At 63.2% G+C, this 55804-nt stretch carries 60 protein-coding genes and 3 pseudogenes (1 of these 63 cut by a window edge); 34 read left to right on the top strand and 29 right to left on the bottom strand.

Translation table 11 applies throughout. The features are described from left to right. The 6 genes from DM826_RS04460 to DM826_RS04435 form a co-directional block, all read right to left on the bottom strand. Nucleotides 1–42, bottom strand: partial view of a translation initiation factor eIF-2B gene (locus tag DM826_RS04460; protein WP_120101911.1) — the 5' end (the start) only. 807 nt of this gene lie to the left of the window's left edge; only the first 42 of its 849 coding nucleotides appear in the window; the start codon lies at nucleotides 40–42; its stop codon lies beyond the left edge, outside the window. A 92-nt stretch (nucleotides 43–134) separates the two neighbouring features. After that, the gene (locus tag DM826_RS04455) at nucleotides 135–1976 is read right to left on the bottom strand and encodes an FAD-binding protein (RefSeq protein ID WP_120102047.1); all 1842 of its coding nucleotides are present in this window, start codon (nucleotides 1974–1976) and stop codon (nucleotides 135–137) included. 773 nt (nucleotides 1977–2749) lie between these two features. Continuing rightward, on the bottom strand, nucleotides 2750–3649 hold the full coding sequence (locus DM826_RS04450; RefSeq protein ID WP_120101908.1) for a succinate dehydrogenase/fumarate reductase iron-sulfur subunit: 900 nt from the start codon (nucleotides 3647–3649) through the stop codon (nucleotides 2750–2752). A 1-nt stretch (nucleotide 3650) separates the two neighbouring features. Further along, nucleotides 3651–4022, bottom strand: a complete 372-nt coding sequence (locus DM826_RS04445) for a succinate dehydrogenase (RefSeq protein ID WP_120101906.1) — start codon at nucleotides 4020–4022, stop codon at nucleotides 3651–3653. Nucleotides 4023–4024: 2 nt separating this feature from the next. Then, a complete protein-coding gene (sdhC, locus tag DM826_RS04440) occupies nucleotides 4025–4417 on the bottom strand; it encodes a succinate dehydrogenase, cytochrome b556 subunit (protein ID WP_120101904.1) in 393 nt (130 codons plus the stop codon). A gap of 57 nt (nucleotides 4418–4474) precedes the next feature. Then, the gene (locus tag DM826_RS04435; protein ID WP_120101902.1) at nucleotides 4475–5092 is read right to left on the bottom strand and encodes a histidine phosphatase family protein; all 618 of its coding nucleotides are present in this window, start codon (nucleotides 5090–5092) and stop codon (nucleotides 4475–4477) included. A 360-nt stretch (nucleotides 5093–5452) separates the two neighbouring features. Between DM826_RS04435 and DM826_RS04430 the strand changes: the two genes are divergently transcribed. The 4 genes and pseudogenes from DM826_RS04430 to DM826_RS04415 all read left to right on the top strand — a co-directional run. After that, on the top strand, nucleotides 5453–6262 hold the full coding sequence (locus tag DM826_RS04430) for a helix-turn-helix transcriptional regulator (RefSeq protein WP_120101900.1): 810 nt from the start codon (nucleotides 5453–5455) through the stop codon (nucleotides 6260–6262). Nucleotides 6263–6373: 111 nt separating this feature from the next. After that, a complete protein-coding gene (gene msrB, locus DM826_RS04425; protein WP_120101898.1) occupies nucleotides 6374–6781 on the top strand; it encodes a peptide-methionine (R)-S-oxide reductase MsrB in 408 nt (135 codons plus the stop codon). 8 nt (nucleotides 6782–6789) lie between these two features. Continuing rightward, nucleotides 6790–7422 (top strand): peptide-methionine (S)-S-oxide reductase MsrA, encoded by a 633-nt coding sequence (locus tag DM826_RS04420; RefSeq protein ID WP_120101895.1) that lies wholly within the window; start codon nucleotides 6790–6792, stop codon nucleotides 7420–7422. Between the two features lie 54 nt (nucleotides 7423–7476). Beyond that, nucleotides 7477–8289 (top strand): annotated as a pseudogene (locus DM826_RS04415) (enoyl-CoA hydratase/isomerase family protein); the annotation flags it as partial. On the opposite strand, the gene bioB reads toward DM826_RS04415, so the two are convergent. Beyond that, a complete protein-coding gene (gene bioB / locus DM826_RS04410; protein WP_120102045.1) occupies nucleotides 8290–9381 on the bottom strand; it encodes a biotin synthase BioB in 1092 nt (363 codons plus the stop codon). Nucleotides 9382–9455: 74 nt separating this feature from the next. Beyond that, a complete protein-coding gene (locus DM826_RS04405) occupies nucleotides 9456–10688 on the bottom strand; it encodes a DHH family phosphoesterase (RefSeq protein WP_120101891.1) in 1233 nt (410 codons plus the stop codon). A gap of 91 nt (nucleotides 10689–10779) precedes the next feature. Between DM826_RS04405 and gnd the strand changes: the two genes are divergently transcribed. From gnd to DM826_RS12975, 5 genes are all read left to right on the top strand, one after another. Then, nucleotides 10780–11676, top strand: a complete 897-nt coding sequence (gene gnd, locus DM826_RS04400) for a phosphogluconate dehydrogenase (NAD(+)-dependent, decarboxylating) (RefSeq protein WP_120101889.1) — start codon at nucleotides 10780–10782, stop codon at nucleotides 11674–11676. A 75-nt stretch (nucleotides 11677–11751) separates the two neighbouring features. Continuing rightward, nucleotides 11752–12333, top strand: a complete 582-nt coding sequence (locus DM826_RS04395) for a 2Fe-2S iron-sulfur cluster-binding protein (RefSeq protein WP_120101887.1) — start codon at nucleotides 11752–11754, stop codon at nucleotides 12331–12333. A gap of 158 nt (nucleotides 12334–12491) precedes the next feature. Further along, nucleotides 12492–12767: a MarR family transcriptional regulator gene (locus tag DM826_RS04390; protein WP_120101884.1), complete on the top strand. Its 276-nt coding sequence runs from the start codon at nucleotides 12492–12494 to the stop codon at nucleotides 12765–12767. Between the two features lie 44 nt (nucleotides 12768–12811). Continuing rightward, nucleotides 12812–13306: a dihydrofolate reductase gene (locus tag DM826_RS04385; protein ID WP_120101883.1), complete on the top strand. Its 495-nt coding sequence runs from the start codon at nucleotides 12812–12814 to the stop codon at nucleotides 13304–13306. 51 nt (nucleotides 13307–13357) lie between these two features. After that, nucleotides 13358–13510: a DUF7557 family protein gene (locus DM826_RS12975; protein WP_165853246.1), complete on the top strand. Its 153-nt coding sequence runs from the start codon at nucleotides 13358–13360 to the stop codon at nucleotides 13508–13510. Nucleotides 13511–13533: 23 nt separating this feature from the next. Here the strand turns inward: DM826_RS12975 and DM826_RS13205 are convergent. The 3 genes and pseudogenes from DM826_RS13205 to DM826_RS04375 form a co-directional block, all read right to left on the bottom strand. After that, nucleotides 13534–14010: pseudogene (locus tag DM826_RS13205) on the bottom strand (AAA family ATPase); the annotation flags it as partial. Nucleotides 14011–14130: 120 nt separating this feature from the next. Beyond that, nucleotides 14131–14379 (bottom strand): annotated as a pseudogene (locus DM826_RS13275) (AAA family ATPase); the annotation flags it as partial. Between the two features lie 60 nt (nucleotides 14380–14439). Then, nucleotides 14440–14811: an Hsp20/alpha crystallin family protein gene (locus tag DM826_RS04375; protein ID WP_394338539.1), complete on the bottom strand. Its 372-nt coding sequence runs from the start codon at nucleotides 14809–14811 to the stop codon at nucleotides 14440–14442. Nucleotides 14812–14963: 152 nt separating this feature from the next. Here DM826_RS04375 and folP point away from each other — a divergent pair, with 152 nt between their 5' ends. From folP to DM826_RS04330, 9 genes are all read left to right on the top strand, one after another. Continuing rightward, nucleotides 14964–17519 carry a dihydropteroate synthase gene (gene folP, locus DM826_RS04370; protein WP_120101879.1) on the top strand — a complete coding sequence of 852 codons (2556 nt, stop codon included), beginning with the start codon at nucleotides 14964–14966 and terminating at the stop codon, nucleotides 17517–17519. Between the two features lie 49 nt (nucleotides 17520–17568). Then, a complete protein-coding gene (locus tag DM826_RS04365; RefSeq protein ID WP_120101877.1) occupies nucleotides 17569–18630 on the top strand; it encodes a Gfo/Idh/MocA family protein in 1062 nt (353 codons plus the stop codon). 127 nt (nucleotides 18631–18757) lie between these two features. Further along, nucleotides 18758–19915: a Gfo/Idh/MocA family protein gene (locus DM826_RS04360; RefSeq protein WP_120101875.1), complete on the top strand. Its 1158-nt coding sequence runs from the start codon at nucleotides 18758–18760 to the stop codon at nucleotides 19913–19915. A gap of 38 nt (nucleotides 19916–19953) precedes the next feature. Beyond that, on the top strand, nucleotides 19954–20133 hold the full coding sequence (locus tag DM826_RS04355) for a hypothetical protein (protein ID WP_120101873.1): 180 nt from the start codon (nucleotides 19954–19956) through the stop codon (nucleotides 20131–20133). Nucleotides 20134–20225: 92 nt separating this feature from the next. Next, the gene (locus tag DM826_RS04350) at nucleotides 20226–22595 is read left to right on the top strand and encodes a PAS domain-containing sensor histidine kinase (protein ID WP_120101871.1); all 2370 of its coding nucleotides are present in this window, start codon (nucleotides 20226–20228) and stop codon (nucleotides 22593–22595) included. A gap of 72 nt (nucleotides 22596–22667) precedes the next feature. Then, on the top strand, nucleotides 22668–25718 hold the full coding sequence (locus DM826_RS04345) for an FAD-binding and (Fe-S)-binding domain-containing protein (protein WP_120101869.1): 3051 nt from the start codon (nucleotides 22668–22670) through the stop codon (nucleotides 25716–25718). Between the two features lie 133 nt (nucleotides 25719–25851). Beyond that, complete coding sequence (locus tag DM826_RS04340; RefSeq protein WP_120102041.1) at nucleotides 25852–26091, top strand: sulfurtransferase TusA family protein; 240 nt, start codon at nucleotides 25852–25854, stop codon at nucleotides 26089–26091. Continuing rightward, nucleotides 26088–27233 carry an NAD(P)/FAD-dependent oxidoreductase gene (locus DM826_RS04335; protein WP_120101867.1) on the top strand — a complete coding sequence of 382 codons (1146 nt, stop codon included), beginning with the start codon at nucleotides 26088–26090 and terminating at the stop codon, nucleotides 27231–27233. The genes DM826_RS04340 and DM826_RS04335 overlap by 4 nt, the downstream gene beginning before the upstream one ends. 1 nt (nucleotide 27234) lies before the next feature. Further along, nucleotides 27235–27948, top strand: coding sequence for a DUF1641 domain-containing protein (locus DM826_RS04330; protein ID WP_120101865.1), 714 nt, complete (start codon nucleotides 27235–27237; stop codon nucleotides 27946–27948). Nucleotides 27949–27960: 12 nt separating this feature from the next. On the opposite strand, the gene DM826_RS04325 is transcribed toward DM826_RS04330, so the two are convergent. From DM826_RS04325 to DM826_RS04295, 7 genes are all read right to left on the bottom strand, one after another. Continuing rightward, on the bottom strand, nucleotides 27961–28236 hold the full coding sequence (locus tag DM826_RS04325) for a hypothetical protein (RefSeq protein WP_120101863.1): 276 nt from the start codon (nucleotides 28234–28236) through the stop codon (nucleotides 27961–27963). Then, nucleotides 28236–29345, bottom strand: coding sequence for an aminotransferase class V-fold PLP-dependent enzyme (locus DM826_RS04320; protein WP_120101861.1), 1110 nt, complete (start codon nucleotides 29343–29345; stop codon nucleotides 28236–28238). Before DM826_RS04320 ends, DM826_RS04325 begins: the two co-directional genes overlap by 1 nt. A gap of 64 nt (nucleotides 29346–29409) precedes the next feature. Next, nucleotides 29410–29754, bottom strand: coding sequence for a thioredoxin (trxA, locus tag DM826_RS04315; protein WP_120101859.1), 345 nt, complete (start codon nucleotides 29752–29754; stop codon nucleotides 29410–29412). Between the two features lie 120 nt (nucleotides 29755–29874). Next, nucleotides 29875–30291, bottom strand: a complete 417-nt coding sequence (locus DM826_RS04310) for a hypothetical protein (protein ID WP_120101857.1) — start codon at nucleotides 30289–30291, stop codon at nucleotides 29875–29877. 5 nt (nucleotides 30292–30296) lie between these two features. Continuing rightward, a complete protein-coding gene (locus tag DM826_RS04305; protein WP_120101855.1) occupies nucleotides 30297–30512 on the bottom strand; it encodes a hypothetical protein in 216 nt (71 codons plus the stop codon). A 44-nt stretch (nucleotides 30513–30556) separates the two neighbouring features. Continuing rightward, on the bottom strand, nucleotides 30557–31282 hold the full coding sequence (locus DM826_RS04300) for a tRNA (adenine-N1)-methyltransferase (protein WP_120101853.1): 726 nt from the start codon (nucleotides 31280–31282) through the stop codon (nucleotides 30557–30559). Beyond that, nucleotides 31279–31689, bottom strand: a complete 411-nt coding sequence (locus DM826_RS04295; protein ID WP_120101851.1) for a nascent polypeptide-associated complex protein — start codon at nucleotides 31687–31689, stop codon at nucleotides 31279–31281. The genes DM826_RS04300 and DM826_RS04295 overlap by 4 nt, the downstream gene beginning before the upstream one ends. A 125-nt stretch (nucleotides 31690–31814) precedes the next feature. Here DM826_RS04295 and DM826_RS04290 point away from each other — a divergent pair, with 125 nt between their 5' ends. The 3 genes from DM826_RS04290 (at nucleotide 31815) to mce (ending at nucleotide 35231) form a co-directional block, all read left to right on the top strand. Then, nucleotides 31815–33491, top strand: coding sequence for an acyl-CoA mutase large subunit family protein (locus DM826_RS04290; protein WP_120101849.1), 1677 nt, complete (start codon nucleotides 31815–31817; stop codon nucleotides 33489–33491). Between the two features lie 243 nt (nucleotides 33492–33734). Beyond that, a complete protein-coding gene (locus DM826_RS04285) occupies nucleotides 33735–34772 on the top strand; it encodes a sensor histidine kinase (protein WP_133304635.1) in 1038 nt (345 codons plus the stop codon). 75 nt (nucleotides 34773–34847) lie between these two features. Continuing rightward, entirely contained in the window at nucleotides 34848–35231 is a 384-nt protein-coding gene (gene mce / locus DM826_RS04280; protein ID WP_120101845.1) for a methylmalonyl-CoA epimerase, read from the top strand. 6 nt (nucleotides 35232–35237) lie between these two features. Here the strand turns inward: mce and DM826_RS04275 are convergent, their stop codons facing one another. After that, on the bottom strand, nucleotides 35238–36302 hold the full coding sequence (locus tag DM826_RS04275) for a M42 family metallopeptidase (protein ID WP_120101843.1): 1065 nt from the start codon (nucleotides 36300–36302) through the stop codon (nucleotides 35238–35240). A 103-nt stretch (nucleotides 36303–36405) separates the two neighbouring features. Here DM826_RS04275 and DM826_RS04270 point away from each other — a divergent pair, with 103 nt between their 5' ends. The 5 genes from DM826_RS04270 (at nucleotide 36406) to DM826_RS04250 (ending at nucleotide 40062) form a co-directional block, all read left to right on the top strand. Continuing rightward, a complete protein-coding gene (locus DM826_RS04270; protein ID WP_120101841.1) occupies nucleotides 36406–37353 on the top strand; it encodes a zinc-dependent metalloprotease in 948 nt (315 codons plus the stop codon). 70 nt (nucleotides 37354–37423) lie between these two features. After that, nucleotides 37424–37708: an acylphosphatase gene (locus DM826_RS04265; protein ID WP_120101839.1), complete on the top strand. Its 285-nt coding sequence runs from the start codon at nucleotides 37424–37426 to the stop codon at nucleotides 37706–37708. A gap of 80 nt (nucleotides 37709–37788) precedes the next feature. Next, the gene (locus DM826_RS04260) at nucleotides 37789–38907 is read left to right on the top strand and encodes a glycosyltransferase family protein (protein WP_120101837.1); all 1119 of its coding nucleotides are present in this window, start codon (nucleotides 37789–37791) and stop codon (nucleotides 38905–38907) included. Nucleotides 38908–38943: 36 nt separating this feature from the next. Beyond that, nucleotides 38944–39438, top strand: a complete 495-nt coding sequence (locus DM826_RS04255) for a DUF7109 family protein (protein WP_120101835.1) — start codon at nucleotides 38944–38946, stop codon at nucleotides 39436–39438. Nucleotides 39439–39462: 24 nt separating this feature from the next. Continuing rightward, nucleotides 39463–40062 carry an NUDIX hydrolase gene (locus tag DM826_RS04250; RefSeq protein ID WP_120101833.1) on the top strand — a complete coding sequence of 200 codons (600 nt, stop codon included), beginning with the start codon at nucleotides 39463–39465 and terminating at the stop codon, nucleotides 40060–40062. On the opposite strand, the gene DM826_RS04245 is transcribed toward DM826_RS04250, so the two are convergent. From DM826_RS04245 to DM826_RS12970, 3 genes are all read right to left on the bottom strand, one after another. Beyond that, a complete protein-coding gene (locus tag DM826_RS04245; RefSeq protein WP_120101831.1) occupies nucleotides 40063–40386 on the bottom strand; it encodes a PadR family transcriptional regulator in 324 nt (107 codons plus the stop codon). Between the two features lie 277 nt (nucleotides 40387–40663). Continuing rightward, a complete protein-coding gene (locus tag DM826_RS04240) occupies nucleotides 40664–41152 on the bottom strand; it encodes an Hsp20/alpha crystallin family protein (RefSeq protein ID WP_120101829.1) in 489 nt (162 codons plus the stop codon). After that, nucleotides 41149–41307, bottom strand: a complete 159-nt coding sequence (locus DM826_RS12970; protein WP_165853245.1) for a DUF7559 family protein — start codon at nucleotides 41305–41307, stop codon at nucleotides 41149–41151. The genes DM826_RS04240 and DM826_RS12970 overlap by 4 nt, the downstream gene beginning before the upstream one ends. 110 nt (nucleotides 41308–41417) lie before the next feature. On the opposite strand from DM826_RS12970, the gene DM826_RS04235 reads away from it, so the two are divergent. From DM826_RS04235 to DM826_RS12800, 3 genes are all read left to right on the top strand, one after another. Further along, nucleotides 41418–43145 (top strand): radical SAM protein, encoded by a 1728-nt coding sequence (locus DM826_RS04235; RefSeq protein WP_120101827.1) that lies wholly within the window; start codon nucleotides 41418–41420, stop codon nucleotides 43143–43145. After that, nucleotides 43145–43867: a YkgJ family cysteine cluster protein gene (locus DM826_RS04230; RefSeq protein ID WP_120101825.1), complete on the top strand. Its 723-nt coding sequence runs from the start codon at nucleotides 43145–43147 to the stop codon at nucleotides 43865–43867. Before DM826_RS04235 ends, DM826_RS04230 begins: the two co-directional genes overlap by 1 nt. Before the next feature lie 222 nt (nucleotides 43868–44089). Beyond that, nucleotides 44090–44335 (top strand): hypothetical protein, encoded by a 246-nt coding sequence (locus DM826_RS12800; protein ID WP_133304634.1) that lies wholly within the window; start codon nucleotides 44090–44092, stop codon nucleotides 44333–44335. 9 nt (nucleotides 44336–44344) lie between these two features. Here the strand turns inward: DM826_RS12800 and DM826_RS12795 are convergent, their stop codons facing one another. The 3 genes from DM826_RS12795 to DM826_RS04220 all read right to left on the bottom strand — a co-directional run bounded on the left by DM826_RS12795 (nucleotide 44345) and on the right by DM826_RS04220 (nucleotide 45583). Then, on the bottom strand, nucleotides 44345–44707 hold the full coding sequence (locus DM826_RS12795) for a hypothetical protein (RefSeq protein WP_133304633.1): 363 nt from the start codon (nucleotides 44705–44707) through the stop codon (nucleotides 44345–44347). A gap of 172 nt (nucleotides 44708–44879) precedes the next feature. Next, on the bottom strand, nucleotides 44880–45254 hold the full coding sequence (locus tag DM826_RS04225; RefSeq protein WP_133304632.1) for a hypothetical protein: 375 nt from the start codon (nucleotides 45252–45254) through the stop codon (nucleotides 44880–44882). Nucleotides 45255–45334: 80 nt separating this feature from the next. Further along, entirely contained in the window at nucleotides 45335–45583 is a 249-nt protein-coding gene (locus DM826_RS04220; RefSeq protein WP_120101821.1) for an AbrB/MazE/SpoVT family DNA-binding domain-containing protein, read from the bottom strand. 96 nt (nucleotides 45584–45679) lie between these two features. Between DM826_RS04220 and DM826_RS04215 the strand changes: the two genes are divergently transcribed. The 4 genes from DM826_RS04215 to DM826_RS04200 all read left to right on the top strand — a co-directional run bounded on the left by DM826_RS04215 (nucleotide 45680) and on the right by DM826_RS04200 (nucleotide 49246). Then, nucleotides 45680–46681 (top strand): DHH family phosphoesterase, encoded by a 1002-nt coding sequence (locus tag DM826_RS04215; RefSeq protein ID WP_120101819.1) that lies wholly within the window; start codon nucleotides 45680–45682, stop codon nucleotides 46679–46681. Between the two features lie 122 nt (nucleotides 46682–46803). Continuing rightward, nucleotides 46804–47313: an HPP family protein gene (locus tag DM826_RS04210; RefSeq protein ID WP_120101817.1), complete on the top strand. Its 510-nt coding sequence runs from the start codon at nucleotides 46804–46806 to the stop codon at nucleotides 47311–47313. A 47-nt stretch (nucleotides 47314–47360) separates the two neighbouring features. Further along, entirely contained in the window at nucleotides 47361–48134 is a 774-nt protein-coding gene (locus tag DM826_RS04205; RefSeq protein ID WP_120101815.1) for a hypothetical protein, read from the top strand. A gap of 47 nt (nucleotides 48135–48181) precedes the next feature. Next, nucleotides 48182–49246, top strand: coding sequence for a pyridoxal-phosphate-dependent aminotransferase family protein (locus DM826_RS04200; RefSeq protein WP_120101813.1), 1065 nt, complete (start codon nucleotides 48182–48184; stop codon nucleotides 49244–49246). Nucleotides 49247–49267: 21 nt separating this feature from the next. On the opposite strand, the gene DM826_RS04195 is transcribed toward DM826_RS04200, so the two are convergent. The 3 genes from DM826_RS04195 to DM826_RS04185 form a co-directional block, all read right to left on the bottom strand. Further along, nucleotides 49268–51220 (bottom strand): DEAD/DEAH box helicase, encoded by a 1953-nt coding sequence (locus DM826_RS04195; protein WP_120101811.1) that lies wholly within the window; start codon nucleotides 51218–51220, stop codon nucleotides 49268–49270. A gap of 71 nt (nucleotides 51221–51291) precedes the next feature. Further along, nucleotides 51292–51930 (bottom strand): hypothetical protein, encoded by a 639-nt coding sequence (locus DM826_RS04190; RefSeq protein ID WP_205738793.1) that lies wholly within the window; start codon nucleotides 51928–51930, stop codon nucleotides 51292–51294. Between the two features lie 76 nt (nucleotides 51931–52006). After that, a complete protein-coding gene (locus tag DM826_RS04185; protein ID WP_120101809.1) occupies nucleotides 52007–52567 on the bottom strand; it encodes a TATA-box-binding protein in 561 nt (186 codons plus the stop codon). Nucleotides 52568–52802: 235 nt separating this feature from the next. Here DM826_RS04185 and dnaJ point away from each other — a divergent pair, with 235 nt between their 5' ends. After that, entirely contained in the window at nucleotides 52803–53972 is a 1170-nt protein-coding gene (dnaJ, locus tag DM826_RS04180; protein ID WP_120101807.1) for a molecular chaperone DnaJ, read from the top strand. A gap of 21 nt (nucleotides 53973–53993) precedes the next feature. On the opposite strand, the gene DM826_RS04175 is transcribed toward dnaJ, so the two are convergent. After that, nucleotides 53994–55748, bottom strand: a complete 1755-nt coding sequence (locus tag DM826_RS04175) for a DNA mismatch repair protein (RefSeq protein WP_120101805.1) — start codon at nucleotides 55746–55748, stop codon at nucleotides 53994–53996. Nucleotides 55749–55804: the final 56 nt, after the last annotated feature.

The raw sequence follows: 55804 nt of genomic DNA, 5'->3' as shown, positions 1-55804 counted from the left end.
GGAGTGCATCCCCTGAATCTCCTCGACGGTCTCGTTAATCATACCTCAACGTATTTCCCTCGGGCAAAATGTGTTGCGGGCGCGGGTCGGTCACCGGGGACGAGACCACACAGCGGCGGAATCGGTGTCGACGCTCAGTAGCTCCGGGTTTTCGGCTCGTAGGTCTTCTCTTCGCCCTCAAGGATGACCGGCCGGAACCACAGCTCCGGTGAGCCATCATTCCACGACAAGAGCGTGTGTTTCAGCCACTCATCGTCCTTGCGCTCTTGATGTTCGGCCCGCCAGTGGGCCCCACGGAACTCATCGCGGGCGAGCGCACCGACGGTGATCGCCTCAGCGAGATCCAACAGATTGCGAGTCTCGATCGTCTGCAACAGATCGGTGTTGAACGTCTGGGAGGGATCGGAGACAGCCACGTTCTCGTACTCCTCTCGTGCCTGGCGGATCTCCCGCAGGGCTTCCTTCAGGCCATCTTCCTCGCGGAAGACGTTGACCTTCGCGGTCATCGTCTCCTGGACGTCGGCCCGCACTTCCGAGTGATGGATCCCGTCGCTGTTCAGCAGCTCATCGATTCGCTGGCGAGCAGTTTCGACGGTGGTGTCGATAACGGAGTCGGCGTCGGCCGATCCGCCGGCGGCGACAGCCCCACCGTCGGCGACGGCGTCGCCAAGCGAGCCGGGCTCGCCGAGTTCGACGGGACTGTCGACGGTCGCGCGCTCGAACTCGCCGCGCTGGCCGGTTTCGATTTCGGCGGGCTCCATCTCCTTGCCGGCGGCGTGATAGCCCGCGCGCTTGCCGAAGACGATGAGTTCGGGGAGGGCGTTGCCGCCGAGACGGTTCGCACCGTGGACGGAGGCACAGGCACACTCGCCGGCAGCGTAGAGCCCGCCGACGCAGGTCTCGCCGTTCTCGTCGGTCTCGATGCCGCCCATCGCGTAATGTTGGCCAGGTTTGACCGGCATCGGCTCTTCGAGGCCATCCGCGCCCTCGAAGTCCTCCGCGAGATGGAGGATGTTTTCGAGGCGGTCGAGGATGCGCTCCTCGCCGAGATGGCGCATATCGAGGTGGACGTACTCGTCTTCGATGCCGCGGCCCTCGTTGACCTCGGTCAACTCGGCACGGGAGACCACGTCACGGGAGGCGAGTTCGCCGTCGTTGTTGGCGTAGCCGTGTTCGAACATGAACCGCTCGCCGTCCTTGTTGTAGAGGATGCCACCCTCGCCGCGAACACCCTCGGAGATGAGGACGCCGGTCGAGGGGAGTGTCGTCGGGTGGAACTGGATAAACTCCATGTCCTCCAGGGGGACGCCGGCGCGGTAGGCCATCGCTTGGCCGTCGCCGGTACAGGAAACCGCGTTGGTCGTGTGGTCGAACGCCTGGCCTGGGCCGCCGGTCGCAAGGATGACGCCATCGCGGGCCTTGAAGCCCGAGACTTCGCCGGTCGCCACGTCGTAGCCGACGACGCCGTGGCAGTGGCGATCCTCGGGGCGTTCCTCGTCGGTGACCGCGAGATCGAGGACGTGCCACTCGTCGTAGACCTCGATGCCTCGCTTGACGACCTGCTCGTACATCGTATGCAGCAGGTGGTGGCCGGTTTCGGCGCCGGCGTAGGTCGTCCGGGGGAACGAGAGGCCACCAAAGGGTCGCTGGGAGACGCGACCGTCGTCCTCACGGGAGAAGGCCATCCCCCAGTGTTCGAGTTGGATGACCTCATAGGGGCTGTTCTGACAGAGCGTTTCGATCGCGGGGGCGTCGCCGAGATAGTCCGACCCCTTCATCGTGTCGTAGGCGTGATCTTCCCAGGAGTCGGCGTCCCGGAGGGCGGCGTTGATCCCGCCTTCGGCCGCGCCCGTGTGGCTGCGCACCGGGTGGAGTTTCGAGACGATAGCGACATCCGCACCGGCCTCGTCGGCGGCGATGGCAGCCCGGAGTCCGGCTCCGCCCGCGCCGACGACGACGACATCGTGTTCGTACATAGTTGAGTAGTGTTGGGTTCTGACGGTCGTGTGCGTTACCAGCAGTTTCGGGAACACGGGCTCGGCTGCGGCCACATCGTCGAGCAAGCCCCGACTATCGGCGGCCGAGCAACGGTGCTCCCAACCATAGCTATGGCAACGGGAGGCACGGAGTAAAACATTCGGATTCGACGGGGGCAACACCGGGTTGAGACCCACTGTTGAGCGCGCTGTGAGAGCCCACAAGCGACGATAGAAAGACTACGTACATCATGGTGGAATCCCTGTAGTAGAATAAATATACTATAGAGATACAACGATTATGATCTACTATTACACTATTTGGCTAATACCTTGCAGAATCTTTTAGTGGCTTTCGACGCTTCAACCAACTGGTCGTGTGCCACCCGCCACGGCCATGCCCGAGACCGTTCATTGTACCGACTTCCCCTGGCGGGTCGACCCACATCCACCGCCGTCCCGCCTTTCGAAGCGACAACACTAGTTTGGCAAGCCCCGCGTCTTTGCATGACATTCCAGGTCGCCGTTTAGTCACTAATTAATGTTCATGAGGTAGTAATAAGAACTAGTTTACAGACCGAGTTGCGACAACGTTTACTTGATGGCGAACAGGTGGATAGATGGTCGCTTGCATTCGCAGCGGCCGGCCGACAGGATTCATTGTACCACTCGGCGGCGGTTCAGCCGGGAATGCCCGGCTGTCCCGCTGTCGTTCGGCTCACAAACCACCAGCGGCACGCATTAAAAAGGGCAGTAAACGATGTCGCCAGCGTCTACCAGAACTTCAGATTCTTCTTGACCGCTTCGCGTTTCAGCTCTTGGATGTGCTCGGTCAGTGGGATATCCTTCGGGCAGACGTTCGTACAGGAGAATTGGGTCTGACACCGCCAGACGCCGTGTTCCTGTTCGATTGTTTCGAGACGATCCTGGGTTTTGGCGTCGCCCTCGCGGTCGTCCATCGCAAACCGGTAGGCCTTGTTGAGCGCGGCCGGGCCAAGATACTCGTTGTCGCCAGCGGCGATGTTACAGGAGGAGAAACACGCCCCACACCAGATACACCGCGTCGACATCTTCACCTTCTCGCGGTTGGCGCGTGACTGTCGCTGCTCTTCAAGCTCGCCGTCCGGCGTCTCGTCGGGATCGAAGTACGGATCGACCGCCTCCATCTCCTCGTAGAAGTGATCCATGTCGACGACGAGATCCTTGACGACATCCTGATGTGGGAGCGGTTCGATCCGGATCGGCTCCTCCAAGTCAGAAATCTGGGTTTTGCAGCCGAGTCGCTGCTGGCCGTTGACGAAGAAGGCATCCGAGCCACAGACCGCCTGCCGACAGGAGTGACGGAAGGTGAGTGAGGGATCGAAGTGATCGCGGGCGTAGATCACGGCATCGAGAACGGTCATCCCCTTCGTGAAGGGAACGTGGAAGGTGTCGAACCGCGGTTCCTGTTTGGCTTCGACCTCGGGATCGTAGCGGAACACCTTGATCTCGCGGGTATCCTCGTTGGCTTTGGCCTCTCGTTCGGCTTCCTCAGCCTGTCGTTTGTCCCGGGCCTCACGGTCGGCCGCCTTTTTGTCCTCGCGTCGCTGTTGGGCCGCCGGCGTCGACTCCGCGTCGGCGGACTGTTCGGCGGCCGGTTCCTCGGATTGCTGTTGTGGTGGTTGCGTGCTCATGTTAGAATACCCCGATGCCTGCCCAAGCGTTTGCAGTGCGGATCCCCTGAACGAGGAGGATGCCGCTGGCAACGACGAGTGTCCACTTGACCACTTGGCGTTTCGTCCCTGTCAACCCTTGGTTGATGAGGGCGTTGTAGACGCCGTTGACACCGTGGAACGTCGCCGTAATCAGGAACAACACCATCAGCGAGTAGTACGTCCATGTCTGCATGCGGGCCGCGCTCAGCCCGAAGGTGACCTCGTCAGCGTGGTAGACGAAATGCAGCAGGAAGAAATGGAAGGCAAGCACCACGACGAGAAACGCCGCCGTAATGCGCTGCCAGAGCCAGAGCCGGCCACCCTCAGTAAACGAGGAGTAGTGTTCAGCCATCGTTAGAACGCCCCCGCGATGAACGTCGGCACCGATGCAACCGTGATCGCTCCGGTCAGGATCACCGATGCGTAGAAGCTCTTGTCCTGCGATTCCAGTCCGATCCCAAGATCGACCAACAGCAGTCGAAGGCCGTTGAGGATGTGGAAGACGGCAACCGCCAGCAGGCCGACCTCAAGAATCCGAACCAACAACAGCCCTTCGAGGGTGACGATCGTGTTTGTGTACATCTCTGCGCCCTCAATGGCGGTGCTGAGGACGGCAATGTGCGTGAAAAGATAGCCAACGAGCACCCAGCCGGTGAACTTGTGGAAGATCCACGCCCACATCCCGGCGGAGAACTCCCGCCACCGACCGAAGCTCTCGATTGTGCCGCGATTGTACGACTGACTCATATCGTGTGTGGGTGCGTCCCGCGCTGGTATAGAAGTTACGTCGTCAGGATACCACGGCTAATCGAGGTGGTCAGTCTTGCCCGACAATCCGAGTTCCCAGCGATCATCGACGCGGTCGATCCGGGTGAGCCCACAGAGTGGCGCGTCGACACCCTCGGTCGAGCCGACGAGGCCCCGGACGACACCGCCGATCGTCAGCCCGTGGCCGACGATGAGCACCCGACCCTCGTGGGCGTCGGCGATCCGGCGAGCGGTCTCGCCGGCGCGCGCTTCAGCTTCGTCGTGAGTTTCGGGGAATTCGGGGACAACAAAGGGCTCGTGGTCGTCGCGGATCGGATCGAAGTAGTTCCCCAGCGTTTCGAACGAGAGCGTGTCGGGGTCGCTGTCGAACCACTCGTTGTTGCGGTGTTCGCCGAGGCCAGGTTCCAGCCAGCCTGTCCCACCGATCACCCCACAGATCTCAGCGGTGGTCTGGACGGCCCGAAGAAACGGCGAGCAGTAGATCGCATCGAAATCGATCCCGTTGTCGGCGAAAAATCGGCCACATCGCCACGCTTGCCAGCGACCCAGCTCGGTCAAGCCCGGATCGTGAACACGGGCGGCGGTCAACTCCCAATCCGGATCGACCGTATCCTGCCGTTGGCCGTGCCGAACAACCCACACGGTATCGGTCATAGCTGGGGTCTCGGGACAGCGACCTATAGCTGTGGTGGCCGCGCCAGACAAGTGGACAGCTGTCGACCGTGCGGTGTCGCCGGAGGAGAAACAGATCAACAGCGCTTGCAACGACAGGAGGTGTTCTTCCACCACGCAACCCGCTCGAAGAGACGACTAAGAGCCGTCAGTGGAGGGCCGAGGCGTGGACGAGGCAGACCACGGTGGGACGGACAGGTGGAGAGGGCCGAGGGGTCAGTGGTGGACAGTCCGTGGTAGAAGTCCCACCCATATTATGCCATCTACAGTCTCTCGTTCGAAGAATCTCTAGGTGTTCCGAATTCGTGTACCCCTACCGAAAGTATATTCCCCTACACGAATATGGATACGAGCAACGAACAGATGTCGGATCAGAGCCCCCACGAGCTTCTGTACACCGTCAATCGACGGTGGGATTGCCTGCAAGCGATCGTCGAGGAGCCACAGGAGAAGCGCGCGCTCGTCGACACACTGTCGATGCCGCGATCAACGTTGGATACCGTCGTCAGAGAGCTCGAAGGGGCTGATCTGGTGACCTACCACGATGGCGTCTGGCAGCCGACAGTCGCCGGTGAGGCCACCGCGGCGGTGTATGCCAACACCGTCGAATCGATCCGATCGATCACCGCCGCGGGAGAGGTGTTATCGCCGCTGTCGGGTGATCACGAGGTTCCAACCGTCGCGCTTGAGGATGCCGACAGCTTTCCGGCCGAGGAGCCGGTGCCCGATGCGGTGCTCACGGAGTTTCTCGATCGGATCGCCACCGCCGACCGGGTTCGTGGGGTGGCACCGCGCGCGCTATCAGGGTACACAGATCGGGTCTTCCGGATCGCTGCCGACAATGACACCACCTTGGAGATGACGCTTGCGGAGTCCGTATTTGAACGGCTGTCGACGCTCGATCCTGAGACGGTGGCTGATCGACTTCAGCGACCGCTGTTTTCGGTATATCGCGCGCCGGTTGATATCGAATTCGGCTTCTGGATCGGTGAGGAGCCGGATCACATCGGCCTCATCGTGTATGCCGACCGTGGCGTCCACGGGGTTGTTATCAACGACACACCGGCGGCCGTCGAGTGGGCAACCGACCGCTATGCGTCGATCCAGGCGGCCGCCGAGGAGCTCACACCCGCCGACGTGCCGGAGGCGTAGCTGGGGTGTCGTCGCGGCCATCGTCGTCGTAGTCGATACACGTTGACGGGGCTGTGCGAGCCGGGTGGACACCGCCACGAGAACTATACCGCTGTAGCCCCTGTTGTGGATATGAGCAATCAGCCCGACAGCCAGCAGCCCGACAGCGACGAGGAGTGGCAAGAGATTCTCTCAGCCGAGGAGTACAAGATCCTTCGTGAGGCAGGTACTGAGCCCGCTGGCACCTCACCGCTGTTAGATATCAGCGACGATGGTGTCTTCCGCTGTGCCGGCTGTGGCCAGGAGCTATTCACGAGCGACGAGAAATTCGAGTCCGGCACCGGCTGGCCAAGTTTTTACGATCCAGCCGACAGCGACGCTGTTGAGACCCGGCCAGATCACAGCCTCGGCCGCACGCGCACAGAGGTTGTCTGCAGCAGTTGTGAGGGCCATCTCGGCCACGTCTTCGAGGACGGCCCAGAGCCGACCGGCAAACGCTACTGCATCAACGGGATCGCCCTCGATTTCGAGGACGAATAGCGACCGCGATGGCTCCCACAGCGTCTACGATCAAAGCGTACGACGACGCAGCCCCCGACCCAGCAGCAACCGAGACGGCGACGTTCGCACTCGGCTGTTTCTGGGGGCCGGACGCCCAGTTCGGCGCGCTCGACGGCGTCGTCCGCACCCGCGTTGGCTATGCCGGCGGCACAAAAACTGATCCAACGTATCACGATCTCGGCGATCACACCGAAGCATTCCAGGTCGACTACGACCCTGCGGAACGATCCTTTCGCGACCTGCTCGATCTCGTCTTCCGGAGTCACGATCCGACCCAGCAGACGCGGAAAACCCAGTATCAAAACATCGTCTTTGTCGCAACCGCCGACCAGCGCGAGGCGCTCACCGACTATCTCGACGCCAACGATTACACGGTCGACGGGATCGAAACCCGTGTCGAACAACTATCCCGGTTTGTTCCGGCTGAGGACTACCACCAGAAGTACAGCCTCCGAAACAAGCGGTCGATCATGAGTGCCTTCGAGGACGCCGGCTACGACGAGGCGGCGATTCGGGAGTCGCCAGCGGCCGCAACGCTCAACGGCCATGTTGTCGGCCATGAGGTGAGCGACGCCAATGCCCTCGGCATCGCATCAAACCGGAGCGTCCACAGCACATAGGCGGCGAGACGGAACGTTGAATCGCCACCCGCCAGTAGGTCGAGTATGAACGCATACAGCGACGATAGCGACGCGACTCCCACCGCGTTCGAAACGCTTCGAATCGAGCGAACCGATGCAGTCGCCCGCATTATTCTTGACCGTCCGGCTGAGCTAAACACGATCACGCCGGCACTGCTCGACGAGTTGGCAACCGCCATCGACACCCTCGATGCCGACAGCGACGTGCGCTGTCTCCTCCTCTCCGGCGCAGGCGACCGCGCATTCTCAGCGGGAGCCGAGCTCGCAGCGTTGGCCGCCGACGGGATGAGCGCTACCGACGGCGTCGAACTCGCCCGCACCGGCCAGCAAACCTTCGGCAAACTGGAGGCTTGCGACACCCCCGTCGTCGCTGCCATCGACGGCTTCTGTCTTGGCGGCGGGATGGAGTTGGCGACAGCTGCTGATCTTCGACTCGCAACTGCCGACTCGACGTTCGGCCAGCCCGAACACGACCTCGGGTTGCTGCCAGGGTGGGGCGGCACCCAGCGACTCCCGAACCTCATCGGCGAAAGTCGCGCCAAAGAGATCATCTTCACCGGCGACCGCTACACCGCAGCAGAGATGGCCGATTACGGCTTTCTGGCCCGCGTCGTCGACGCCGACGAGTTCGCCGAGCGAGCAATGGAGGTAGCCGAACAGGTCGCCGCTGGCCCGCCGCTCGCCCAGAAATACACAAAACGCGCGATGCGCGCCGGCCGCGACGACACCGACGCCGGCCTCGAAATCGAGGCTCACGCTTTCGGGCAACTGCTCGATACCGAGGACTTCAGCGAAGGTGTCACCGCATTCCAAAATGACGACGACCCGGCGTTTACTGGTGAATAATTAGTCGTCAGCACGCGATTCGATGGCGGCGTCCGCACCATCGCGGTTGGCGTTTGCTTTGACGCGCTCAGGATCGAACTCGTTGACTGCCGTGTTGGGCGCAAGGCCGGCGTCTTCGATAACCTCGATATCGGTTGCGGCATCCTGCCCGCCGGTCGTGAGATAGTCGCCGGTCAGCAGGCCGTCGGCACCGGCCTCGAAAGGCCAGTGTTGTTCATCCTCGGCGAGATTAACCTCGCGGCCACCCGTCAGTCGAACGCGGGCGGTCGGGTGGAGCAGTCGGTAGACAGCGATGGTTTTGATGAGATCAGTTTTCGAGATCGCTGCCGACTCGCGGTCGCCGAGCGGCGTCCCCTCAATCGGGTTCAAAATGTTGACCGGCAGCGAGGAGACACCGATCTTTCGGAGTTCGAGCGCGGCGTCAACACGGTCAGCGGGTGTTTCACCCATCCCCAGGATGACGCCGGCACAGAGATCCATCCCAGCGTTCTTCGCGCGGCGGAGTGTCTTGAGGCGATCCTCAAAGGAGTGCGTCGAGACGATCTCATCAAAGTACCGCGGTGAGGTCTCGATGTTGTGATTGTAGTGATTGAGTCCTTCGTCGGCGAGGATATCGGCTTCCGCCTGTGTGAGCAGCCCGAGACTGGCGTCGATTTCGACATCGGTTTCATCGCGAACCAGTCGAACCGCACGGAGGACATCGGCCCACTCCTCGGGTCGCCTTTCTTTGCTCACGCCTTTCTCGGCGACCACGATGCCGAACCGCTGTGCGCCGTCGGCTTCGGCGCGTTTGGCGGCCGCTAAGATTTCCTCGGGATCGAGGAAGCCGTGGGTCTCGATGCCGGTATCGAAGTGTGCCGATTGGGCACAAAAGCCGCAGTCCTCAGCGCAGTTGCCGGCTTTCGCGTTGACGATGCTGCAGGCGTCGACGGTGCCGTCGCCGAGGGTCGCCCGCACGGTGTCGGCCGCCGCCGCGAGATCGTCGACCGGCTGGGCCAACAGCGCGATGGCGTCAGTGCGGTCGATCTGGTCGCCGTCGAGAACGCGGGCGACAGCGTCGTCGATGGTTCGGTTTCCTGTCTCGTAAACCACGATCACCTGTGTCGTTTACACGATAATAAGTGTCGGGGATCAAGCCAGGAGAGCAGGGCGAGTAGCGTCCGTCGCTACTCGTCGGCTGTGTCGGTGTCGTCCTCGTCAGCCTCATCAGCCTCGTCGGCTGCATCCAACTCTTCAGCGACGCGCTCGAAGGCCTGCAAAATCACGCGTTTCGTCGTCTCGCCCTTCGTCGTCCAGTGGTAGGCGTAATCCATCATGTCGTCGTAGATATCGGGTTTACAGCCCGCGGCTTTGGGATGGCCGCCGCCGTTGACCTGTCGGGCAACCAAATGGGCAGACTCGAAGCCCTCGCCACCGCGGATGCTCGCACTTCCGGAGGGTTTGACGATGACCGCCGCGTCCGCGCCCGCGGCCTGCAGTTCGTCGGCGACCTCGTTTTGTGAGCAGCGACCGTAGGTGACGCCGACCGTCCACGGGCCAACCGATTTGTACGCCGCCCGATCGACGGCTTTCACGATCAACTGTTCTTTTTCGACGCGGCGGTGACTGATGTACTCCTCGACCGGCTGTGGCAGCGACGCCCCATAGGCACCGACGACGGCGGCGTACTCCTCGGCGTCGGTCCAGAAAGCGTAGTCGGCCAGATCCTTGCTCCGTGGATCGTCATTGATCCAGAGGTCGTGATCGCGGGTGACCGCCGCCAACTCGGTGAACTGCTCGTCGAAATCATACTCTAGGGAGCGCAGCGTGACATCCGTGCTGCACTCCGCGTCGGAATCGCCGACAACGAGGTCGACACCGATATCACGGACAGCGTCGGCAACCGCTTCGGGCCACTGGTGGTGGTCGTACCACGAGACGCGGTCGTCTCGATCGCGGATTGTCTCTAGGGGATCGGCGACCGCTTCGTAGCTATCGGGCGCGATATCACAAATGTAGACATCGGTTCCGGGCTCGGCATACGCAGCGACGTACTCCAGGGATTCTGTCAGAGAGTGTGGCCCGGCGGCGATGAGGCCGACCGCGGAGTCACCCCCATCGTCCGTCGCAACGGATGTCTCATCGCTGTCGTCGCCATCGTCGAGTCGAGCGTTAATCTCGTTGAGGAACGGCTCAACATCGAGGGCGGCGTCGTACCGCTCGCGGATGAGCGCGACACAGCCCAGTCCATCGGCATCGGAGTCGGTGACGACGACGGCCTCCGCGCCGTCGATGGCGGCCTTAGCGCGTTCCTCACTTCGATCCTCGTCGAGCGAATTCGGATAAAAGAAGCCGGTGCCCGGCAGAACCGACCGGCGATCAAGCGAAAGCTCGCTGCTGTCGATAAGCGAATCGTCCATAGGCTGGCTCTATCGGCAACGGTGAAAACTCCCCTGTGTTGGAGCGAGTACAATCACAACCACTACCACCCCCCACCGTCTTCCCTCGCGCATGCAACTTGGTGTGATCGGCCTTGGCCGGATGGGACAGATCGTTGTTGATCGCACACTCGACGGCGGCCACGACGTGGTCGCCTTCGATCTCGACGACGACGCGGTCGCAACGGCAGCCGACGCGGGGGCAACGCCAGCCGACTCGATCGCCGACTTCGTCGAGCAACTCGGCGCGGACAAACGGATCTGGCTGATGGTGCCGGCCGGCAAAGCGGTCGATGCAACCCTCAACGACCTTGATCCACACCTCACCGAGGACGACGTGGTCGTCGACGGCGGCAACTCCAAGTTCCAGCGATCGGTCGACCGCGCCGACGCCTGTTCGGCGGCCTACCTCGACTGTGGCACCAGCGGCGGGCCCGCGGGCGCAGAGGTTGGCTTCTCGCTGATGATCGGCGGCCCCGAGTGGGCCTACGAGGAACTCACCCCTGTTTTCGATGCGGTCGCCACCGGCCCGGAGGGCCACGACCGAATGGGCCCATCCGGCGCGGGCCACTACGTGAAGATGGTGCACAACGGCGTTGAGTACGCGCTGATGCAGGCCTACGGAGAGGGCTTTGAGCTGTTGGCCAACGGCCGCTACGACCTCGATATGGAGTCGATCGCGCGAACCTGGAACAACGGCGCGGTGATCCGCTCGTGGCTGCTTGAGCTCTGTGAGGAAGCCTTCATCGAGGAGGGCAACGACCTCGGCGACGTCGCCGACCACGTCGCTGGCGGCTCGACAGGCACCTGGACGGTGCAGGAATCACTCGAACAGGAGGTACCGGTGCCACTCATCTACCAAGCTCTTGCCGAGCGGTTCGACAGCCGCAACGAGGGGCGATTCTCCCGGCGGTTGGCCAACCGGCTCCGATACGGGTTCGGGCGACATCATGTCGCTCGCAACGAATAAGCGTCACAGACGCACACCGACACACGCAGGCGGAACCTCGTAAGGTAATTAACCCCCGATTCCTAACGCCTCAATATGGTTGATCTTGTGGCGTTTGGCATCGCTGCAGCCCTGACGGGGATGTTCGTCGTGCTGCACTTTGCCAATGGAACCGAATGGGAGGCAAACCCCGATATCTCCCAGGAGATCCTTGAGAAGCGCGCAGCGGCAGTGCCGGAGACCAGCTTCCCTGAGCCGATGAACCGATCGATCGGCGGCGGTGGCGGCGCGGTCGCCATCGAAGGCGGTGCCGAAACAGGCGAAGACGGCGAACTTGAAGAGGCCGAGCCGGAAGAACAGAGCCCCGCGGAGATGCCCGAAGACGAGATTGAGTACCACGAGATCGAACTCGCCAAACAGGGCGAAACGATCGAGGTCGCCAGCAACGAGACGATCCTCGACAAGGCCGAAGACGAAGGGTTCGACCTCCCGTATGCCTGCCGACAGGGGCAGTGTGTCTCCTGTGCGGGCCACATCGAAGACGGCCCCGCCGAGGATCACGTGATCCACTACGAGCAGGAAACGTTCACCGACGAGGAAATGGAAGAGGGCTACACGCTGACCTGTGTGGCCTACCCCATTGCGGACTTCACGCTCGAAACCGGCGAAGCACCGTAGCGACCGGGCGTCGCCGCAGGGATTTCGATCGACGATCGGGTTTTGTTGCTGATTTCACGCTCGACAGCACAGCGTACCAACAGTGGCGATACAGGCGGTCGACCGCGACCGACGCACAACCCCGTGGTGTTTAATTACCGGCGTAGCGGTCTTCTCGTATGGACGACGCCACCCGTTCAACCCTCGAAGATCTCCCGCCGAGCGCGAAGCTGGTCTACAAAACGCTCGAATACGAGGGGCCGTTGACGCAGGGTGACCTCGCAACCGAATCGTTGCTCCCCTCCCGTACTGTTCGCTACGCGCTGACAACGCTGGCCGACGATGACCTCATCGAGGAGCGGCTCCACATTCAGGACGCCCGCAAACGGCTCTACTCGCTGGTCACCGAGGAGCCCGCCGCCACAACCAACCTTGCGATCAACGAACCGAGCTGAGTCGACACGCTAACGGTTTTCTCACCGCCGCCCGTACGCTGGCTATGGAACTGGTGTCAGTCGCCGCCATCGCCGACAACCGTGTGATCGGTGACGACGGCGAGCTCCCGTGGCCGTCGATCCCAGCCGACAAACAGCAGTACCGCGAGCGGATCGCCACCGATCCTGTCATTTTGGGGCGGGTCACCTTCGAATCAATGCTGGACGACCTCCCGGGCGCAGCCCAGATCGTTCTCAGCCGAAGCGAGCAAGAATTTGATGTGCCGACTGCTCACCACGCTGGCGGCGTCGACGACGCGGTCGCTGTCGCCGAGGCGTTGGATGCGGAGACGGTCTACGTGATCGGTGGTGCGGTGATCTACGACCTGTTTCAACCACACATCGACCGGATGGTGTTGAGCCGGGTGGCCGGCGAGTACGACGGCGACGCGTTCTATCCCGTGTGGGACGACGCGAACTGGCAGCTCGAATCGACGACCGAATACGACCGCTTCCGACTGGAGGAGTGGGTTCGCGTTGCCGGCGCAGAACGCGAGTAAGCAGCGGCCGCCGTTACACTCAAATCGCTTGACAGCATAGTTACGACTGTTATGCCGGCAGTCGAACTCGACGAAGCAACCATCGAGCGACTCGACGCCCTCCGCATCGACAACGAATCCTACGACGAGATTGTCACCGAGCTCATCAACATCTACGAAAGCGAGGGGCTCACGCTCTCCTTCGGTGACGATAGGGTCGAATAACCCCCACGGCCGCGCGCCGACGGTTAGACTGCCTCGGCTTCGAGCGGCGAGTCAGCCTCGAAGGCGGCGGACTCGGCATCGACTTCGTCGAAGGCCTGCTCGAAGTGGTTGGCAGTCAGGTAGATCTCGTCAACCGGCGTTTCGTCGTCGGTGTCGGCGGCGGTGACGTGGTCGCGGACGGCAACCGTGGCCGCCTCCCGGCAGACGGCTTCGATGTCCGCGCCGACATAGCCCTCGGTGCGGGCGGCCAGATCGTCGAGATCGACATCGTCGGCCAGCGGCTTGTTGCGGGTGTGAATATCGAAGATCTCACGGCGGGCGTCCTCATCGGGATCAGCAACCTCGATGTGGCGATCCAGCCGGCCGGGCCGCAGTAGTGCGTCGTCGATCAGCTCGGGCCGGTTGGTCGTGGCGATGACGACCACGTCCTCCAACTCTTCGAGGCCGTCGAGTTCCGTCAGGAGTTGGCTGACGACGCGCTCGCCGACGTTGGTGTCGCCGGCCGTCACGGCGTGGTCGGTGAGCTGCTCGCGGATATGCGAGCTGAGATCGCCGCGAACGCCCACCGCGTCGGGGAGGGCGACGCGGACACGCTCGGCGGGTGCCACATCGGTCGGTTCGACGGTTACTTGATTGTCGATGCTGACGTTGGCCGCAGCCCGGAGCTGGCCGTCAATGCGGATGATCCCCCGTCCCGCGTCGCCGGAGTCACTCGGCCAGACGCGGGCGACCGCGCGGCCGCCGTCCCGTCCCTCGATCGCGACGAAGTCGCCGCTGGAGACACCGAGGTCGCCGAGGGCCTCGCGGTCGATGACGGCCATGCCACTGCCGGGGTCGCGGTTTTTGAGCTGTTTGACGCTGAGTTGCATGGCTGACCTCCAGCGTGTAAAAACGAAATACCGAGTCGGTGTTCGATCGGACGGCGCCGCTTACGCCTCTACCTCGATCTCGGTGCCTGAGACGGCCGCACCCGTCTCGACGGGCAGCCGAACCTCAAGGATCCCGTTGTTGTACTCGGCGGCGATCGCCTCGTCGTCGACATCCTTGGGGAAGCGGAACCGCCGGTGGTAGGTTCGTCGCTGTCCGCGCTGTTCGTCCTCGTGTTCGGCGGCGACGTTCAGCACGCCGCTGTCCCACGAGGCGGTGATCTCCGCGGGGTCGAACCCCGGGAGCTCGATGGAGAGGACGAACTCGCCGTCCTCCTCAAACAGTTCGTAGTCGTTACCGCTACGTTCGAACAATCGGCTCGGTACGTCGAGGCCTTGTCGCCAGGAACTGGTCGGTGCTCGGATCAGTGCCATGGCTTTTCACCTCAGTGCAGTCGATGATTGTTGGCGGTTCGTAATAAATCTTAAAATTCATGGTGGGTTGTAACGTGACACAAACCCACACGATCCTGACTGCCGGCGACCCCCTTCGTTACCCATAAGCGGCGGCGATGGCATACCCGAGTATGGAGTATCACGAGGCGGTGGACTTCCTCTTTGACCTCCGCCGGTTTCAGGTGCGGCCGGGCATCGAGTCGGCGGCCGCGTTGCGGTCGGAGCTCGGCGACCCCGGGAGCGACATCCGGTTCGTGCAGGTCGCCGGCTCCAACGGGAAAGGCAGCACGGCGAAGCTGACCGAGTCCGTGCTGCGGGAAGCCGGCTACTCAGTCGGCCTCTACACCTCGCCACACCTCGAAACGCTGAACGAGCGGATTCAGGTCGACGGCCGGCCGATCACCGACCACGCGATTACTGAGTTCGTCGAGCAGGTCAAACCGTGGCTGATCGACCGTGCTGCCGACGGCGAGCCGCTGACGTTTTTCGAAGTTGTCACCCTACTCGGGATCTGGTATTTCGATCAGCAGGACGTCGACGTCGCCGTCCTCGAAGTCGGTCTCGGCGGCGAGTTCGATGCAACCAGCGTCATCGATCCCATCGCCAGCTGCGTGACGACCATCTCCTTGGAGCATACGAGCGTCTTAGGGGATACCATCGAGGAGATCGCGGCGACGAAAGCGGCAGTCGCCCCCGACGACGGAACGCCGCTGGTAACCGGGACGACCGGTGACGCGCTTGCGACGCTTCGAGCCGACGCAGGCGACGTGTTGACGATCGGCACCGACGGAACAACAGACGTGACCGTCGGCTACGATGGTCGCGTGACCACAACGGAATCACAGATCTCGGTGTCGATACCGGGCGACAGAGATACTGAGAGCAGCGGTGACGGAACCACCAGATTCCCAGCACCGTTTGCCGACGGGCTGAATTGTTCGGCCCGACTCGCATTACTCGGCGAACACCAAGCCCTCAACGCCGGGATCGCAACGACGCTGGCCGGGCAAGTCGTCGAAACGTTCGACGAGGATGGCGACGACACAGCCGCCACCCTCGGCACCGAAACCCTCCGGCGGGGACTTCGCAACGCTCACTGGCCCGGTCGATTTGAGGTGCTGGAAACGGAGCCGCTGACCGTCTTCGATGGCGCGCACAACGCCGACGCCATCGAGAAGGTCGCCGAGACGCTGTCGACCTTCGAGTACGACGACCTGCATATCGTCTTCGGCGCGATGCACGACAAGCCCCACGCCGAGATGATCGCCGCGCTGCCGACACCAACCTCGGTGATCACCTGTCGCCCAAATCTCGACCGCGCCGAAGATCCGGCCGTCCTGGCCCGCTGTTTCGAAACCGAGGGCATCGAATCGGTGACCGCAGGCGAGGCGGTCGCCGACGCCGTCAGCGAGGCTGAAACGCGGGTCGGCCCCGACGACTGCCTGCTCGTCACAGGATCGCTGTTTGCGGTCGGCGAGGCCCGATCGGCGGTGACGCGACTCGATATCCCAAAACGCGTCGACGACACCGCGACAGCGACCGATGTGTTGGACGGGATTCACGCAACAGCCGGTGACATCGACAGCGGCCACGAGAAGACAGTCCACCGAACGATCGCGACCCGTGTTGACGACAGACAGGCGGCCATCCTCCGCGAGCAGTTCGCAGCGCTCGGCGGCAACTGCGTCGCTTCGGGCGTTACAACACCGGGCGAACGCCACGAGCTCGTCCTCTCGGGGACACTCGCCGAGTTCCGTGCGTTGACAACCCAACTCGCTGACTGCGGTGTCGGCCTCCCGACGATCGCGGCTGACCTCCGCGAGCAGTTGGGCCTCACTGCCGAGTCCACTGCCACCGCGACATCGACCGAGCACAGACCGTGGGATGACGGCACCGCAGTCATGGGGATTCTCAACGTCACGCCCGACAGCTTCTACGACGGCGGCGATTTCTTTGATCAAGATGCGGCCATCGAAGGAGCAAGAGCACTCGTCGATGCGGGAGCAGATATCATCGACATCGGCGGCGAGAGTACGCGTCCCGGCGCGGAGCCAGTGAGCGTTGCGGAAGAAATCGACCGCGTCGTACCGGTCATCGAGGCCGTCTCGGAACTGGACGTTGCTATCTCCGTCGACACCCGGAAAGCCGCGGTTGCGGAGGCCGCGCTCGATGCCGGTGCTGATATCGTCAACGACGTAACCGGGCTTGACGATTCGGCGATGCGGGAGTTGGTCGCCGACCGCGAGGTGCCGGTGATCCTCATGCACTCGATCGACGCACCGGTCGTCCCCGACAAGGAGATCGATTACGACGACGTGGTTGAGGATATTCTCGCTGTCCTCAACGAGCGACTGATACTTGCCGAAAAAGCCGGTATCCCCCGCGAGCGGATCATCGTCGATCCCGGCCTCGGCTTTGGGAAAACAAGTGCTGAAAGCTTCGAACTTCTGGATCGCCTCGGCGAGTTTGATGCACTCGGCTGCCCCGTTCTCGTCGGCCACTCCCGGAAATCCATGTTCAGCAAAATCGACAGTGAGCCCGACGACCGGCGTGACGCGACGGTCGCGGCGACCGCCCTAGCCGCCGAGCGCGGGGCCGATATCGTTCGCGTCCACGATGTCGCCGAGAACCGATCCGCGGTTGACGTCGTGGCTGCGCTCGACGATCCTGATTCAATCGGGGGGTAACTATCGCGGGGCCACAGGTTTATCGGCTGGCGGTACCCGAACCATGCCAATGACACCGGAGCCAGTCAGCGTCGGTATCGTCGGCCTCGGGGGAATCGCCGCCCACCACGCCGAGATCCTTGCCGACCACGACGCCGACCTCGTTGGCGGCGTCGACGTCGACGAAACCGCCCGCCGGGAGTTTAACGCCGAATGGTCAGTTCCAACGTACGACACCCTGGAGCCACTGCTCGATGACGCTGCGGCTATCTTCGTCACAACGCCGAACAAATACCACGAGGAGTATGCAACCGCCGCATTGGCGGCTGGCTGTGACGTACTGATCGAAAAACCGCTCGCCCACACACTCGATAGCGCGAAGCGGATCGCGGCGGCGGCCGCCGACGCTGAGGGGTTCTGTATGGTCGGCTTCAACAACCGGTTTGCCGCCCCGATCGACGTCCTCACCAGCTACCGCGCGGCGGGTCGGTTCGGGGAGATCACCCACATCGAGGCGAACTACGTGCGGCGACGCGGCATCCCCGGTCGTGGATCATGGTTTACCTCGGCGGAGATCGCCGGCGGCGGCGCAATCATCGACATCGGCGTCCATGCCATCGACCTCGCGTTATCAGTGCTTGACTTCCCTGAGATCACCGAGGTCTCGGCGACAACACGGGCGGAGTTCGGCACCCGCGAAGAGTACACCTATCTCCACATGTGGGGCGACGACGAGGGCCCCGATGCCTTCGATGTTGAGGATGCCGCTAGCGCGTTCATCCGCACCGCTGACGACCGCACTATCTCCCTAGAGGTCGCGTGGGCGACTAACCGACCGCGAACCGACGAGTTCGTGTTTCGCGGTACCGACGCCGGCGCAGTTTATGACCGAAAAGCCGATTCGCTCACCCTCTATGAGGCAGACACAACCGGGCAAGAACACCTTACCGAAACAACCGTCGAAACCCGCGACAGCAACACGCATGCAGCCGAGGTTGGCTACTTCCTTGAGCACGTCCGGGAGGGAGAAGCACCGACAACAAACACGGTCGAACAGGGGGTAGCCGTCCAGCGGGTGATCGACGCGATTTATCGCTCTGCGGACGCGGGCCACGCCGTCGGGCTTGAATGAGGGTGAGACTGGCCGGCACTGTACCGCGCTGGCGGGCGAACTGTTATTCGGCTGGTCGCTGTTGAATCGATCATGTTACAACAACGCACATCGCGGCAGATCACCCGCCAGCTACGCGGTGAGCACGATGACTGATCCGCTGCGGATCGGAATGCTCGGCTATGGGTTCATGGGTCGCGCTCATGCCAACGCCATCGCCCGCCTTCCGATGTTCGTCCCCGAAGCGCCAGCGACAGAACGGCACACGCTGATCGGCCGCGACGAGGCCGCGCTCAGCGAGGCCGCCGATCGACTCGGCTTCGAGCACACAGCGACCGACTGGCGGGCCGTCATCGACGACGTGGACGTGCTGTACAATCTCGGGCCGAATCACCTCCACGCCGAGCCATCGATCGCCGCTCTCAACACTGACACAGCCGTGCTCTGTGAGAAGCCGCTGGCGGCGACGCTGGCCGACGCTGAGGCGATGACCGAGGCCGCAGACGAGGCGACGGTTCCGGCGGGCTGTGGCTTCAACTATCGCTTTGTCCCGGCGATCCAGTACGCCAAGGAGTTGATCGATCGCGGCGAACTCGGCGAGATTCGGCAGTTCCGCGGGCGGTATCTACAGGACTGGCTCGTCGATCCCGAGGCACCCTGGACGTGGCGGATGGACAGCGACGCCGCAGGCTCCGGTGCGCTCGGTGATCTGGGAGCGCACACGATCGACCTCGCACGGTTCCTCATCGGCGACCACACCGGCGGTATCGACCGCATCACCGGCCAGCGACAGACGTTCGTTGACGAACGGCCAATCTACGCCGACGACGGCGAGACCGTCGCCGAGTATCGGCCGGTCAGCGTCGACGACGCCTACACCGCCGAAGCCGTCTTCGCCAACGGGGCGACCGCTAGCTTCGAAGCCTCCCGGGTCGCCGCCGGCCACAAAAATGACCACACCATCACAATCCACGGCACGGAGGGAAGTCTACGCTTTTCGCTCGAACGGCTCAACGAACTGGCGGTGCTGACCGGTGACAACCGCGGCTACGAGACGGTGTTGGTAACCGAGGAGAGCGACCCCTATCTGGACGCCTGGTGGCCGCCGGGCCACGTCCTCGGGTGGGAACACACCTTCGTCCACGAGAGCGCGGCCTTCCTCTCGGCGGTCGCCGACAAGACGACGTTTCAGCCATCGTTTGCCGACGGCTATGCCGTCCAGCGCGTCCTCGATGCCATCGAGCGTGCCGACACCACGGGGGAATGGATCAACCTTGATACCGGATCGATGCCCGGGGATGACTGACCGAAACGACTTTTCGGGTCGCCGGTATCCCTCCGGGTATGTCCAGCGTCAATGATCTCGAACTGGTGTTGACCGTGGTGATGGGGGTTATCATGGCAGGGGTGCTGGTGTCGGCCGGCTATCTCACGGTGCCGAGTTCGATCACCTTCGTCTCGATGGTGCTGATCGGATTTATTGCCATGCGTGTGGTCCGTGGCCGCAAATGGAGTTGGCGGTAAGCGGAGTCGATACTGATCCCGTATACGATGTATTATCGCTGACTGACAACTAAGCGAGACAATTCCGTCGTCGATATCACTCGAAGTCACGAATGGATAGCCACCAACGGATCGAGACGCTGTACGCGCTGTCGCTTGCGATCACCCCCGAGGAGACACTCGAAGCAACAGCGGTGACCGCACTGGACGCGTATCTAGACCACCTCGACTGTTCGGTCGGCGCGGTCTTCGAGCGGCACGACACGGACGAGTATCGGCTCGTCGACCCGGATGCGGCCGTCGGAACGGACGACCCGCTGTATGACGCCGCCGAAAAGCGGCTGGCTGGGTGGGCTGCCACCGACGAGGAGCACCGGGCGTCGCTGCCGATCACCGGAACGGTCGACGACGATGGATACTACTGGCTGTTTGACCTGCCTGAGTTCGGCGTGCTGTTACTCGCTCGGCGTGGCGAGCCGCTCGATGACGCGATGCTAACGGGGGTAACGCCGCTCAACGAACAGCTGGCAACAGCCTGCAGCACCAAGCAGGTCAAAACGACGCTAAGCGATGCACGCCGGCGGTTTGAGGCCCTGTTCACGACGATCGACGAGCCGATGGTCACCGTCGTTGTCAGCGAAACGGGCTGTGAGATCGGCCGCACGAACGCGGCATTCACAGCGACGTTCGGCCAGCCGACAGCCCCAGCCGACGGGATTGATCCAACCGACCCGGCCCCTGACAGCGACCCCGACCGGCTGATCGAGATCGAATCACGCCTACGGGATGGCCATCCAGTAACCGAGGCGGTGCGCCGACAGACACCAACCGGAACGGGCGAGTTTCTCCTGCGCGGCGTGCCGGTGCGGACGCCACAAGGCCAGGAAATCTTCCTGCTGTATGTCGATATCACCGAGGAACGACGCCGCCAGCGGACGTTAGCATCACTCTCCGAGGAGTCAGCGGCGATCCTGACCAGCGAGGATCAGGCGACAGCCTGCGACCGAACGGTGGCAACAATGGTATCGGTACTCGATGTGGCGGTCGCCGAGATTCACCGTTACGACCGCGGTACCGACACACTACAGCCGGCAGCAACAACCGCAACGGAGCCGATATTTGTCGATACCGACCCGGACGGCGACTCGCCGCTGTGGGCAACGTACGATGGGACACCCCATCGGATCGACGCGCTGTCCGATGCCGACACGACGCTCCGCTGTGACGACGAGACGATCGAAAGTGTGCTGTTGCTGCCGCTGGGCGATCACGGCGTCGTCATCGTCGGCGACGACCGACCGGAGAGCTTCGACGAAACGGCCCGACAGTTGGGGCAACTGCTGGCGGCCTTCGGTCGCATCGCGTTGACCCGGACAGAACGCGTCCAGAGCCTTGAGGCGATCCAGTCGATCACCCAAGACGCTGTCACCGCCGCCAGCGTCGATGAGATGGTCGAGAGAGTCGTCGATCAACTCCCGACAGCGACCAACTTCCCGACCGCGGGGATCTGGCGAGCCGACCCCGCCACGGATCGACTCGAACCGATCGGCGCGACCGGACGCGCCGCGGAGCTTATCGGGACGCATCCGACGTTCGAACCCGGAAACAGTATCGCCTGGAAAGCCTACGAGGCGGGTGAAACGCGGCTGGTCTCGGATGTGCGGGAGCACCCAGAGGCCTACAACGAAGACAGCGTGATCCGCTCTGAGGCGATCACGCCGATCGGCGAGTTCGGCGTGTTGATCCCGGCGGCGATGCGCCCGCAGAACATTACGACTGCTGATCAAAAGATCGCCGAAACGCTGGCCTCAAGCCTTGAAACAGCGATCGAGCTGATCGAGAACCGACGAGATCTCGAGCTCCTGGAGGCCGTCATCGACCGCGTGCTCCGGCACAATCTACGGACGGATCTCAGTGTGATCAAATCCCGAACCCAACAGCTCGCCGAGGCCTGTGATGACGCCGCATTCACCGACCGCATATTGGCCCACGCCGAGGGGCTTGAGGCGACCGCCGAAAACGCCCGGACGATGCGATCGGTCGTCCAAAGCCGGAATGACCGCCGGGAGCTCCCGGTCGAGACGGTCATCGACGACGCGATCACGGCGGCCCCTGACCCACCAGCCGACGTGGATCTCGTCGTCGATATCGACACCACGGCAGCCGTCATTGCGCATCCAAAGCTCCCGACAGCGATCACCCACCTCATCGAGAACGCACTGGAACACGCGGTGCAGGATGGCGGGGAGATCCGGGTGACAGCCACAGCCGACGACGAGGTACAGATCACCGTCGCCGACGACGGCCCGGGGATCCCGACAAACGAGCTTGCGGTCATCGACCAAGCGGATGAATCCACGCTCAGCCACGCCAGCGGCGTCGGCCTCTGGCTCATCGACCGGATCGTCACCTACTCCGACGGTGTGTTTGCTGTCGATATCGACGGCGGGACGATCGCACAGATCACCCTACAGCGCGCATAGCGACGGCGCTCTCACCACGCCTGCCAACCATAGATTCATTCATCCGGTTTCCCAATTCCCAGCCAACAACCCATGAGCAAACCAACGCCGTCCAAGCGGTCGCGGCCGGAGCCAGCCGCCGATCCGCGAAGCAACTACGACTACCGGAGCAGTGAGATCGACGACCCGGGCCTCGTCGCCGACCTCGATGCCCTCGTCGATGGTGAGGTTCGCTTCGACAGCTACACCCGAAACCTGTATGCGACCGACGCCAGCGCGTACCACCAACTCCCGATCGGCGTCGTCGTCCCGACCTCGACGGCCGACGTGCAGGCGGTCATGACGTACTGCGCCGACAACGACATCCCGGTGCTCCCCCGCGGCGGCGGCACCAGCCTCGCCGGTCAAACCGTCAACGAGGCTGTCGTCCTCGATTTTAAAAAGCAGATGGACGGCGTCGTCGACATCGATCCCGACGCCGAAACTGTGACCGCACAGCCGGGGATCACGCTCGCCCGGCTGAACGACAAACTGGAATCCCACGGCCTCAAATACGCTCCAGATCCCGCGTGGGGCGACAAGAGCGTGCTGGGCGGCTGTATCGGCAACAACTCCACCGGCGCGCACTCGCTGAAATACGAGAAGGCCGACGGCTATCTCGAAGCCTGCGAGGTCGTGCTGGCCGATGGCACGGTAACAACATTCGACTGGATGGAGGTTGACGCCCTCCACGACCGCGCCGAGGCCGCCGCGAGCGACGACGACCCGAGCATCGAAGACCAAGTCTACGCCGTCGTCAGCGACATTCTCCGTAATCACCGCGATGAGATCGAGTCTCGCTACCCGGATCTCATGCGCAACGTCTCGGGGTACAATCTCGACAAACTGATCGCCGACGCCGAGGAACACGGCGCGGTTAACGTTGGTCGCCTGCTGGCCGGCAGCGAAGGCACGCTCGGCATCGTCACCGAGGCGACCGTCTCGCTGGAGCCGATTCCCAACGAGACGGCAGTCGTCATGCTGACCTACGACGACGTGCTCGACGCGATGGAGGACGTAGCTCCGATCCTCGAACACGACCCCGCGGCCGTTGAAGTAATGGACGACGTCTTCCTCGATCTCGCTGCCGACCGCCCGGAGTTTGCCGATGTGGTCGATATTCTCCCCGACGGCACAGATTCGACGCTGCTCGTCGAGTTCTATGCCGATTCGGTTGCTGACGGGAAACAGAAAGTCGCCGACCTACTCGCTGACCGCCTGCCGGGCGTTGCTGCGGCGGTCGCGCCCAGCGACGACGCAGGATCGACGACGACCGACGAGACCTACGCTGTCGACGCCCTGGAAGCCTACGACGCCGACCGCCAGACCAAATTCTGGAAGATGCGGAAGGCCGGCCTCCCCATTTTGTTGTCGCGGACGAGCGACGCGAAACACTGGCCGTTCATCGAAGACACCGCGGTTCCTGCCGAGAACCTCCCCGAATACGTCGCCGACATCCAGACGCTCTTCGAGGAGTACGACACCTTCGCCTCCTACTACGCCCACGCTGGTCCCGGTGTGCTCCACATCCGCCCGCTGCTGGATCTCAAAGCCGACGACGGCATCGAAACGATGTACGAGATCTGCGACGACGTGACCGATCTCGTCATCGAGTACGGCGGCTCGGTGTCGGGCGAACACGGCGACGGCCGCGCGCGGACGACATGGAACGAGAAGCTCTACGGCGACGAGATCTGGTCGTTGTTCCAGCGACTCAAAGCCGCCTTCGATCCCGACGACCTGCTCAACCCCGGCAACGTCAGCGGCGACGCCGACCCGACCGAAAATCTTCGATATGACGCTGACTACGAGTTTGATGCCGATTTTGAGCCAACGCTCAACTGGGACAACGAAAATGGGTTTCAGGGGATGGCCGAACTCTGTCACGGCTGTGCAGGCTGTACCGGCCATCAGGATACCACAGGCGGCGTCATGTGCCCAACCTACCGGGCGACAGAAAACGAAGAGATCACCTCGACTCGTGGCCGCGCGAACATGCTCCGGCGGGCGATGAGCGGCGAGCTCCCTGACGACGTATTTACCGATGAGTTCAGCCACGAGGTGCTGGATCTCTGTATTGGCTGTAAGGGCTGTAAGCGAGACTGCCCCAGCGGCGTCGATATGGCGAAGCTGAAAACCGAGGTTGCTCACGAACGCCATCAGCGCGAGGGCGTCGGCCTCCGCGACAAACTCTTCGCCAACGTCGAAACGCTGTACAGCCTCGGGAGCACGTTTGCCCCGCTGTCGAACCTGGCGACGAAGCTTCCCGGCAGCGGCCTGCTCGCCGAGAAGACGCTCGGCATCGCCCGCGAGCGCGAGCTACCGACGTTCAGCCGCACCACCCTACAAGAGTGGGATCGAAACCGAACGCCAGCTGTCAGCGAACGCGAGGCCGACCACAAGGCCTTGCTGATCGCCGATCCCTACACGAACTACACCCAGCCCGACGTGGGCAAAGCCGCGGTTCAAGTGCTCGAAGCCGCCGGCGTCCATGTCGCCATCGCCGACGAGGTGACTGACAGCGGGCGACCGGCGCACTCGAAGGGGCTGCTTGAGCAGTCGAAAGCGACCGCCGAGGCCAACGTCGAGGTGTTAGCCGACCGTGTCGCCGACGGCTGGGAGCTTGTCAGCGTCGAACCCAGCGACGCGGTGATGTATCAGGAAGATTATCTCGATCTGCTGTCCGGCGATGCGGTCGAGGCCGTCGCCGACAACACCTACAGCGTGTTAGAGTATATCGACACCTTCCGGCTGGACGAGGCCATCGACACGGCGGGCGAGGAGACCCTGTCGTATCACGGCCACTGCCACCAGACTGCCGCCAGCCGAGAGCACCACGCGGTCGGCGTGCTCCGGCGAGCAGGTTACGAGGTCGACGTTCTCGATACCACCTGCTGTGGGATGGCCGGCTCTTTCGGCTACGAGGCCGAACACTACTCGATGAGCCAGGCGATCGGCCGCCTGTTGTTCGACGCCGTCGACGACTCGCCGGGCAACACAGTCGTCGCGCCGGGTACCTCCTGTCGCTCACAACTCGGTGACACTGACCGGTACGACGGCAAACCGCCACACCCCATCGAGAAGGTCGCTGACGCGCTCCAGTAGACTGCTGTCGGTCGCTTCTGGTCGTCACCGAGAGAGACACCTGTGTGATATTATCTGCAACAGTCGGTTTTTCATTGTTTTGGAATGGACGCACAATATTAATACGATGGAGATCAAAGGTGTAGGTGTAACGATGAGTACATCTATCGAACCGACCACGACCGTCGATGCACGCGGCGCGACCTGTCCCGGCCCGCTGATGGATCTGATCGGCGCGATCCGCGACGGGGAATCGGGCGATGTCGTGCGACTCCTCAGCGACGCCGAGCAGTCACGCACCGACGTGCCCGAGTGGGTCGAGGAGGCCGGCAACACGCTACACGAGATCGAAGAGCACGACGACTACACGGCGTTCTACGTGGAGAAAGCATGACCGACGACATCGTCATCATCGGCGGCGGTACCGGTGGGGCCGTGCTTGCCAACGACCTTGCGGAGCGACTCGACGACGAGATCGATGCCGGCGAGGTACGCGTCCGACTCCTCAACGACGGCCCAGATCACGTCTACAAGCCCGTCTGGCTATACGTCCCGTTCGGCAAGCGTGAGCCGGCCGACGGGCGGCGACCACTCCGAGAACTGATCGACAACCGCATCGAGATCGAAGACACCCGAGTCACCGAGATCGATACCGACGCCAAGCAGCTCCAGACGACCACGGACGCAACGCCCATCGGCTACGACCACCTCGTTGTCGGCACCGGCTCGACGCTGGCGTCCGACGAGGTACCCGGCCTGCAGGAGGGCGGCCACGACTTCTACAGCGAGGACGGCTCGCTGGCACTCCGCGAGGAACTGCTGTCGTTCACCGAAGGCCACCTCGTGTTGAGCGTCATCGGCAGCCCGCACATGTGCCCGGCCGCGCCGCTGGAGTTCTCGTTTATGACCGACGACTGGTTCCGCAAACGCGGGCTTCGAGAGGACATCGAGATCACCTACACCTACCCGATCCAGCGCGTCCACGGCAACGCCCAGATCGCCGAATGGGCCCGGCCGCTGCTCGAAGAACGCGACATCACCATTGAGACGTTCTTCAACGCCGAATCGGTCGAGCCGGATGAGGGCGTACTCACGTCCATGGAGGGAACCGAGCTCGACTACGACCTGCTGGTGGCGATCCCACCCCACCGTGGGGTCGACATCATCGAGGATGCCGGGCTCGGCGACCGCGGCTGGGTCGATGTCGACAAACACACGCTGGAGGCCGAACACGCCGAGGACGTCTACGCGCTTGGCGATGCGGCCGCAACCGGCGTTCCGAAAGCTGGGAGCGTCGCCCACTACCAGGCTGGCACAATCGGACAGCGACTTGCCAGCGAGGTACGCGGCCAAGTACCGACAGCGGCATACGACGGCAAGACGATCTGCTTCATTGAGACGGGGATGGATTCGGCCTCCTTCGTCGAGTTCGACTACCAGAACCCGCCGTCACCGATCGCGCCATCACAGTCGATTCACTGGTCGAAGCTCGCCTACAACGAATCCTACTGGCTCACCGCACGGGGGTTGATCTGAGATGAGCGACGCCGAGACAGAGTCGGCTACCGTCGACGACAACGGCGAGGCCGATGAGGCCAGCAGCGACGATGCTGATGACGCCATCAACGTCGATACCGACGGTGTCAGCGACGATGAAGCACTGGAAGCCGCTATCGCAGAGAACCCCGAGGCGGTAGCCGACTTCGTCCGGCGACTCGATGCAGTTAACGAACTGCTCGATGTCGTCACCCTCGGTGAGGCCGCGATGACCGACGAGATGGTCGTCGAACTCACCGGCACCGCCGAGACGTTGGCAGCCTCCGCCGACGGCGTTGCGACCGATGAAACCATCAGACTGGCCGAAACAGTCGGCGAAAACGGCGACGACCTCACCGACGCGCTGGAGACGGTGTTGGAGCTACAGCGAGACGGCACGCTCGATGATCTCGCCGAGCTTGGCAACGTCGCCGGGCTCGCCAACGCGGCACTGACCGATGAGATGGTTGTCTCGCTGGCCGGCACCGGCTCCTCACTCGGGGAGCTTGCCGACACCGCCAGCGACGACGACACCCGCGAGGGGCTCAAATCCCTCCTCGACAGCGTCGGCGCGGCTGAACAGGCCGATACCTCGTCTGTCGGGGCGATCGGACTCGCAAGGGGGTTCCGCGACCCGGAGATCAAACAGGGCTTGGGCTATCTGTTTGCGGTTGCCAAAGCTCTCGGCCAACAGCAAGACAAAGAAGACACGTAAGCCGGACAGCGGTTACAGCGCGTCGTCGGCGTCGTACTCCGCGGCCATCCGCGTCGCTTCGGTTTCGTAGCGTTCGCGGGTGTCGGGGTCGTCAACGACACCGAGGTTGTCAGCCGGCACCGTGAGACTGACCGGCGTCTCGCGGTGGTCGCCGCTGAAACTCGTCAGCGCGCGCTCTTTGCGGAAATCCTGTCGGCCGTCGGGCGTGGCGTACGTGAGGATGATCAGGTTCTGTTCGTCATCCGAGTAGGTGCGCTCGACGAGCCAGACGCGCGTTTCGGCAGCCATTATACTGTCTCTAGGGCCGCGAGCACTGAATCGATTTCGGCGGCCGTCGAAACCGCATGCACCGACACGCGGATCGCATCGGGGTGTGGCAGCGACCGGATGACGATCCCCTCCTCGGCGAACCGCTCGACGGTTGCCTCGGGATCGTCGACGGCGATCGACACCAGCCCAGATTCGTGGGCCTGTGGGCTCAACAGGGCCTCGTCGTCGATGCCGGCTTTCAGTCGGTCAGTTAGCGTCTCGATCCGATCGGCGATCCGCTCGACGCCGACCGATTCGATGGCATCGATCGCCTCGATCAGGCCGGCGTGGGGGCCCGGCGAGGTGGTGCCGATCTCGAAGCGTTTCGCGCCGGGTTCGTAGGTCAACTCGGCGGCCGTCGGCTCGGTGACGCTGCGGTAGCCGACCGCGCCCGGTACCATGGTGTCGGCGACTTCTCGGTCTACATAGAGAAAGCCCGACCCCCACGGCCCGAGCAGCCATTTGTGGCCCGCCGCGGCCACAGCATCAGCCCCCCACTCCTGAACGTCCATCGGGAGCTCGCCAGGCACCTGCACCGCATCGACGAGGGTGAACGCGCCGGCCTCGGCGGCGATATCGACCAGCTCGGCAACAGGCAGTTGTGTGCCATGTGTCCACGTCACCGCGCTGAAACAGACGAGCCGCGCGTCGGCGACGGCCTCGGTGTAGGCGTCGATATCGACGCGGCCGTCGGTGGTCTCGACGACGCGCACCTCGACACCCTGCGCTTCGAGTTGTTGCCACGGCAGCGTGCCGGCCGGATGTTCCAGGTCGGTGCGGACGACCACGTCGCCGGGGTCGAAGTCGATTGCGGTGGCGATCCGGTTGATCCCGTCGGTCGTGCTTTCGGTGAGGGCGACCTCCTCGGGCTCGGCCCGGATGAACTCGGCGACGCGCTCGCGGGCGCGGTCGTAGCCCGCAAAGGCGGTCGTGTAGGGGTCGTCGGTGCCGGAGTTGAACTCGTGGTCGGCGACGGCGTCGCTGACCGCCTCAACAACATACTCCGGGCTCGGCCCGTGGGCCCCGAAGTTGAGATACGCCGACTCCTGTAACCCCGGCACGTCGGCACGGAGCTCTCGCGGTGTCATTGCTTACCACTCCGGGGAGCGGACGGAAAATCGTCGCGGCCGAGACAGCTCACCCCCACGGTGGTTAGACCGTGTAGCCAGTGATGGTATTTTCGAGCGCGTCGCCGGTTTGGGCACCGACCATGCGCTCGGCCTGCTCGCCGTCAGCATAGACCAACAGCGTCGGGATGCCCTGGACGCCGTGTTGGCTCGCCAACGCTTGGAACTGGTCGACATCGACCTTGAGTACCGCCGCCGCGGTGTCCTCGGCGAGGGCCTCGATCGTCGGCTCCATCATCTGACAGGGGCCACACCAGTCAGCGTAGAAATCGACGAGAACGGTATCATACCGCGAGACGATATCGGCGTACTCGTCGGCGTCGGTCAGGTGAATCGGTTCGGCTGGCGCAGCATCGGATTGTGAACTCATCACCACAGGATAGGAGCTATCGACGTAAAACTGTTTTGGGCTATTGCCACAATACTACAACACATATGATTAGCAATGACGCATTCTGTATAAAAGGCGCGATGCCGCGAAGGGTGTCGGTTACGTGCCGAGCCAGCCGCGAAGGCGGGCGGCCGCTTCGGCGGCAACCGCGCCGACCAATCCCCGCGGAGAAAGCCGTATCATCGACAGCGACGACACACGAGCCAGCAGGCCGCCGGTGCCATCCGGAACGTAGGTAGCAACCACCCGTTCACGAACCCGGATGACGGCCGGTGAGTTGAACACCAGGGGTGTCTCGTCCGGGAGTTCGTCCGTCTCGGGAAGCCAGTGGCCGGCTGTTGCGGTGACGTTTTGCTGGAGGTCGTATAGGGCGAACAGCCCGCCGAGGCTGTCGACATCGACGACAAGCATGCCGTCGGCGGTCGTGATCGACACGTCCGCGCGGTCGGACTGGAGGGTCAGATCCACCCCCACGACGAGTTGCTCGGGGGCCGATCCTGACTCGGCGTCGGTCACACTCGTTACTCGTCGTTTTCGCTTGTTCGGATCGTCAGCGTCCCATCAAGCCGCCAGCGAGCGTGGTTTGCATCGTCGCCAACCCGATCGGGCACATCGACCTGCATGTCCTCGAACTCGTAGGCGATCTCGGCGCCGCGGCCCGTCAGTCGCTCGTAGAGTCCGATCGCCAGTTCCGGCCACGTTCGCGTCTCGTCGATCTCGGTATCATCGGATGCCATTGTATCCCTATACACGGTCGGCAACGGCATAGTGCTTCCGGCGATCACCGCCGGGCGAATGTCAGATAGCCCGTGTGGCCGACGCCGGCCGTCGAGGGCCGCGTCCCCCGGTCGTCGACGGTGAGTTCCCGCTGGATCGTCTCGACGGTCTCGATATCAGCCAGTCCAGCCGCCTCGGCAGCCTCGACGCTCGCCCGTGAGTTCTCGACGAACGGTGAGTAGACGGCAAGATAGCCGCCGTAGGCGAGCAGATCAGCCGCGTCGGCAACGACTTCGGGAGCATCCTCGGTATCGAGCGTCAGGAGGTCGAACGGCTCGCCGTCGGCAAGCACATCGATTTCCTCGGTGATGTCGCCAGTGCGTACCTCAACGGTGTCGTCGACGCCAGCGACAGCCATGTTGTCGCGGGCAACCTCGGCGAACTCGGCGTCCTGCTCGTAGGTCGTCACCTCGGCTCCGAGCCGGCCGAGATACGCAGCGAGAATACCAGTTCCGGTGCCGGCGTCGAGCACGCGGTCGCCGGCTGACGCGCCCGTATGGCCGATCACGAGGCCGATATCTCGCGGCATCATCGGCGCGCCGGTGCGTTCGAGATGGTTGAACAGGTCGGGGCCGCGGAGTTCGCGGGCGCGGAACGCCTCACCGAGATGCGTCTCCAGCGTGTCACCAGATTCCACGTCTTCGGGGATCTCGACGACGCCGAGGTCGGTGTGGAGTTCGTCGCCCGGTTCCCGGAGATACTCTCGGTCGCCGTGAACGAGGAGGATCACTCCAGGCGGCTGATCGCTGCGGCAGGTTCGCCGTCCTCGGCTTCAAGTGCCTCTCGGGCCTCGCTGGGCGAGACGCCGGTCTGAGAGGCGACGAGCTTGATATCGGATTCGGGGATCTCGTCGTCAGCCTCGCCACCACTATCGTCGCCGGCGTCGCTGCCGGCGTTACCGCTTTCGACGGCACCGGCCGCACCCGAGGCTTCCTGTCGGTCGGGTTCGCCGACGATCTGGTAGGTTTGGGTTCCCTGGGCGTCCATTCGGGTGATCTCCGGGGCCTCAAAGACGAGTTGTTCGCCGTCGTTCGTCGTGATCGTGACCGACTCAGCGTCGATCTCGGTCACGTCGATCCCCATCTGTTCCATCATCTGTTGCATCTTCCGCGGATTCATACCGCCGCCTCCAAACATGCCTCGCCCTTCTGGTGGCGGCAGCAAAAGCATGGCGAAGCGGGCTGCCAGGAGGGCATGCGTGCCACTGGGATCTCATCGCGTCGCCAACGGATTTTAACAGGGGTCGCCGTCTCTGTCGAGGCATGTTTGATGAGGACGATCTCGAAGCGATCCGCGAGGCGAAAGCCGACTGGGAGGCCGAGACGGCCGGCCCGACGCTGGATCGGTTCGGCGAGCGCGAGGAGACGTTCACCACCGACACCGGTGGCCAGGCGGTCAAGCGGCTCTATACACCCGACGACATTGCTGACCTCGACTACGAGGACGATATCGGCTTTCCGGGCGAGGAACCATACACGCGCGGCGTCTACTCCACGATGCACCGCGGGCGGCTGTGGACGATGCGGCAGTACGCGGGGATGGGCACCGCAAGCGAAACCAACGAGCGGTTCAACTACCTGATCGACCAAGGCTCCTCGGGGCTCTCGATGGCGTTCGATCTCCCGACGCAGATGGGCTACGATTCCGACGCGGCGATGGCCGCCGGCGAGGTCGGCAAGGCCGGCGTCGCCATCGACACGCTCGCGGATTTCGAGACCGTTTTTGATGGGATTCCGCTCGACGAGGTCTCGACGAGCATGACAATCAACGCCCCCGCAGTCGTGCTGCTGGCGATGTATATCGCCGTCGGCGACAAGCAGGGCGTTGACCGCTCGGAGTTGCGCGGGACGATTCAAAACGACATCATGAAGGAGTATATCGCTCGCAACCTCTTCATCTACCCGCCGGAGCCGTCGATGCGGTTGATCACAGATACCTTCGAATTCGCGGCCGAGGCGGTGCCAAATTTCAACACGATCTCGATTTCAGGCTATCACATTCGGGAGGCGGGGTCGACTGCGGCCCAAGAAATCGCCTTCACGCTCGCCAACGGGATCGAGTACGTCGAGGCCGCCATCGACGCCGGCCAGGACGTCGACGAGTTCGCGCCGCAGCTCTCTTTCTTTTTCAACGCTCACAACAACATCTTCGAGGAGGTCGCCAAGTTCCGGGCGGCCCGCCGGCTGTGGGCGCGGATCATGGACGAGCGATTTGGGGCTGAGAATCCAAAATCCAAACAGCTAAAATTCCACACCCAGACCGGCGGCTCGACGCTGACAGCCCAACAGATCGAGAACAACGTCGTTCGTGTCGGCTATCAGGCGCTCGCGGCGGTGCTGGGTGGGACACAGAGCCTGCATACGAATGGGAAGGATGAGGCCCTCTCGCTGCCGACCGAGCAGTCGGTGCGAACCGCGCTCCGTACCCAGCAGATCCTCGCCCACGAATCCGGCGTCGCCGACACGATCGACCCGCTGGCCGGCAGCTACTACGTCGAATCGCTGACCGATGAGGTCGAAGCCGAGGCCCGCGAGATCATCGACGACATCGACGACCGCGGCGGGATGTTGCGGGCGGTGGATGCGGGCTACATCCAACAGGAGATCCAGGATGTCGCCTTCGAGCGTCAACAGGAGATCGAGGCGGGCGAGCGGATCATCGTCGGCGTCAACGAGTTCGAGGTCGATGATGACCCCGAGATGGATCTCGAATCCGTCGACGAGGAAGACGAACAACGACAGATCGAGCAGCTAGAGGAGGTGAAGGCCGAGCGCGACGACGACGCTGTCGACGAGGCACTCGATGCGGTGGCCGCGGCGGCAGCCGGCGACGACAACGTGTTGCCGCCGGTGATCGAGGCGGTGAAAGCCTACGCGACCGTCCAAGAGATCTGTGACGTGTTCCGCGAGGAGTTTGGCGAATACCAACCCGGCGTCTGATGACACCGATCGGTTTCGACACCGGGTGGCCAGCCGCGTCAGCCACCAACTCCACAAACACAAACGACGATTACGGTATACGAATTTCTGTACAGTAACGAATACTATTTTTCCGAAAAGAAAGACATTTGTATCGCTTATTCAACTATTAGTCGTGTTTTATTAGCCATTGGTCGCAATACGCTGGTGAACTCAACCAGCCGACATGGTTGCCAAGATGATGACAATGAGAGGAGGAACACAGTGACCGCCTATCCACGCACCGACGGCATGAATCGCTTCAAGCGACTATTCAACGAACTCAACGAGGCTGTCGTGGAGTTCGAACTGGTCGACGGCGATCCGGTCATCGTCCAGGCCAACGCGACGTTTGCCGACACCTTCGGCCACGGTACCGAGTCATTAAGCGGCGTCTCGCTCAACGACCTCATCGTCCCGAGCGATCGCCGCGAGGAGGCCAAACAGTTCGATCAGCAGACCGCCGCCGGCGAGTCAAACGCCGCGGTCGTCGAACGGGTGACCGCTGACGGTCGCCGGCAGTTTGTCTATCGGAGCGTCCCGATCCGGAAGGGCCACGGGTTTGCGATCTACACCGACGTGACCGCGGAACTCCGTCGGGAACGCCACCTCGATGTCCTCCAGCGCGTCCTCAGACACAATCTCCGCAACGACGTGAACGTGATCGCCGGGCAAGCAGAGAAGATCAGCGACCTGACCGACGACGAGGAGATACAGGCGGCCGCCGACGCAATCAGCGACACCGCAAGCGGGCTGGCCCGACTCAGCGAGGAGGCCAAAACCGTCCAGCGGGTGCTCGGAGAGTCGCCAACGCTGGAGCCAACCGATATCACAGCCATCATCGATCGGGTCGTCACAGCCTGCAGCGAGGAGTTCCCGGCCGCTGCGATCACGACCGACTGCCCGACAGCCCTGCTCGTTGCCGCCGACGCCAGCCTCCGGGTGCTCGTCGAAAGCCTCGTTGACAACGCGATTCGGCACAATACAGCCGCGACACCAACGGTGACAGTAACCGCCCGCGTTGTCGACGACGCCACCGCCGAGTTGATCATCGCCGACAACGGGCCGGGGATTCCGGCGACGGAACGAGAGGTCGTGACCGGCAACCAGGAGATCACCCCACTCCACCACGGCAGCGGGCTCGGCCTCTGGTTGGTGCGGTGGATCACGGATCGCTACGGCGCCGAGTTAACGATCGAAACACCCGAAAGCGGCGGGACGACCGTCCGGATCGCCTTCGATCGCGCGCTGATCAGCGCGTAACGCGCTGGATCGACGGCCCCGCTGGCACCGCCATCGACCGCCCGACTTTATGCAGCTCTCACCGCAACACTCGGCATGGACTTTCATCACGCCGGGATCGCCACCGACGATGCCGACACCCTCGCCGATCGCTACGCCGCGCTGTTCGACGCGTCGATCGTCCACGAGGAGCGATTCGACGGGATGGCGGTCAGCTTTCTTGACCTCGGCTCGGGGTATTTTGAACTCTTAGAACCACGCGAGGACGGGCCGATCGCCCGCTATCTCGACAGCCACGGCTCTGGGATCCACCACCTCGCACTCAGCACCGCCGATATCGAGGCCGCCCTGACGCGGGCTGCCGAGCAGGGTATCGATCGCATCGACGAGGAACCACGCCCCGGCGCGTGGGGCCATGAGGTCGCGTTTCTCCACCCCTCATCGACGGGCGGCGTGTTGATCGAGTTTGTCGCCGACTGACCGGCCTTAGATATCGACCGCAAAGGAATCGATCTCCCCGGCCTGAGCCGCGATCGCTCCGAGGAGCGCGGCGACCGCATCGAGATCCTCGGTGTCGATCACCTCAACCGGGGTGTGCATATACCGGTTCGGCAGCCCGATGTTGAGCGAAGGGATGCCGCCGCGACTCGTGTAGAAGCCGTCGGCGTCGGTGCCGGTGCGGGTGCCGGTAGCTTGGAGCTGGATCTCAATATCGTCGGCTTCGGCGGCCGAGCGAGCGAGGTCGACGACGCGCGGATGATTCGCGCTGCCACGGGAGACGACCGGCCCCTCGCCCAACTCGACGGGGCCCTGCTTGTCGCCCGGCACATCTGGGTTGTCGGTGGCATGCGTTACGTCGACAGCGATGGCGGCGTCAGGATCGAGATCGAAGCCGACCATCTGGGCCCCTTTGATGCCGACCTCCTCTTGGACGGTGCTGACCGCATAGATCGTCGCGTCGACATCGGCCTCCACCGCCCGGCGCAGCCCTTCGGCCGCGCTCCAGGTGCCGATCCGGTTGTCCATCCCTCGGGCCGTGAGTCGGCTGCCCTGGAGTTCATACAGCTCACTGGAGAACGTGATCGGATCGCCAACCTCGACCAGTTCCTCGGCCTCGTCGCCGTCGGTCGCGCCGATATCGATGAACTGCTCGGCGATATCCGGATACTCCTCACCCCCGGTGTCCCGGAGGTGAATCGCTGTCTGGCCGACAACGCCCTGTACCGGGCCCTCGCCGGTGTGGATCGTGACGTGTTGGCCCTGCGAGACAGTTCGATCGGAGCCGCCGATCCGACTCATCCGGATGAACCCGTTGTCGTCGATGTCGCGGACGATGAAGCCGATCTCGTCGGCGTGGCCGCTGAAGGCGATCTCGGGGCCCTCGCCCGATCCCTCGTGGACGGCGACCGCGTTCCCGTAGTCGTCGGTCGTGACCTCGTCGGCGAACTCCTCGACATAATCAACCCAGACGCGTTGGCCGTCGGTTTCGAACCCCGAGGGGCTGGCCGTCGTCAACAGCGATTCAAGAAACGCTCGTTGGGACTCCTGCATGCTATTTTGCAGCGGCAGCAGGCGTATCAACGTCACGGTTAGGCACCCACGCGGCGGTTGGTGGACGCACAAGGACTTTACTCGCCGCCACCCCACCAAAGATATGAATCTCTTTCGTAGCGCCCAAGCGGTCGCAGACGCCGACGGCGGCGGCATCATCGACTGGGGAAGCGTCGCCGAGGCGGCCAAGGCATCGACGCCGGCCGGCGATCTCACGCTCTCATCCGAGGAGCAGGCCGGCTTTCGAGCCGACGTGCGGGACGCCCGCGACCGCCTCCGTGCGGCCGGCGGCGTCGACTTTGACCTCCCGGAAACGATCGAAATCCAACACCGCCACCACTGGATCGACGCCAACATCGAAACCTTCCGGCGGGTCGTCGACCCCCTGGAGCCGTCGACGACGGTGCTGCCGGGGGTCTCACGGACGATCAACACCGGGACGATGGCGGTCACAATGGGCTTTCTGGGCCGAAACGTTCTCGGGCAGTACGACCCGCTGTTGCTCGCCGACGGCGGCCACGCGCTGTACTTCGTCCGCCCGAACATCCGCCGGGTCGCCGACGACCTCAATGTGGCGTATCCTCGCTTCCGTCGGTGGATCGCGTTCCACGAGGTCGCCCACGCCGCGGAGTTCGGCGTCGCGCCGTGGCTGCCGGAGTACCTCGAAACGCGGATGCAGGACAGTGTCACGGCCATCTCGGCGGGCGACCTCGATCAGGCAACCTTCGAGGAGTTGACCACCGCGATGACCGCCGTCGAAGGCTACGCCGAGTTGCTGATGGATCGCGCCTTCGACGAGGAGTACGCCGATCTGCGGGCCAAACTCGACGCTCGGCGTGGCTCCGGCGGGCCGCTAAAGCGGCTGATGAGCCGACTGCTCGGGCTGGGCCTCAAACGCGATCAGTACGAACGTGGCGCGCGCTTTTTCGAGACCGTTGCCGATGCCCGCGGGCTGGAAGCCGCCAGCGTTGTCTGGGAGCGACCAGAAAATCTCCCGACTGATACCGAGTTGGCTGAGCCGATCCAGTGGCTCGATCGTGTCGACCCCTGACCAGGAGGCGTCAGTCGTTGGTTCGACCACGAACTGAGCGTTTATCAGCGTCGCAGCAAAAGCAAGCGATATGTCCGACTCCGACCGTGTCCGAGCCCACGTGTTCGTCAGTGGTCGCGTCCAAGGCGTCTACTACCGCGCTAGCACCCGCGATGCCGCCCGCGAGCGTGGCGTCGACGGCTGGGTCAAAAATCTCGATGACGGCCGCGTCGAAGCCGTCTTCGAGGGCGACGAAGAACGCGTCGAGGCGATGTGTGAGTGGTGTGAAACCGGCAGCCGTGCCGCCGAGGTCAACGATGTCGATGCCACGATGGAATCACCCGAGGGGATCGCTGGCTTCGAGGTTCGGTGGTAGGCTGACACCGCGGTGAGAGCGCGCTGCCGACGCGACACCGACCGCGGGGTCTATGTCCGCACAGCCACAACAGATCGTAAATGGAGTACGTCCAAGAACGGATTACGACGCTCCACCATCTCCGAGAGACCACGCCGGCAGCACCGACTGATCGCGCCGCGGTCGTCGTCCCGATGACCGAACGGGAGTACGCCGGCCTCGCCGCCGAGGGTGTCCTGTCCGAACTGGAAGCCGTCGCACCCAAACGCGTCGTCGTCCCGCTGCGCGCGCCGGCGAAGAAGGTCGGCCCGTTTCGGGACTGGCTCGCCGACTTCGACCTCCCACTGGAGGTGCTGTGGTGTAACGGCCCGACGCTCGCCGACCTGCTGGCTGACAACGGGCTCAACGGCTCAGCGGGCAAGGGCCGGGATGTGTGGCTCGCGCTCGGACAGGTGCTCGATGCCGACTACGTCGTCTGCCATGATGCCGACACGAAAACCTACCACCGCTCCTACGTCCCGCGGCTGTTGTTCCCGCTGGAACACGGCCATCAGTTCTCGAAAGGCTACTACGCCCGGGTTGAGAACGGACAGCTCTACGGCCGCCTGTTCCGGCTGTTTTACGCACCGCTCGTCCGGGCGTTAGCCGACGGGGCCGCCGACGCCGAGATCTTGCAGTATCTCGATGCGTTCCGGTACGCCCTGGCCGGCGAGTTTGCCGCGACGGGCGATCTCATCGCCGATATGCGCGTGCAGCGATCGTGGGGCCTTGAGGTCGGCACGCTCGGGGAAGCGTTCGCCCACGCTGGCGTCGACGGCAGCGCGCAGGTCGACCTCGGCGCGTACGAACACGACCACCGCGCAGTCGGCGGGCCAACCGGGCTCTCGGAGATGAGCGCGGCCGTCGGCGAGGCACTGTTCCGGGTCGTCACCGAGCACGGTGTCGACATCGATTACGCGACGCTCCCCGACCGCTACCGGACGGCTGCCGAATCGCTGCGCCGACAGTACGCCGTCGACGCCGCCTACAACGATCTGGCCTACGACCGCGACGACGAGCGCGAACAGATCGACACCTACGCCGACGCCCTGCGGGAACCGGGTGAGGATAGCCGCCTGCCAGCCTGGAACGACGCGCCGATCAGCCCCGAGGCGGTCGCCGAAGCGGCCGCAGCCGATTTGGCGGCGGCGACCGGCGGGGAGTCGACGACCACCGAGTGAGGTAGACTCAAATGACAGCAGCGACACCAGCGTGGTATGACCGCGACAGGTGACGAACTCGCCGGCGTCGTCGACCTCTTTGGCGCATTGACGCGGGAGGAACTCTCCCAAGCCCTCACCGAGTTAGCATTCAAACAGGGGGCAGCCGTTGACGACGCAGCCGTCACCGACGCCATCGAGACCGCAATCACCGAGTATGTGCTCGTCGAGTACGCGCCCACATCGAGCGACGCGAGCGACGCTGACAGCGAGTCGTTGCTCACGGTCGGGCCGGCGGCGTTTCCGACGTTGCCGCCGAACGCCGAGGATCTACCCCATATTCTCGACTACGAGACACGATCTGTCGACCGCGATCGACTGGCCGAACAGGTGCAAACCCGGCTTGAAGCCGAAGCCGACGAGGCCGTCGCCGCCGATGACGCCGACCGCGCCGCGGCACTGCTGGATGTGAGCTACGACCTCGAAGCGTGGGCCGCTGTCGAAACCGACGCGATCAGAGCGTCGCTGACACCGCTGCTCCCGCAGGACTAAGAGGACTGCCCTGCAAGAATAGATATGGATCTGACGGGGGTGGCTCAGTATACGCCGTCGGCGATCGCCGACCCCGCAAAGGAGGCTGCGGTGCTCGCGCCGATCATCGACCAAGACGGCGAGCCGGCGATCCTCTTCACCAAACGCTCTGAGCAGCTTGGCGACCACCCCGGCCAGATGAGCTTTCCGGGCGGGGGCCGCGAGCCGTCGGATGCGGATCTCCAAGCCACCGCCCTCCGAGAGGCCGACGAGGAGATCGGGCTTCGACCCGATGAAGCCGATGTCGTCGGCAGGATCGACGACATCGAAACGGTCACCCGATACATCGTCCGCCCCTTCGTTGGCCGGATACCCGATCGGGAGTACACCCCCGACGAGTACGAGGTCGCCGAGATCGTTCGGCTGCCGGTCGCCGCACTCATCGACCGCTCGAACTACGAGTCAGAACACCGCGATCACCCACACTACGGGCCGATCCGGATTCACTTCTTCCACGTGGCTGGCTACACCGTCTGGGGGGCGACCGGCCGCATGCTGGCGCAACTGCTAGAGCTCACGACCGACTGGGAGATCCCCCCGGAGGCCGACCGGGTCGTCGACGCCGACGCCGATCTTCCGGTGTAGCTACGAGTGGGTTTCAGCCTCCGGCGACGGGGTTGGGTCGCCGGCGTCGATCCGCCGCACCTGTTTGCTCTCCCACGCCTGGCGATCATCTATCGCGGTAGTGGCGCTTGCGGTGAGCGTGTAGGAGTTGGTTCGCTTGTCGATGGCGTCCTTTTGGACGTAGCCGCTGTCGACCAGTTTCCCGAGATTCTGGTAGACACGTCCGGTGTTGACATCGTCGTCGTAGTACGATTCAAGTTCCTCCTTGATCCCGAGTCCGTATGGGTCATCGAGGCTCGCAATGACGTACAAGAGGTCTCGCTGAAACGCGGTGAGGTCTTTCATGGCTAGTGTGGAACGGATCGCTTGCAATGAGGGTTCAGTTCATCGCTACGTTGTTGGTTGAAATGTAAAAACGTATTGGCGAAAACAGCGGTTGTACGTAACTAAATATCAGCAACTACTGGACGTTTCGTATGTATATGTAGCTCTCTGTAGCGGACTGATTGATTCAGACCAACACTGCCCACGGCGGCTCAACCATGCTGCGCAGTTCGGCAGGCTGCGCCCATGGAACGAGAGAAACAGACGATACAGAGGGCCCCACCACGCAGAGACGTTGTTAGGCGTCGTCTGTGTGGTTGTCGGGGGTGTCGTCGTCGCCCGTGTCGCCGGACTGCTCGTCGCGGGTGGTGTCGTCGTCTTCGACGGCAACCGTGTGCGCTGAGGCAGCTTTCGGGATCGTCACATGGAGGGTTCCATCCTGGGTCAGTGTCGCATCCGGGGTCGTCTCACTACCGGTGACGCTGGCGGCGTCGGGCAGCGTCGCCGTCCCCGAAAGCGTCAGCCCGCGACCGGGGAACCGCATCTCGAAGCCCTTGTGGAACGCTCGGAAGCGGTCGATCCGCACCTCAAGTTCGCCGTCGACGAACTGCACCTGAACATCCTCAGCGGTCGCGCCCGGCGCGTCAAAGACGACGAGATATTCGGTGTCGCTCTCCAAGAGATCATACGAGAGCGGCTTGCGGGACTGCACCTGGCTGACGCCGCGGCCGATCCGTTCCAGCACCGTGTTGAGGGCCTCCCGGCCGTAGGTTTCCAGCCGGGTCATAGGACGATCTCCGAGAGGCTCGCGCTGTCGGCGCAGTACGGACAGCTGAGATCATCGACCCCGTGGTCGTCAGGCACGTCGTAGGTGTAGTGGACTTCGAACATATCGAGTTCGCAGTCCCCGTTGTCGCATTCGACTTCGACGGTTTCAGGCATACCAGAAGGGAGGGCTGCCATGAAGTTAAATCACGTGGCACGCTGGTGGAAGCGGCACACCTGCAGGCCGGATCACACGGCTTTAGCCGCTTGACGCCGAACAGCGTGATATGACTCGGCCCTCGGAGCTCGCCGTTACCATCGTCGACGGCTACGTCGACGAGCCGGCACATTTCGGCGTGCCACCCTACATCTCGACGTATCCGCGCTTTACCGCCGGCGCGCTCGTCGACGCTGGCGTCCCCCAATCGCAGATCACCTACCACACGATTGACGAACTCCGCGACAATAAGCAAAAATGGAACGCGGTCGCCGACGCCGACCTCATGATCTATGTCGGCGGGATGACCGTCCCCGGCAGCTACGTTGGTGGGACGCCAGCCGAACCCGAGGAAGTCAAGGAACTCGCATGGGTCGCCGAGGGCACCTCGCTCATGGGCGGCCCCGTCAAGTTTGGCGTCGGCGACGAGAACGCCGGCGCGACCGAAACCGAACGGAAGGATCTCGACTTCGATTTCGTTGCCAAAGGTGACGTTGAGGCGGCCGCCTACGATCTCGTCGACTCCGGGTTAGAAGGGTTCAACAACCGGATGCGCGACAACGACGAACTCAGCCGGTGGGCCCCCGACGGCGCGTTCATCGTCGAGCAGCATCCCAACCACCCGGATCACCTGATCTGTGAGATGGAAACCTCCCGGGGCTGTGCCTACCGCTGTTCGTTCTGTACCGAACCTCTCTATGGGAATCCCGCCTTCCGCACGGCCGACGCCGTTGTCGACGAGGTCGACACCCTATCTGACTACGGCGTCAAACACTTCCGGCTCGGCCGGCAGGCCGACATCCTCGCCTTCGGCGGCGACGGTGAGGCCCCCAACCCTGACGCGCTTCGGCGGCTCTACAGCGGGATTCGAGAGGTTGCGCCCGACCTCGAAACGCTGCACCTCGACAATATGAACCCGATCACGATTGTCGAGTGGCCGGAAAAAAGCCGCGAGGGGATTCGCATCATCGCCGAGCACAACACGCCCGGCGACACCGCCGCTTTCGGCTTGGAGTCCGCCGATCCCGTCGTCCAAGAGGCCAACAACCTCAACGTCACCGCCGAGGAGTGCTTTCAGGCGGTCAAAATCGTCAACGAGGAGGCCGGCTGGCGACCCGGCGAGGACGCCAGCGACGCACCGACCCACGGCGACGACGCAGGGAATCGCCTGCCGAAACTGTTGCCTGGAATCAATCTGCTGCACGGCCTCCAAGAGGAACGCCGCGCAACCTACGACCACAACCGGGCGTTCCTCCAGCGCGTTTACGACGAGGGGTTGATGCTCCGCCGCATCAACATCCGCCAGGTGATGGCCTTCGAGGGTACCGACATGTCCGACACCGGCGCGGCCATCGCCGAGGAGCACAAGGAGCTGTTCAAATCCTACAAACAGGAGGTTCGGGAGACTATCGACCAGCCGATGCTGGAGCGTGTTGCGCCCGCTGGCACCGTCCTGCCGGACGTGCATCTCGAATACCACGAGGACGGCCGCACGTTCGGCCGGCAACTGGGCACCTACCCACTGCTCGTCGGATTCCCCGAGGAACGACCGCTCGGCCAGACAGTCGATGCCGTCATCGTCGATCACGGCTACCGGTCGGTGACAGCGGTTCCGTACCCGCTGGATATCAACAGCGCGAGCATGACCGAACTCGAAGCCCTGCCGGGAATCGGCAAACAGCGCGCCGGCGACCTCGTCGTCAACCGGCCCTACGAAACCCCTGAGGCCGTCGGCGGCGAGATCGACCTCTCGGCGTTTGTGACGACCGGCTCGGGGGCGAGTCAGCCCTCCGACTGATGGACAGCCTCGAAACTGAACTCGACCGCGCCTGCTCGCTTGCGGTCGACGACCTCGCCGACGCCATCGAGTCGATTGGCTTCGAGTGTACGCGCTGTGGCGCGTGTTGCAAGGGCTACGACCCTGACAGCGATGGCGACGAAGAAAAGAAAGAGGCTGACGCCACTGACCGCGAACCCCACACGGCGACCGTCTTTCCCGACGAAATCCGCGAGTTGCAGGACGCCGGCGACTACGACTGGCGCGATGTAGCGCGGCCGATGCCGTACGGACTGGATGAGGAAGATGGCGCGGAAGCCACCGCAGGCGAGACATTCGAGTGGGCCCTCCAGACCGACGCCTGCGGCGACTGTACGTTCTACGAGGAACGCGACGACGGCACCGGCCACTGCGGCGTCCACGACGACCGCCCGCTGATCTGCAAGACGTACCCCTTCAGCGTCGCTCTCGGCGGGACGAGCCAACCGATGGGTGAAGCTGTTGACGGCGAGGGCATGGTTCGCGCCCACGAGTGTGAAGGCCTGGGCCGCGATATTTCGCGGAGTGAGGCCAAGGAGTTAGCGGCCGCGCTCAAAGAGCGGGCGATCCGCGAGATCGAGGAGGCAATCGCCGTGCGAGAGAACTACGAATCCCGCGATGTCGACGGCGTCGTCGTTCACGATTCAGAGGGACAGAAGCGACCCGACGGGACGAAAATCGGATCGGATCGAGAAACGTACTGAACGAGCGCGAGCCGTACTCAACACCAGTCACTTGGAGTGACGCGTGTCTCTATGAGTGACGAACAGAACGGTTTCATCTCCCGAATAGAGTACCAACGCGCTCAGCGTCACAGCCTCTGTAGCATATCCCAACAGTTAGATCCCCGTCGGAACAAACTGGGCGGGCTTTGACCGGTCGGCGGGTTACAACCGGTACAGCTGCAACTACGGATTCCAACGGGAGTGGAACAACCCGGTAGGTTTGAGAAGTACGGGCCAGACTACATAATCGCAGGTACAAACAACTACGACCCATTCAAGGTAGAACATGTAACAGAGCCTGCCATGCAGAAAAGCAGTTACCAAGCCATCGAACAATACACCACCACCGGAATACCACACAACCAACTATTCCAAAACTTCCCAGGAGATTTAGAAGGTGAGGTTAGAAATCCGATTGATGTCTGGGAGGACAGAAACTGGAATTAAGAAAATAAATTATTGGTTGGCTGGGAGTTTTTCTCCCATTTCATAGTCTGGGTGGGCTTCAAACTGCCAACCGTTTCCTGTGTACTGTGCTGACACGACTTGGTCTGATCCTACGAAATCTGATTCAGCATATGCTTGGTTCAACTCAACTAATGCTTCTGTATTCCCATCGTTATACATCGCATCGAAAACCAGATTTGAGCTTTCTCCACCGTATGGTATTAGATTTGCTTCATTCCCGGTTCCAAACAGAGCACTGCTCCATTTCGACATTATTAATTGTCTAAAGTCTTGGACTTCTTCATCCGTACCTCCATCCTCTCTTCCAGATCGTATTCTATCCGTGAGAGCATCGTAATCTTGTGCTACCATTCGTGTGTATCGGTCGTCGTTTCGTTGTGCTTTGAGTTCTTGTGGTGTTTGTTGTCCGGGTTTGTGGATGGTGTCTCCTTTTTCTGTTTTGACTAGGAGGTCTGTTTGGAGTATTGGTTGGCTTTGAAGATTTCCGTTTTTGACGGTGTAGATTTCGTTGACGTTGCCTGCATTACCGCCGAAGTGATGGTTTTGGTTGACGACGACTTGGTTTTCTGTACTTGTTTTTTTCTAGGTGGTATTCTTGGAGGATGCTGTGTAGGTCTTCGTCGTTTACTGTTTCTGCGAAGTATGCGATTTGTTCGGCTTCTTCCATTGCTGAATCGGTTTCTTCCAGCATTTGGTGTACGTCGTCGACGGTGACTTCGAGGCTGGCTTCTTCTAGTGGTTCGGCGTTTCTTACTTTTTCTTCGTATTTGCCTAGTCCGTCAAACGCAATCGAAAGCTCCCGCTCTGCGGCTTGGTCGGTTGTATCCGTGGCCTGACTCGAACAGCCCGCGAATGCGGCCATCCCGATAACTGAGAGGACAGCGCGCCGAGTTCTCATATGACTGTTATGTACAACTGAACGAGTTATAATTACCGGCCCATAGCCACGCTACCGAGAGTCAATACCAATTTTAGCCGTCAAAACTCTCGACTGCCGAGGTCGTGATCGTTAGCAGCATCTGTCGACTCACCAATGTCCACAGCATTCAGATCGTCGAACGCACCGTACTGCTGCCGGCGGTGTTCGACCGAGAGCGAGCCGTCGTCATCAACCTGCCAGCGAATCGTGTCGCCGGCTTCGACCCCAGCCGCGCGTCGCACCGCGGGCGGGATCGTCACCGAGAACTGCTCAGTAATCGTTGTCTCACGCTCGATCTTGCGGGGCATAGATCGCGGTTCAGGTGGCAACTCAAAATACGTTGCCCTGGGTGACTCGGTAGAACGCTACCTATTCCTAAGTGTGTAGCACCGGAAAACGAACCAATGAGTTCTGTCCACGACCTCCACCACCTCCTTGCCGACGGCAGCGAACTCAACATCGTCTGCCACAACAACCCCGACCCGGACTGTCTCGCCAGCGCGCTCGCGTTGGGCCGGATCGCCGCCGACGCCGGGATCGACGAGCGAAACATCCTCTACAGCGGCGACATCTCCCACCAAGAGAACCGCGCGTTCGTCAATCTGCTCGAAATCGATCTCAAACCGTTCGATGCCGCCGCACTACAGGAACGCTCCGAGGACTCCCTCGTCGCGTTCGTCGATCACTCGACGCCGGGCGCGAACAACAACGTCCTCCCGGAGACAGCCATCGATATCGTGATCGACCATCACCCCGCAGAGGACATCGACGCCCGATTCGTCGACCACCGCGAGGAGTTGGGTGCGGCGGCGACGATCCTCGCCGAATACGTCGAGGCTCTCGACATGGAAGTCGAGGACATGCTGGCGACCGCGCTGCTGTTCGCCATCCGGCGGGAAACACTAAATTTCCTGCGCGGAGCGACCGCCGCCGAGTACGACGCCGCGGGCTTCCTCCACGATCACGCGGATCTCGATCTGCTGCAGACGCTGTCGACGCCGTCGGTCTCCGGGGCGACGCTGGATGCGATTGCGACGGCGATCACGAACCGGACGACGACCTCGGCAGTGCTCATTTCCCACGTCGGCCGGACGAGCGAGCGCGACGCCGTCCCGCAGGCTGCGGACTACCTCGCCACGCTGGAGGGCGTCGAGACGGTGATCGTCTTCGGGATCATCGACGAGTCGATCCACCTCTCGGCGCGGTCGCCCGATCCACGGATCCACGTCGGCGATGTCCTTCGGAAAACGTTCGCCGATGTCGGCAGCGCGGGCGGCCACCACGACGTTGCCGGCGGCGAGATCCCGCTAGGCCTCTTCGCGGATTTCACGACCAACGACGACAGCCTGCTGGAGATCGTCGAACAGGTGATTACAGCGCGGCTGCTTGCCGAATTGGATCTATAGGAGAGCCGATTTAGAACGCGGCCACACGGCGAAATTTGAAGAATAGACAGATTCGACTGTAATTTTCGAACCAAAGCATGACAGAACAAGACTTGTTTATGTACGACTTTCGAAGGCGTGACATGCGCCCTCGTCTCTGGACGAGCCTGTACGCCGGGTTGCTGTTCACCGCCCTCGGCGTGATCGCGTGGGCCAGCGGCCAGCCGTTCGTTTTCCCGAGTCTCGGCCCGACCGCCTTTGTCCTCGCCTTCGAGCACCACAGCGACCGCACCAGTCCCGTTCGCATCGTCGGCAGTCACCTCATCGGCGGGTTGGCCGGCTTGCTCGCATGGTCGCTGCTGGGCGGGCAGGTAGCGATCACCGCGACGCCACCGCCGCTGTCGATTACGGGTCTGGGGCTGGCAGCGAGTGCGACGCTGTCGATCATGCTGACCAGTTGGGGGATGATCGCCACCGACGCCGTGCATCCCCCCGCGTGTGCGACGACGCTGATCGTCTCGCTGGGGTTGTTATCGACGCCGCAGCAGGTCGCCATCATCGCCGTCGCGGTAGCGATCCTCGTCGGCGTCAACGCGGCCGGCGAGCGAGTCGTCAAGCGGGTCGATCCCAGTGACACGCTAACACCCACGTAGCCAGTGGCAGCCGCCGCGTTTTAGCCGCCGCCACTCCCAGAGCCGATATGGCCGACGACGAGCCCCGGCAAGCGACGTTCGGCAGCGACGGCGACCTCGACACCGAGCGTAACCCCGACGCCGACACGCAAAACGACTTCGGCGAGCCCAAGCAGGCCGACGAAACCGACGGCGGCTACAGCCGGTATACTGTCTCCAGCCTGCTGCAGAAGGCCGTCCGCCGCTCTGATGAGGAAGTCGCCGCGTGGGCCGCCTGGGAACTCCAGCGGTCGGGTTACGGCTGGAACCTCTGGGATCGCCTCAATCTCTACGTTGTCGAAGACCTCCGAGCCGGCGAGTCGGTCGCGCTGACGATCCAGCGATACGAGGAACTGGCGACCGACCGCTGGGAAACTGACGACTGGCGGCAACGTCTCTGTGCGATCCACGCCGCCTTGGCCGCCGCGCGAGCGACCTCGACACGGGAGGCCGCCAACGCCGACGAATACTTTCGGAAAGTCGCCGACGAGCGCGCCGCGGCCCGCGAGGCAGGCGAGGAACCGCGATTCGATTTCCCGGCTGGCGACCTCGAACCCGAAGGCGAGTTCGACGCGATCTTCGACGGCCACACCGGCGAGGGAGCCAAACGCGACCGTGGGACGCGCTTTTTCAAAACTCGCGGCGCGCGGGTCGGCCCCGACGGCGAAGACGAGCAAAGCGCGCGCTGGCAACGCCTGAGTATGGTACTCGACGAGATCGACTACTCGGAGGCCGAGATCAGCCATGCTATCGAGCCTGTCGACAGCGATGAGAAATGGGACGAGCCAGACGAGATCGAATAACACCCGGGATCGCAACCCACTACTGGGTCGCCCGCCGACGAACAGCCATGTTGTTCACGCCGGGGCCGACCGCCGTCCCACCGGAAGTGCGAGAGGCGATGGCCGAACCGCAGCCGAATTCAGCGGTACAGCCCGAGTTCGCCGAGCGATACGACCGCCTCTGTCGGAATCTCCAGCAAATCTACGGCACCGACCACGATGTGATCGTCCCCGGCGGCGAGGGCATCCTCGGGCTGGAAGCCGCTATCGCCTCGCTCGTCGCGCCGGGCGACCGCGTGCTCTGTATCGCCAACGGCCTCTATGGCGAGGGATTCGCCGATTTCGTCGACAGCTACGACGGCGAGGCGGAACTCGTCTCGGCCGACTACGACGCGGGCTACGATCTTGACGCGATCGAAGCCGCACTCGCCGACGCCGAGGAAGCGGACGACCCATTCAAATTGGCGACGCTGGTTCACTGCGAGACGCCGACCGGGACGCTCAACGACCTCTCACCGGTGTTGGATCTGCTGGAGGAGTACGACGTGCTGAGCGTTGTCGACGCCGTCTCTTCGCTCGGCGGGACGCCGGTGCCGACCGACCGGATCGATGTCTGCCTCGGCGCCTCCCAGAAGTGTTTCAGCGCGCCGCCCGGCCTCACGACAGCGGCCGTCAGCGATCGTGCATGGGCGGTAATGGAAGAACGCGAACCGACGTCGCTATACACGAACCTTCTCCCGTGGCGCGATGTCTCCGAGGGTTTTCCGTACACGCATCTCGACGCCAACGTCGCCGCGCTCGCGGAGGCGGTTTCGCGGCTGCGTGAGGAAGGGATCGAAAATGTCCACGATCGTCACGAACGCGCCGCCGAGCGGTGTCGCCAACGCGGACGAGAGCTCGGGCTGTCACTCTATCCGGATGAATCACGGGCATCGCCGACGGTAACAGGCTTCCACATGCCTGGAGACGCACAGGATGTGCGCCAGCGCGTCGAAGCCGATCACGACATCGTGCTAGCGACGAGTCTCGGCGATCTCGCCGACGACATCATCCGGGTCGGTCACATGGGCTACAACGCGGATGTCGAGAAAGTCGACCGCGTGATGGACGCTATCGCCGACGTGATCGCGTAACTTGCAGCCGCCGTCAAGTCGCTATTCGCTGATCGTCGTTTCGCTGATCCGGACACCCTTGCCGGCCATATGTCGCATCTGTCGCTGAGCGAAATCCTCCTCGCGGCTGCCGCGGGTCGCCAGCACGTATAGCACCGCGTTGCCGACGGGCCGCATCGTCCGGCCGGCGCGCTGGGTGCCCTGGCGGCGGGAGCCACCGAGCCCGGAGGCGACGATAGCGAGTTCGGCGTTCGGCAGGTCGATCCCCTCGTCGGCAATTCGGGAGACGACGAGCGTCTGCTGGCTACCATCGCGGAACGCGGCGAACTGCCGCTGGCGTTCATGGTGGGCGGTTTCGCCGCTGATAAAGGGCACATCCAGCGCGTCGGCGATTGCCTCGCCTTGGTCGAGATAGTCGACGAAGATCAGCGTCTTGGCGTCGGGATGCCGTCCTCGGAGGGCTCTAATCTCGTCGATCTTCGCAGGGTTTTGGGCGGCGATACGGTGGCGATCCTGCGTGTCGGCACTGCTGTAGGCGTTTTTCGCGTCGTCGTCGCGCCAGGGCACATAGCGAATCTGCACCTCGGGTTCGGCGACGAAGCCGGCCTCGAACAGCGCGGCCCAGTCGGTGCCGATCGGCGGGCCAATGAGAGTGAAAATCTCTTTCTCCTTGTCGTCCTCCCGAACTGGCGTCGCCGAGAGGCCAAGCCGGTGTGCGGCCTGTAGCTGGGTGCTCCGCCGGAAGATCGGGCTGGGGATGTGCTGCACCTCGTCGTAGATAATCAGCCCCCAGCCGCGAGAGTCGAACAGCTGGCGGTGGCGATCCATCCCGGCGGTCTGGTAGGTGGCGATGGTGACCGGGCGGATCTCCTTCGTCCCACCGTGGTACTCGCCGATATCGGCGTCGGTCAGCGTCGAGTGCGTCGTCAACTCCTCGCGCCACTGGGCGGCGAGTTCGCGGCTCGGCACGAGGATCAGCGTCTCGCCGCCGACCGCGACGAGGGCGGCGATGGCAGCGATAGTTTTTCCGCTGCCGGGCGGGCCGACAAAAACGCCGGCCTGCTGGTCGAGGAAGGTATCGACCCACGCCTGCTGGTACTCTCGGAGCGTCGCCGTCAACTCCGCCTCCAGCGCGTCGCCGGTGTCGAGTTCGCGGTCGTCGGCGACCGGGTAGCCCGCCTCATAGAGCGTCCGCTTGACCGTGGCGACCTCGTCGCTGTTGACCCACGCCTCAGTCTCGGAGATCGGCGCGCGCAGGGCGTCCTCGGGGAGTTTCTGCTGAGCGACATTGCCCATCAGGTTCTCGTTGGCGGCCTCAAGGACGGTGTAGCCATCGTCGTGGGTTCGGAGGATGAACTGGCTGGCGCGCTCCCATTGGGCGGTCACCCACTCGTCGAGATGCGGCGATTGACGCGGCAACACCGAGTGCATCGCGGCAAGCAACTCATCGAGGTCGTCGAACGGCGCGGCCCAGATATCCTCCTGCCGGATGCGATAGAGATAGCCGCGGGTGCCGGGCTCGGTGCCGGTCGAATCGACGAGATGGGCGAACTGGGCGAGTTGGGCGCGAGTGTATTGGGTCGGCTCATCGACAACGATCTCTCGCCGAGTCGGAAAAAGGACAACGCGCTCCCGTCCCGCCAGGTCGCCGACGGTTGATGGGTACCAGACGACAGGATCATGTTCGACATCGGCACGATCGAGCTTGCCGGCGGTTTCGAGCGCGTCAAGCCCGCGTTTGGCTTCCTCGCGGCTGCAATCGAGTCGACGAGCGACTTGGCTGGCCGTGAGCACCGGTCGCTCCTCGGCGTCGACAACTTCGTAGAAGTCATCGAGCGAGAGTGACGCCGTCGGGAGGTCGGTTGCGTCGGCGTCATCCGGGAGGTCACCGTCGTCGGCAACGTCGGCAGCAGCGTCAACATCGACAGCAGCAGTCGAGGACTCAGTATCGAGAGACGACTCGCTGTCGTCGATATCGCGGTCGGGGTCGGTCATTATGCGAGCAAGGCTGCCGAGCCACAAACCCGTTGTGACCGACGGTGGACGGCCGAGGAATCGGCGACTACCTACCGCCGGCAGTGTCGTCGATTCAGTTCGTCCTTCGAGCGGAACCGGCCGTCGCACTCGACGCATTCGACCGAGCCCGCGCCGGCCTCGGTGACGACCCGGTGGCCGCCGATCTCGAAGGCGCGGTCGACATCGCGGGGCCGAATCCGGTCGGGGATCTGTTCGTCACGGTGACTGCTGAGATCCGCCCGCAGTCGGATCGTCTGGAGGTCGGTCTCGTTCCATCTGGAGTCCGTATGCGCGGTTTCCCAGTCGTCGATCGCCGTCCAGCCGGTGACGACGACCGGCGACTTCGTTTCGGTGTCGCTGACAACGATCACATACCGGATGCCATGTTTCACGAGCGCGAACCGCCAGCCGTCGGTCGTGTTCCAGCGGAGTTGCCCCTGTTTGATCGCCTCGGCGACGATCGGGACAGACACATACCGGCCCTGCTGGTGCAGTCGCTGCCGGAAGTGGTCTGTGTGGGCATACACCGCGGGCGTTCGCGGTGGGGGATCCTCGGGAGAACGGTGCCGGCTTGGCGTGTCGGCACTCGGTTCGGCGCGGCCGACCGCATCGGCGTACGCCGTCGGTTCGGGAAGCGACCTACCGCCGGGCGTCTCCTCGACACCCGGACTGGGCTGTCTGGATGCCACTACGTGAACGTATCACAGGGAGGAATATAAGTTTTCATGCGATTTCGTGGTGAATCTCACAGTTCCACTGAGTCGATCAGCCCAACAGGCCGAGATCGTCAATGCGGTCGACGATCCGCTCGACAGCCGCACTCGCGTCGTCGACCGTTTTGCCGCCGGTGATGACGACCTTGCCGCTGCCGAACAACAGGATCACGACCTCGGGATTGTCCATCCGGTAGACCAGCCCAGGGAACTGCTCGGGTTCGTACTCGACGTCTTCGAGGCCCAACCCGATCGCAAGGGCGTTGAGGTTGAGACTGTGACCCAGATCCGCACTGGAGACGATGTTTTGGACAGTCACCTCGGGCGAATCCTCGACCGGGATCCCCAGATCTCGAAGCTTGCCGAAGATGATGTCAAGGGCCTCATGCACGTCGTCGATGCTTTTCGCGCCGGTACAGACGATCTTGCCGGATCGGAAGATCAGGGCTGCTGCCTTTGGCTCTTGGGTGCGGTAGACCAACCCGGGGAAGTTATCCGGGTTGAAATCCGCTCCTGGGAGGTCGGTGGCGAGTGCTTCGAGGTCGAGTTCCTGCCCGATCCCCGTCGATGCGACAACGTTCTGGATCTCGATGGAGTCAGCCGGCGCGCTCATTGTTATTAGTATGGAGGTGCCCAACGGATAAAAGGCCCCCTTATAAACGCTTTCGCCGACAGCGACAGCAGGAGATTCGTCGTCGATGATGAACGCCATTCGTCGTCGACACCGAACACACGCACACCGCCGGAGACAGTCGAAACACGACAACAGCCGCCGCTACGGGCGTCGAGAGCCTGAGTCCGGAAGCCGCGTTTTTCAAGTAGTCGCGCTAACTAGCGAAGGATAACTGATGAGCGAGGACTTCTATGATGTGCTGGGCGTCTCACGTGACGCCTCAGAAGACGAGATCAAGCAGGCCTATCGGGAGAAAGCCTCGAAATACCATCCGGACGTAAGCGACGAGCCCGACGCCGAGGAGAAATTCAAGAAGATCAAGACGGCCAAGGAGGTGCTGACCGACGAGGAGAAACGCCAGGCCTACGATCAGATGGGCCACGAGCGGTTCGAAGAGGCCGAAAAACGCGGCGGCTTCGACGACGGGCGCGGCGGGGCTGGCGGCCCCGGCGGGATGGGTGGCTTCGGCGGTGGCGGGGCCGGTGCTGGCGGCTTCGAGGACATCTTCGAGCAGTTCTTCGGCGGCGGCCGCGGCGGCGGTGGTGGCGGCGGTGGCAACCGCCCCCGACAGGGCCGAAACCTCCGCACGTCGATGGAGATCACCCTCGAAGAAGCCTACGAGGGCGTCGACAAGGAGTTCACCGTCACCCGCCCTGAGGAGTGTGAAACCTGCGGCGGTGAGGGCCACCCACCGGAGGCGGAGGTTTCGACCTGTCCGGAGTGTAACGGTGCCGGCGAGGTGCGGCAAGTCCAACAGACGCCGTTTGGCCGCGTCCAGCAGCGCTCGACCTGTCGGCGCTGCGGTGGCGAGGGTGAGGTCGCCGACCAGACCTGTGGCACCTGTGGCGGCGACGGCATCACCCAAAACGAGGTGACCCTCACTGTCGAGGTGCCAGCCGGCATCAAAACCGGCCAGACCCTTCGGATGGACGGCGAGGGCGCGCCCGGCGAGAACAACGGCCCGCCTGGCGATCTCCTCATCGATGTTGAGGTGCAGGAGCACGAGGAGTTCGAACGCGACGGCGACGACCTCCACTACAATCAGCCGATCTCATTCCCACAGGCGGTCTTCGGCGATACGATCGAGGTGCCGACGCTGGATGGCCCAAAGAAACTCGACATCCCCGAGGGCACCCAAAGCGGCGAGCGGTTCCGCCTGAAGGGTCTCGGGATGCCGAAGCTCCGCAGCCGGCGCAACGGGCATCTCTACGTGACCGTTCAGGTCGTCACCCCTGAGTCGCTCAACGACGACCAGAAGGAGGCCCTCGAAGCCTTCGCCGAGGCTGGCGGCGAGGAGGTCGACGTCTCTGAGGGCTTCTTCGAGAAGATCAAAAACAGTTTCTGAGCTGCTGTCCGCGGTGACGCTTTACTGCCACTCAACATCCGACAGCGTTCGCTGGACTGCTTCCTCGCCGACTGCTGCTGCCAGTGACTCGAAGCCAGCGCGCTCGGCGCGGTCGGTCGCGTTGGCGACGAGCCGTGAGACGATGAACTCCGGGGTCGATTTGCCGACCGTGCCAAACCGTGGCTGGTAGTCGACCTGGAGTTCGAGCTCGGGATCAAGCCCCTCCGCGAAGATGCCGTCGATCCGGGCGGTCTCGGGCAGCGGGCTCAGATCGTCGGCGAGATGGGTCACGTAGACGCCGAGGGCCGACTGGTCGACGGTCAGCGACACCAGCCCGTTGAGCAGGTCGGCCGCCCGCCCGGGTTCGGTGATCGCCTCAAACTCATCGACCAACATCAGCGTCCGGCCATCGCCCGTCAGCGGTGGCACGATCGATTTCAGCGTCGATTCGAGGACGCCGGCGTTGAACGAGGCGTGGCGACGATGGAAGACAATCGTCTCGAACTGTCCAACCTCAGCCTCGTCGGCCGGGACTGGCAGTCCCATCGCCGCCAGGAGCGCGACCTGACTCAGCGTCTCCAACAAGGTTGTTTTCCCGCCGGAGTTCGCGCCCGTCAGCACCGCCACGCGATCACCGGTCGGCGGCGACAGCGACCGGGCGGTGTCGGTGAGGCCGTGGGTTCCAACCGCGTAGGTAACCGGCTGCACGTCGCCGTCGAGAAAGAGATTGCGTGCGTTGCGCACCGCCACCCCATCGTCGACGAGTTCGGGTCGCTGAAGGTCGAAGGCGGCCGCAAACCGGCCCAACGAGAGCTCAACGGCGATGTCGCCGATCGCCGTGACGGCGGCGGTCACGTCGGCGTCGGCCTCGCCGATGCGATCCTGTAGCTCGGTGGCGACCGTTTCTTCGCGCTCGGCGACCGCCGTTTCGAGGTCGTCGACCAGCGCGCGCAGTGTCTGGCTAACGAAGTCGGCGGCGTCGACGGCGTCGTCGGCTGCGGCCGACCGCACCCGCGGTGGTTCGATCCCGGTCTCGCTCGCGATATGCTCGATGACACCCGCTTGGAGGGCGTCCATATCGCGGACGCCGTCGCTCCGCACCGTCTCGATGATATCGAAGGCGGCGTTGTTGAGATCGGCTGCCGCGTCGCGCTCGGCTCGAAGTGCGTCGAGTTCGTCGTCGGCTCCCTCGGCGACGACAACACCACCGTCGGTTTCCTGGACGGCTCCGAGCGCGCCTTTCGCCGCTTCGAGGGCGTCGCTGTCGATTCCAGCCAGCGCGTCGAACGGCTCGCCCGCCAGCCCGACGGCATCGAGTTCGAGGGCGGCCTCGACGGCTGCGCTGTCGGTGCCGCCGGCGTCATCGTAGGCGTCGAAGGCGTCGATCACCCGCTCGCGGTCGTCGTCGCCGAGGTCGATCCAAGCGGCTTTCGCGGCCAACACGCGATCGAGGCGGTCGGCCATCGCCTCCCGCGTTGACAGCGGCGTCATCACACGGATTCGGTCGGCGGCATGGTTCGTGAGGGCGTACTCGCTGGCGACCAAGAGCAGTTTGTCGTACACATCGCGGGTGTCGCCGGTGCCGAGCACCTCGATGCCGTCGGTGCCGCTGGCCCGCCGGAGGATCCTGACCGCCCGCCCGCGTGGGACGCCAGCGGCGGCGAGCGTCCGGATGTCGGCGTTCTCGATGGCGGCGATGGCGTCGGGTTCGCCGATCGACTCACGGAGCAGCGCGGCCGTCTTCGGCCCGATGCCCCAAAACTCCTCTAAGCGCATATCCGAGGGTTTGGAGCCGGCGGCTTAGCGTTTGTTATGCAGCGACCACCGAACCG

The organism is Halonotius aquaticus, from assembly GCF_003605575.1.
Taxonomy (GTDB): Archaea; Halobacteriota; Halobacteria; order Halobacteriales; family Haloferacaceae; genus Halonotius; species Halonotius aquaticus.
The sequence above is the reverse complement of the archived record's forward strand: the minus strand, read 5'-3'. Positions and strand labels throughout refer to the sequence as shown.

Coding starts and splice junctions, on each gene's coding strand:
- DM826_RS04455 (WP_120102047.1), bottom strand. CDS start 1,976: ATGTACGAACACGATGTCGTCGTCGTCGGCGCGGGCGGAGCCGGACTC.
- DM826_RS04450 (WP_120101908.1), bottom strand. CDS start 3,649: ATGAGCACGCAACCACCACAACAGCAATCCGAGGAACCGGCCGCCGAA.
- DM826_RS04445 (WP_120101906.1), bottom strand. CDS start 4,022: ATGGCTGAACACTACTCCTCGTTTACTGAGGGTGGCCGGCTCTGGCTC.
- sdhC (WP_120101904.1), bottom strand. CDS start 4,417: ATGAGTCAGTCGTACAATCGCGGCACAATCGAGAGCTTCGGTCGGTGG.
- DM826_RS04435 (WP_120101902.1), bottom strand. CDS start 5,092: ATGACCGATACCGTGTGGGTTGTTCGGCACGGCCAACGGCAGGATACG.
- DM826_RS04430 (WP_120101900.1), top strand. CDS start 5,453: ATGGATACGAGCAACGAACAGATGTCGGATCAGAGCCCCCACGAGCTT.
- msrB (WP_120101898.1), top strand. CDS start 6,374: ATGAGCAATCAGCCCGACAGCCAGCAGCCCGACAGCGACGAGGAGTGG.
- DM826_RS04420 (WP_120101895.1), top strand. CDS start 6,790: ATGGCTCCCACAGCGTCTACGATCAAAGCGTACGACGACGCAGCCCCC.
- DM826_RS04405 (WP_120101891.1), bottom strand. CDS start 10,688: ATGGACGATTCGCTTATCGACAGCAGCGAGCTTTCGCTTGATCGCCGG.
- gnd (WP_120101889.1), top strand. CDS start 10,780: ATGCAACTTGGTGTGATCGGCCTTGGCCGGATGGGACAGATCGTTGTT.
- DM826_RS04395 (WP_120101887.1), top strand. CDS start 11,752: ATGGTTGATCTTGTGGCGTTTGGCATCGCTGCAGCCCTGACGGGGATG.
- DM826_RS04390 (WP_120101884.1), top strand. CDS start 12,492: ATGGACGACGCCACCCGTTCAACCCTCGAAGATCTCCCGCCGAGCGCG.
- DM826_RS04385 (WP_120101883.1), top strand. CDS start 12,812: ATGGAACTGGTGTCAGTCGCCGCCATCGCCGACAACCGTGTGATCGGT.
- DM826_RS12975 (WP_165853246.1), top strand. CDS start 13,358: ATGCCGGCAGTCGAACTCGACGAAGCAACCATCGAGCGACTCGACGCC.
- DM826_RS04375 (WP_394338539.1), bottom strand. CDS start 14,811: ATGGCACTGATCCGAGCACCGACCAGTTCCTGGCGACAAGGCCTCGAC.
- folP (WP_120101879.1), top strand. CDS start 14,964: ATGGAGTATCACGAGGCGGTGGACTTCCTCTTTGACCTCCGCCGGTTT.
- DM826_RS04365 (WP_120101877.1), top strand. CDS start 17,569: ATGACACCGGAGCCAGTCAGCGTCGGTATCGTCGGCCTCGGGGGAATC.
- DM826_RS04360 (WP_120101875.1), top strand. CDS start 18,758: ATGACTGATCCGCTGCGGATCGGAATGCTCGGCTATGGGTTCATGGGT.
- DM826_RS04355 (WP_120101873.1), top strand. CDS start 19,954: ATGTCCAGCGTCAATGATCTCGAACTGGTGTTGACCGTGGTGATGGGG.
- DM826_RS04350 (WP_120101871.1), top strand. CDS start 20,226: ATGGATAGCCACCAACGGATCGAGACGCTGTACGCGCTGTCGCTTGCG.
- DM826_RS04345 (WP_120101869.1), top strand. CDS start 22,668: ATGAGCAAACCAACGCCGTCCAAGCGGTCGCGGCCGGAGCCAGCCGCC.
- DM826_RS04340 (WP_120102041.1), top strand. CDS start 25,852: ATGAGTACATCTATCGAACCGACCACGACCGTCGATGCACGCGGCGCG.
- DM826_RS04335 (WP_120101867.1), top strand. CDS start 26,088: ATGACCGACGACATCGTCATCATCGGCGGCGGTACCGGTGGGGCCGTG.
- DM826_RS04330 (WP_120101865.1), top strand. CDS start 27,235: ATGAGCGACGCCGAGACAGAGTCGGCTACCGTCGACGACAACGGCGAG.
- DM826_RS04325 (WP_120101863.1), bottom strand. CDS start 28,236: ATGGCTGCCGAAACGCGCGTCTGGCTCGTCGAGCGCACCTACTCGGAT.
- DM826_RS04320 (WP_120101861.1), bottom strand. CDS start 29,345: ATGACACCGCGAGAGCTCCGTGCCGACGTGCCGGGGTTACAGGAGTCG.
- trxA (WP_120101859.1), bottom strand. CDS start 29,754: ATGAGTTCACAATCCGATGCTGCGCCAGCCGAACCGATTCACCTGACC.
- DM826_RS04305 (WP_120101855.1), bottom strand. CDS start 30,512: ATGGCATCCGATGATACCGAGATCGACGAGACGCGAACGTGGCCGGAA.
- DM826_RS04295 (WP_120101851.1), bottom strand. CDS start 31,689: ATGTTTGGAGGCGGCGGTATGAATCCGCGGAAGATGCAACAGATGATG.
- DM826_RS04290 (WP_120101849.1), top strand. CDS start 31,815: ATGTTTGATGAGGACGATCTCGAAGCGATCCGCGAGGCGAAAGCCGAC.
- mce (WP_120101845.1), top strand. CDS start 34,848: ATGGACTTTCATCACGCCGGGATCGCCACCGACGATGCCGACACCCTC.
- DM826_RS04275 (WP_120101843.1), bottom strand. CDS start 36,302: ATGCAGGAGTCCCAACGAGCGTTTCTTGAATCGCTGTTGACGACGGCC.
- DM826_RS04270 (WP_120101841.1), top strand. CDS start 36,406: ATGAATCTCTTTCGTAGCGCCCAAGCGGTCGCAGACGCCGACGGCGGC.
- DM826_RS04265 (WP_120101839.1), top strand. CDS start 37,424: ATGTCCGACTCCGACCGTGTCCGAGCCCACGTGTTCGTCAGTGGTCGC.
- DM826_RS04260 (WP_120101837.1), top strand. CDS start 37,789: ATGGAGTACGTCCAAGAACGGATTACGACGCTCCACCATCTCCGAGAG.
- DM826_RS04255 (WP_120101835.1), top strand. CDS start 38,944: ATGACCGCGACAGGTGACGAACTCGCCGGCGTCGTCGACCTCTTTGGC.
- DM826_RS04250 (WP_120101833.1), top strand. CDS start 39,463: ATGGATCTGACGGGGGTGGCTCAGTATACGCCGTCGGCGATCGCCGAC.
- DM826_RS04245 (WP_120101831.1), bottom strand. CDS start 40,386: ATGAAAGACCTCACCGCGTTTCAGCGAGACCTCTTGTACGTCATTGCG.
- DM826_RS04240 (WP_120101829.1), bottom strand. CDS start 41,152: ATGACCCGGCTGGAAACCTACGGCCGGGAGGCCCTCAACACGGTGCTG.
- DM826_RS12970 (WP_165853245.1), bottom strand. CDS start 41,307: ATGCCTGAAACCGTCGAAGTCGAATGCGACAACGGGGACTGCGAACTC.
- DM826_RS04235 (WP_120101827.1), top strand. CDS start 41,418: ATGACTCGGCCCTCGGAGCTCGCCGTTACCATCGTCGACGGCTACGTC.
- DM826_RS04230 (WP_120101825.1), top strand. CDS start 43,145: ATGGACAGCCTCGAAACTGAACTCGACCGCGCCTGCTCGCTTGCGGTC.
- DM826_RS12795 (WP_133304633.1), bottom strand. CDS start 44,707: ATGGTAGCACAAGATTACGATGCTCTCACGGATAGAATACGATCTGGA.
- DM826_RS04225 (WP_133304632.1), bottom strand. CDS start 45,254: ATGAGAACTCGGCGCGCTGTCCTCTCAGTTATCGGGATGGCCGCATTC.
- DM826_RS04220 (WP_120101821.1), bottom strand. CDS start 45,583: ATGCCCCGCAAGATCGAGCGTGAGACAACGATTACTGAGCAGTTCTCG.
- DM826_RS04215 (WP_120101819.1), top strand. CDS start 45,680: ATGAGTTCTGTCCACGACCTCCACCACCTCCTTGCCGACGGCAGCGAA.
- DM826_RS04210 (WP_120101817.1), top strand. CDS start 46,804: ATGCGCCCTCGTCTCTGGACGAGCCTGTACGCCGGGTTGCTGTTCACC.
- DM826_RS04205 (WP_120101815.1), top strand. CDS start 47,361: ATGGCCGACGACGAGCCCCGGCAAGCGACGTTCGGCAGCGACGGCGAC.
- DM826_RS04200 (WP_120101813.1), top strand. CDS start 48,182: ATGTTGTTCACGCCGGGGCCGACCGCCGTCCCACCGGAAGTGCGAGAG.
- DM826_RS04195 (WP_120101811.1), bottom strand. CDS start 51,220: ATGACCGACCCCGACCGCGATATCGACGACAGCGAGTCGTCTCTCGAT.
- DM826_RS04185 (WP_120101809.1), bottom strand. CDS start 52,567: ATGAGCGCGCCGGCTGACTCCATCGAGATCCAGAACGTTGTCGCATCG.
- dnaJ (WP_120101807.1), top strand. CDS start 52,803: ATGAGCGAGGACTTCTATGATGTGCTGGGCGTCTCACGTGACGCCTCA.
- DM826_RS04175 (WP_120101805.1), bottom strand. CDS start 55,748: ATGCGCTTAGAGGAGTTTTGGGGCATCGGGCCGAAGACGGCCGCGCTG.